This window comes from Streptomyces sp. NPDC088785 (genome assembly GCF_044750685.1).
In the GTDB taxonomy this organism is placed as follows: Bacteria; Actinomycetota; Actinomycetes; order Streptomycetales; family Streptomycetaceae; genus Streptomyces.
Genome location: NZ_JBIVKH010000018.1, coordinates 112,490 through 157,465, shown reverse-complemented (window position 1 = coordinate 157,465; position 44,976 = coordinate 112,490). Strand labels below are relative to the sequence as shown.

Here is a 44,976-nt window from a genome sequence, read left to right as displayed (position 1 = left end):
GGTGTGTGTGCGGGTGGGTGTTGGCCTTTGGGGGCGGGGGTCGGGGTGGGGCGGCGGCGGGCGGGTACGGTACGGGGTGGGGGGGCCCGTCCCCCGCCGGCCGGGGTGCCGTCCGGGGTGGGCGGGTGCTACTTCTTCTCGACCGCGTGGCCGCCGAACTGGTTGCGCAGCGCGGCGATCATCTTCATCTGCGGCGAGTCGTCCTGGCGGGACGAGAAGCGGGCGAAGAGCGAGGCGGTGATCGCGGGCAGCGGCACCGAGTTGTCGATGGCGGCCTCGACCGTCCAGCGGCCCTCGCCGGAGTCCTGCGCGAAGCCGCGCAGGTCGGCGAGGTGCTCGTCCTCGTCCAGGGCGTTGACGGCCAGGTCGAGCAGCCAGGAGCGGATGACCGTGCCCTCCTGCCAGGAGCGGAAGACCTCGCGGACGTCGGTCACCGAGTCCACGGCCTCCAGCAGCTCCCAGCCCTCGGCGTAGGCCTGCATCATCGCGTACTCGATGCCGTTGTGGACCATCTTGGAGAAGTGGCCGGCGCCGACCTTGCCGGCGTGCACGGCGCCGAAGTCGCCCTCGGGCTTGAGGGCGTCGAAGACGGGCTGGACCTTGGCGACGTCCTCCTCGGTGCCGCCGTACATCAGCGCGTAGCCGTTCTCCAGGCCCCACACGCCGCCGGAGACGCCGCAGTCGACGAAGCCGATGCCCTTCACGCCCAGCTCGGCGGCGTGCTTCTCGTCGTCCGTCCAGCGGGAGTTGCCGCCGTCGACGACGATGTCGCCCTCGGACAGGAGCTCCTTGAGCTCGTCGACGGTGGACTGGGTGGCGGCGCCCGCCGGGACCATCACCCAGACCACGCGCGGTCCTTCGAGCTTCTCGACCAGTTCGGCGAGGGAGGCGACGTCGGAGACCTCGGCGTTGCGGTCGTAGCCGATGACGTCGTGGCCCGCGCGGCGGATGCGCTCGCGCATGTTGCCGCCCATCTTGCCGAGACCGATGAGACCAAGCTGCATGTCAGTTCACTTACCTTCGGGAGTCTTTGATGCGGAGTCGGGGTCAGGACGTGCGGCCGCGCAGCGCGCGGTAGGTGGCGACCAGGGCCTGGGTGGACGCGTCGAGGCCGGGGACCTCCGCGCCCTCGGTGAGGGCGGGCTCGACACGCTTGGCGAGCACCTTGCCGAGTTCGACGCCCCACTGGTCGAAGGAGTCGATGTTCCACACCGCGCCCTGGACGAACACCTTCTGCTCGTAGAGGGCGATGAGCTGGCCGAGGACCGAGGGGGTCAGCTCCCTGGCGAGGATCGTCGTGGTCGGGTGGTTGCCCTGGAACGTCCTGTGGGCGACCAGGTCCTCGGCGACGCCCTCCGCGCGGACCTCGTCGGGCGTCTTGCCGAAGGCGAGCGCCTGGCCCTGCGCGAACAGGTTGGCCATGAGCAGGTCGTGCTGGCCCTTGAGGTCGTCGCTCAGCTCGCCGACGGGCTCGGCGAAGCCGATGAGGTCGGCGGGGATCAGCTTGGTGCCCTGGTGGATGAGCTGGTAGTAGGCGTGCTGGCCGTTGGTGCCCGGGGTGCCCCAGACGACCGGTCCGGTCTGCCACTCCACGCGCCGGCCCTGGCGGTCCACGGACTTGCCGTTGGACTCCATGTCGAGCTGCTGGAGGTAGGCGGTGAACTTGGACAGGTAGTGCGAGTACGGCAGCACCGCGTGCGACTGGGCGCCGTGGAAGTTGCCGTACCAGATGCCCAGCAGGCCGAGCAGCAGCGGGGTGTTGGCCTCGGCGGGCGCCGTGCGGAAGTGCTCGTCGACCAGGTGGAAGCCGTCGAGCAGGGCGCGGAAGTGGTCCGGGCCGATGGCGATCATCAGCGACAGGCCGATGGCCGAGTCGAAGGAGTAGCGGCCGCCGACCCAGTCCCAGAACTCGAACATGTTGGCCGTGTCGATGCCGAAGTCGGCGACCTTCTCGGCGTTGGTCGACAGGGCGACGAAGTGCTTGGCGACGGCGCTCTCGTCGCCGCCGAGGCCGGCGAGGAGCCAGCCGCGGGCGGCGGTGGCGTTGGTGATCGTCTCGATCGTGGTGAACGTCTTCGAGGCGATGACGAACAGCGTCTCGGCCGGGTCGAGGTCGCGGACGGCCTCGTGCAGGTCGGCGCCGTCCACGTTCGACACGAAGCGGAACGTCAGCCCGCGGGCGGTGTAGGGGCGCAGGGCCTCGTACGCCATGGCGGGTCCGAGGTCGGAGCCGCCGATGCCGACGTTCACGACGTTCTTGATGCGCTTGCCGGTGTGGCCGGTCCACGCGCCGGAGCGGACCTTGTCGGCGAAGGCGGCCATCTTGTCGAGGACGGCGTGCACCTTCGGCACGACGTTCTCGCCGTCGACCTCGACCACGGCGTCGGCCGGGGCGCGCAGCGCCGTGTGCAGCACGGCGCGGTCCTCGGTCGTGTTGATCTTCTCGCCGCGGAACATGGCGTCGCGCTGCCCGAACACGTCGGTGGCGGTGGCCAGTTCCTGGAGCAGGGCGAGCGTCTCGTCCGTGATCAGGTGCTTGGAGTAGTCGATGTGCAGGTCGCCGACCTGGACGGTGTAGCGCGCGGCGCGCTGCGGGTCGTCGGCGAAGAGGTCACGCAGGTGCGTGCCGTTGAACTTCGCACGGTGGTCCTCGATGGCGGTCCACTGCGGGCGGCGCGTCAACAGAGGGGCGTTCTCAGGCATGGTCCACGGGCTCCTTGGTACCGGAGGCGCTGCCGTGCAGCGCGACGGCGTACATCTCGTCGGCGTCGAGGCGGCGCAGCTCCTCGGCGATCAGTTCGGCCGTGGAGCGGACCTTCAGGGCGAGGGTGCGCTGCGGCTGGCCGGGCAGGGTCAGGGTGGCGAGCGGTCCGTCGGGGCGGTCGATGACGATCTCGCCGCCGGGGGTGCCGAGGCGGACCGCGGTGACGACCGGGCCGTCGGTGGTGATCCGCTCGACCTGGACGCCGAGCCGGGTGCCGAGCCAGCGCGCGAGCAGTTCGGCGCTGGGGTTCTCGGCCTCGGACTCGACGGCCGCGGAGACGATCTCGGCGCGGGCCTGGTCGAGGGCGGCGGCGAGCATGGAGCGCCACGGGGTGAGGCGGGTCCAGGCGAGGTCGGTGTCGCCGGGGGCGTACGACGCGGCGCGCAGGGCGAGGGCGCCGATCGGGTCCTCGACGGCGTAGGCGTCGGTGATCCGGCGGGCGGCGAGGGCGCCCAGCGGGTCCTTGGCGGGCTCGTCCGGGGCGTCCACCGGCCACCACACGACGACGGGCGCGTCGGGCAGCAGCAGCGGCAGCACGACCGAGTCGGCGTGCCTGCTGACCTCGCCGTGGGTGCGCAGGACGACGGTCTCGCCGGTGCCCGCGTCGGAGCCGACCCGGACCTCGGCGTCGAGCCGGTTGCCCTGGCGGTCGCGCGGGGAGCGGGCGGTGCGCTTGATCACGACGAGGGTGCGCGAGGGGTGCTCGCGGGACGCCTCCTGGGCGGCCTTCGTCGCGTCGTAGGCGTTCTCCTCGTCCGTGACGATGACCATCGTCAGGACCATGCCCACGGCGGGCGTCCCGATGGCGCGGCGCCCCTCGACGAGCGCCTTGTTGATCTTGCTTGCCGTGGTGTCGGTCAGGTCGATCCTCATGGCCTGCGCCAGCTCCGTCCGTCTCGTGCGAGCATCTCGTCCGCTTCCCGGGGGCCCCAGCTGCCGGAGGCGTACTGGGCGGGCCTGCCGTGGCCGTCCCAGTGTTCCTCGACGGGGTCGAGGATGCGCCAGGACTCCTCCACCTCCTCCGTGCGGGGGAAGAGGTTGGCGTCGCCGAGCAGCACGTCCAGGATCAGCCGCTCGTACGCCTCCGGGCTGGACTCCGTGAACGACTCGCCGTACGCGAAGTCCATGGAGACGTCACGGATCTCCATCGAAGTACCCGGGACCTTCGAACCGAAGCGTACGGTCATGCCCTCGTCGGGCTGGACCCGGATGACGACCGCGTTCTGGCCGAGTTCCTCGGTGGCGGTGGAGTCGAACGGCGAGTGCGGGGCGCGCTGGAAGACGACCGCGATCTCGGTGACGCGGCGGCCCAGGCGCTTGCCGGTGCGCAGGTAGAAGGGGACGCCCGCCCAGCGGCGGTTGTCGATCTCCAGCTTCACGGCGGCGTAGGTGTCGGTCTTCGACTGCGGGTCGATGCCGTCTTCCTGGAGGTAGCCGCGGACCTTCTCGCCGCCCTGCCAGCCCGCCGCGTACTGGGCGCGCACGGTGGAGCGCTCCAGGTCGGCGGGGAGCCGGACGGACTTGAGGACCTTGAGCTTCTCGTTGACGAGCGACTCGGCGTCGAACGCGGCCGGCTCCTCCATCGCCGTGAGGGCGAGCAGCTGGAGCAGGTGGTTCTGGATGACGTCGCGGGCCGCGCCGATGCCGTCGTAGTAGCCCGCGCGGCCACCGATGCCGATGTCCTCGGCCATGGTGATCTGCACGTGGTCGACGTAGCTGCGGTTCCAGACCGGCTCGTACATCTGGTTGGCGAAGCGCAGCGCCAGGATGTTCTGGACGGTCTCCTTGCCGAGGTAGTGGTCGATGCGGAAGACCTGCTCGGGGGCGAACACGTCGTGCACGATCGCGTTCAGCTCGCGCGCCGACGCGCTGTCGTGGCCGAACGGCTTCTCGATGACGGCGCGCCGCCAGGAGCCGTCGGGGGCGTCCGCGAGGCCGTGCTTCTTGAGCTGCTGCACGACCTTGGGGAAGAACTTCGGCGGGACGGACAGGTAGAAGGCGTAGTTGCCGCTCGTGCCCTGCTTCTCGTCCAGCTCGTCGACGGCCTCGCGCAGCTGCTTGAAGGCGGTGTCGTCGTCGAAGTCGCCGGGGATGAAGCGCATGCCCTCGGCGAGCTGGGCCCAGACCTCCTCGCGGAAGGGGGTACGGGCGTGCTCGCGCACCGAGTCGTGGACGACCTGGGCGAAGTCCTGGTCCTCCCACTCGCGGCGGGCGAAGCCGAGGAGCGAGAAGCCGGGCGGCAGCAGACCGCGGTTGGCGAGGTCGTAGACCGCCGGCATCAGCTTCTTGCGGGACAGGTCGCCGGTGACGCCGAAGATGACGAGCCCCGAGGGGCCCGCGACGCGCGGCAGGCGGCGGTCGCGGGGGTCGCGGAGCGGGTTGGCCCACTCCTGCGACGGGAGGGAGGCGACGCTCACTTGGCCTCGCCGCCCCGGAGGCGGTCGGCGACCGTGGCGAGCAGGTCGTTCCAGGCGGCCTCGAACTTGGCGACGGCCTCGTCCTCCAGCTGCTGGACGACCTCGTCGTAGGAGATGCCGAGCTTCTCGACGGCGGCGAGCTCCTCGCGGGCGGTCCCGTAGGTGCCCGAGACGGCGTCGCCGTGGATGTCGCCGTGGTCGGCGGTGGCGTTCAGGGTGCCTTCCGGCATGGTGTTGACGGTGCCGGGGGCGGCCAGCTCGTCGACGTAGAGGGTGTCCTTGTACGCCTTGTCCTTGACGCCGGTCGAGGCCCACAGCGGGCGCTGCTTGTGGGCGCCCGCGGCGGCCAGCCTGGTGGCGCGCTCGGTGGCGAAGACCTGCTCGAAGGCCTCGTAGGCGAGCCGGGCGTTGGCGAGGGCGGCCCTGCCGCGCACGGCCTTCGCCTCGTCGGTGCCCAGGGCGTCGATCCGCTTGTCGATCTCGGTGTCGACGCGCGAGACGAAGAACGAGGCGACGGAGTGGATGGTGGAGAGGTCCAGGCCGCGCTCGTGGGCCTTCTCCAGACCGGCCAGGTAGGCGTCCATGACGGCCTTGTAGCGGTCGAGGGAGAAGATCAGCGTGACGTTGACCGAGATGCCGAGGCCGATGACCTCGGTGATCGCCGGGAGGCCCGCGAGGGTCGCCGGGATCTTGATCATGACGTTGGGGCGGTCGACGAGCCAGGCGAGCTGCTTGGCCTCGGCGATCGTGGCTCCGGTGTCGTGGGCCGAGCGCGGGTCGACCTCGATCGACACGCGGCCGTCGCGGCCGCCGGTGGCGTCGTACACCGGGCGCAGGATGTCGGCGGCGGCGCGGACGTCGGCCGTGGTCATCATGCGGACGGCCTCGTCGACGGTGACCTTGCGGACGGCCAGGTCGGCCAGCTGGTCCTCGTAGCCCGCGCCGGAGCCGATGGCCGCCTGGAAGATCGACGGGTTGGTGGTGACGCCGACGACGTGGGACTTCTCGATCAGTTCGGCGAGGTTGCCGGACTCGATGCGGGTGCGGGACAGGTCGTCCAGCCAGATGGAAACGCCTTCGTCGGAGAGGGCCTTGAGGGGCGACGAGCTGACGGCGTTGCTCATGGTGTGCTTCATCTTCTTTCGGTGTGACGCGGTACGTGCGGGTCGTGGGGTCAGGCGCGGGCGGCGGCCAGCGACTCCCGGGCCTGGTCGGCGACGTTCTCGGCGGTGAAGCCGAACTCCTCGAAGAGGACGTCCGCGTCGGCGGAGGCGCCGAAGTGCTCCAGGGAGACGATGCGGCCGGCGTCGCCGACGTAGCGGTAGCAGGTGAGGCCGATGCCGGCCTCGACGGCGACGCGGGCGCGGACCGACGGCGGCAGGACGGACGCGCGGTAGGCCTCGTCCTGCTCCTCGAACCACTCGACGGACGGCATCGACACGACACGGGTGGCGACGCCCTCGGCCTCCAGCCGCTCCCGGGCGGCGACGGCGACCTGCACCTCGGATCCGGTGGCGATCAGGATGACGTCCGGGGTGCCGGTGGACGCCTCGGCGCGGACGTAACCGCCCTTGGCGGCCGCCTCGTCGGCCTCGTAGGTCGGCAGGCCCTGGCGGGAGAGCGCCAGGCCGTGCGGGGCCGGCTTGACCGAGCCGCGGCGCAGGATCTCGCGCCAGGCGATGGCGGTCTCGTTGGCGTCGGCCGGGCGGACGATGTTCAGGCCCGGGATGGCGCGCAGCGAGGCCAGGTGCTCGACCGGCTGGTGGGTCGGGCCGTCCTCGCCGAGGCCGATGGAGTCGTGCGTCCACACGTACGTGACGGGGAGCTGCATGAGCGCCGACATGCGGACGGCGTTGCGCATGTAGTCGGAGAACGTCAGGAACGTGCCGCCGTAGACGCGGGTGTTGCCGTGCAGCGCGATGCCGTTCATCTCGGCGGCCATCGAGAACTCGCGGATGCCGAAGTGGATCGTGCGGCCGTAGGGGTCGGCCTCGGGCAGCGTGTTGCCGGCCGGCAGGAACGACGAGGTCTTGTCGATGGTCGTGTTGTTCGAGCCGGCGAGGTCGGCGGAGCCGCCCCACAGCTCGGGGACGATCGGGCCCAGCGCCTGGAGGACCTTGCCGGACGCGGCGCGGGTGGCGAGCTTGGTGCCGGCCTCGAAGGCGGGCAGGTGCTGCTCCCAGCCCTCGGGGAGGCGGCCGGCGAGGATCCGGTCCAGCGTCGCGGAGCGCTCGGGGTTGGCCCCGCGCCACTCGGCGAGCTTCTTGTCCCAGGCCGCGTGGGCCTCGGCGCCGCGGTCGAGGGCGAGCCCGGCGTGGGCGGCGACGGCGTCCTCGACGTCGAAGGACTTCTCCGGGTCGAAGCCGAGGACGCGCTTGGTGGCGGCCACCTCGTCGTCGCCCAGCGCCGAGCCGTGCGCGCCCTCGGTGTTCTGCTTGGACGGGGCGGGCCAGGCGATGATCGTGCGCATCGCGATGAAGGAGGGCCGGTCGGTCACGGCCTTGGCGGCGGCGAGGGCGGCGTGCAGGGCGCGGACGTCGACGTCGCCGTTCTCCTGCGGGGTGATCCGCTGCACGTGCCAGCCGTACGCCTCGTAGCGGGCGAGGACGTCCTCGGAGAAGGCGGTCGCGGTGTCGCCCTCGATGGAGATGTGGTTGTCGTCCCAGAGGAAGACGAGGTTGCCGAGCTTCTGGTGGCCGGCCATCGACGACGCCTCGGCGGAGACGCCCTCCTCCAGGTCGCCGTCGGAGACGATGGCCCAGACGGTGTGGTCGAAGGGGCTCTCGCCGGGGGCGGCCTCGGGGTCGAACAGGCCGCGCTCGTAGCGGGCGGCCATCGCCATGCCCACCGCGTTGGCGGCGCCCTGGCCGAGCGGGCCGGTCGTGGTCTCGACCCCGGCGGTGTGGCCGTACTCGGGGTGGCCGGGGGTCTTGGAGCCGTGCGCGCGGAACCCCTTCAGGTCGTCCAGGCCCAGCTCGTAGCCGGACAGGAAGAGCTGGGTGTAGAGGGTCAGGCTGGTGTGGCCGGGCGACAGCACGAAGCGGTCGCGGCCGGTCCACTCCGGGTCGGCCGGGTCGTGGCGCATGGCCTTCTGGAACAGGGTGTACGCGGCGGGGGCGAGGCTCATCGCCGTACCGGGATGGCCGTTGCCGACCTTCTGCACGGCGTCCGCCGCCAGGACGCGGGCGGTGTCGACGGCGCGCTGGTCGAGCTCGGTCCACTCGAAGGGGCGCTCAAAGGGGTCGAGGCCGTCGGGTGTCTGCGTGCTCATCTGTATGACTTCCTTCGCATCCGTTGTCTGTCCAAGGTGCCGCGGGGCACCTGCCGCCAGAATCCAAAGCTCCTGGTCGCGACAGGTTCAAACTTAAAGGTCATACTTTTGAGGGGACAGGTGGCCCCGTGCCAGCGTTCGGTGAAAATGGGACAGCAGACACGGCCGACACCGAGGAACACGCATGCCGGAGCAGGACCCCGCACATCCGAGCGCACATCTGGGGGCGACGGAGCACATCCGCACGTACCCCTTCGACCCGGCGGAGAGCCTGTCCGGGGTCGGCATGCGGGTCGGACCGATGGGTACCGGCGCCCCCTGGGAGCGCGGCGCGGCCCCCTCCCGGCGGGCGCACCGCATCGACTTCCACGTGCTGCTCTTCTTCCGCGACGGCCCGGTCCACCACATGATCGACTTCACCGAGTACGAGGTCGGGGCGGGCGACATCCTGTGGATCCGGCCGGGCCAGGTGCACGGCTTCTCCGCCACCGAGCCCTATGTCGGCACCCGGCTGACGATGCAGCCCGGCTTCCTGCCCCGCGCCATCGTCGAGGCGACCGGCATGTACCGCTACGACCGGCCGCCGCTGCTCCACCCGGACGAGCCCCAACAGGAAGCGATCCAGGCGTCGTTGGCGCAGTTGCAGCGCGAGTACCAGGACACCTCGACGCTCCCGCTGAGCCTGCACACCAGCGTCCTGCGGCACACCCTGACCGCCTTCATGCTGCGGGTGGCCCACGTCTCGGCGCAGGCCGCGGCCGACGCCCTCGAACCGCAGGCGGACACGACGTTCACGCGGTTCCGGGCGGCGGTGGAGAAGGAGTTCACGTCGAACCACAGCGTGAGCGCGTACGCCGACGAGCTGGGGTACTCGCGGCGCACCCTGGTCCGCGCGGTGCGGGCCGCGACCGGCCTGACCCCGAAGGCGTTCATCGACCGGCGCGTGGTCCTGGAGGCGAAGCGGCTGCTGGCCCACACCGACCTGCCGGTGGGCCGGATCGGCGCGGCGGTGGGCGTCCCCGACCCGGCGAACTTCTCGAAGTACTTCCAGCAGCACGCGGGGCTGACCCCGGCCGGTTTCCGCGCCGAGCAGGTCTGAGCCCGCGCGCCGCCACACCGCCGCACCGCCGCGGCCAGCACCGCCCCCCCCTGACCCGCCACGCGCGCGCCGGACCGCCGCCGTTTCACCCTGCGCAACAGGGGGTTGACCCGGCCCCCGGGCCCTCGTACGGTGCTGGCACCCCCGTAGGTATATCGATTAACCACTCCCGGTTGGAGACCTACCGCTGTGCCCTCACCGCTGAGCCGGCGCGGATTCCTCGCCGCCGGCGGCGCCTTCGCCGCCGCCTCCGCCCTGTCCGGCTGCTCCTCGCTCGCCGCGGCCGACGACGACCCCGACACCCTCGTGGTGCACAGCCAGCTCGGCACCACGGCGCCCGGCTCACCGACGTATCTCGCGGCGCTCGACCGGTTCCGCGAGGAGAGCGGCCTGAAGGTGCGCAACCTCGTCAACGGCGACGACCTCGCGCAGGTCTACGAGACCTCACGGCTGGCGCGCAAGGAGCCGGACGTCGTCATGGTCAACCTGTACGACAAGACGCTGGCCTGGACGGACGTCGGCGCGACGGTCGACGTCAAGGACTATCTGGACGACTGGGGGCTGCGCGGGCGGGTGCGGGACGTGGCGCTCGACGCCTGGACCGACGCCCGGGGCCGGCTGCGCGCCTTCCCGTACTTCGCCACGAACTGGCCGGTGGCCTTCAACCGGTCGCTGCTCGACCGGGCCGGTGTCGGCCGCATCCCCGTCACCGGTGACGAACTGATCGGCGCGGCGCGCAGGCTGCGCGGCCAGAACCTCTCCCCCGTCACCGTCGGCGGCAACGACTGGACCGGGCAGAAGCTGCTCGCCCAGGTCGTCCAGACGTTCCTGAGCCGGGACGAGGCCCGGCACGTCTACACGACCGGCGACTTCGGCGGGCGGGGCGCGCGCCGGGGCATCGAGTACTTCGTCGAGCTGCGCGACGCGGGCGTCTTCACCGACAAGGCGCAGGGCCTGACGTCCGACTCGATGGCGACGCAGTTCAACACGCAGGCCGCCGCGGTGCAGTCGGCGATGTCGTCGGCGCTGGCGAAGGTCCCGGAGGCGGTGGCGCGCCACACGGACGTGGGCGGCTGGCCCCTGGCGCCGGGCGGGGCGCACGACAGGCCGACGGTCATCCGCACCTACACCCTCATCGGCTTCTGGGTCAGCCCGAACGGCACGAAGAAGATCGACGCCGTCGAGAAGTTCCTGAAGTTCTTCTACCGCGAGGACACCGTCGCCCGGTTCGTCGAGGAGGCGGGCCGGGACATGGCGCTGCGCACGGACGCGGTGAGCACGGACTTCCCGCTGGTGGCGGCGGCGCAGCGGCTCGGCGGCGCCGTCAGCGAGGTGCTGCTGCCGGACGTGTTCGTGCCGCCCGCGGCGAGCCAGCCGCTGATCACGGCGACCAGCACGTCCTTCACGCGCGGCACGAGCGCGGCGAAGGTCCGCCAGGTCCTCGAAGCCGCCTACCGCGGCGTCTGACCGCCCGCCCCGCCCTTCCCCTCCTCTCCTCCTTCGCAAGGGAGTTGCTCATGGCGACTACGACGTCCACGGCGGCGGGCGGCACGGCGGTCCGCCGCCCGGTCCCGCCGCCGCCCGGGCCCGGCGCCCGCCCGCGCCGCCAGGGCGGCACGGTGCTCGCGGTGCCCGCGCTCGCCTGGTACCTGGTGTTCATGGTCGGGCCGCTGGTCGCCATCTTCGTGGTGGCGGCGCTGCACTGGCCGGGCATGCTCCAGCCGGTGTCGTTCGCCGGGGCCGACAACGTGCGGACCGTCTTCGCGGACCCCGTGTTCTGGGACGCCGTGCGGAACACGGCGGTCCAACTGGCCGTCGCCGTCCCCGTGATGGTGGTCTGCGCGTACATGGTCGGCTACTACGTGGCGCAGCGGCCGCCCGGGCATCGCGTCATCCGGTACCTGCTCTTCATCCCCGGGCTGATCTCGACCCCGGCCAAGGCGATGGTCTTCTACGCGGCCCTGTCCCCCGACGGGCTGCTCAACGGCGGGCTTGAGGCGGTCGGGCTCGGTTCGCTGGCCGACGCCTGGCTGGCCTCGCCGTCGACGGCGCTCGCCTGCCTGATCGCCCTGGACGTCTGGGCGGGCATCGGCTTCACGGCGGTGCTGTTCGCGGCCCGGCTCGGCAGCGTGCCGGAGGAGCTGGGCGAGGCCGCGCAGCTGGACGGGGCCGGGCACTGGCGGGCCATGTGGCGGATCCACTTCCCGGTGATCCGGGACTACGTGGGCGTGGTGACGATGCTTCAGTTCCTGTGGACGCTGTTCGGGTCCGCGCAGCACGTGCTGCTGCTCACCCAGGGCGGGCCGGGCAGCTCGTCGACGACGCTGTCGTTCCTCGTCTACCAGAAGGCGTTCGTCGCGGCGGACCTCGGCTACAGCCAGACCGTCGGCGTCCTCCTCTTCCTCGTCGGCCTCGTCGGACTGCTCACCATCCGGCGCGTGTTCCGCGCGTCCCACTGAACCGATCGGAGCCGTACGTCATGAAGTCCCCGGCCCGTCCGCAGGCCCGGTCGAAGTTCGGCCGGGCGTGGCTGCCCGCACATCTCCTCGTGTGGCTGTACGCGGTGCTCCTGGTCGTCCCGCTGTACTACTTCGTCGCCTCGGCGTTCAAGTCGAACGACGAGATCTTCGCGCACCCCTTCGCGCTGCCGACGTCGTTCTCGTTCCACAACTTCTCGACGGCGTTCACCAGCGCCGACCTGGGTCTGGCGGTGGTCAACTCGGCCCTGGTGACGGGGTTCTCGCTGGCGCTGACCCTGCTGCTCGCGATCCCGGCGGCGTTCGCGCTGGCGCGCTCGACGGGGCGGCTCGCGTCGGTGGTGGAGAAGGTGTTCTCGCTCGGGTTCCTGATCCCGACGTTCGCCGCCCTGTTCCCGACGTTCCTGCTGGCCGCCGCGACGGGCCTGTTCCACACCCGGACCTTCATGGTGCTGTTCCTGCCGGCGACGGCGATGCCGCTGTCCGTGGTGATCCTGGTGCAGTTCATGCGGACGATCCCGAAGGAGATGGAGGAGGCGGCCCGGCTCGACGGCGCCTCGACCTTCGCGGTGCTGCGGCACGTGTACACGCCGATGTGCCTGCCGGGCATCGCGACGGTGCTGCTGCTGAACTTCCTGACGTTCTGGAACGAGTACCTGTACTCGCTCGTCATCGTCGGCCCCGACCCGGCGCAGCGCACCGTGCAGGTCGCGCTGCCCACCCTGAAGGCCGTCACGGGCACCGACTACGGCGTGCTCACCGCGGGGACGGTCCTGACCCTGGTTCCGGTGTGGGTGGTCTATACGGTGCTCCAGAAGCGGATGCAGCAGGCTCTGGTGAGTGGGGCGGTGAAGATGTGAGCGGGGCGAAAACGGGTGCGCGGCCGACCATCAAGGCGGTGGCGGCGGCGGCCGGGGTGTCGACGGCGGCCGTGTCGCAGGCGTTCAACGACAAGGGGCGGCTGGCGGAGTCGACCCGGCGGCGGATCCTCGCGGCCGCCGTCGACCTGGGCTGGTCGCCGAGCGCGTCGGCGTCGGCGCTGCGCAGCGCGCGGACCCGCACCCTGGCGCTGGTGGTGCGCAGGCCGACGGACGTGCTGGGCGCCGACCCGCACTTCAGCGAGCTGATCACCGGTATCGAGGGCGAGCTGGCGCCGCGCGGCTACGGCCTGCTGCTGCACCTGGTGGCCGACGTCGCCGAGGAGGGCGCGCTGTACGAGCGGCTCGCCGCCGGGAAGCGGGTGGACGGCGCGGTCCTCACCGACGCGCGGGCCGACGACCCGCGCCCGGCGCTGCTGGCCCGGCTCGGCCTGCCCGCGGTGCTGCTCGGCGCGCCCACGCCGGGGGTGCCGGTGGTCGGGCTCGCCGACCAGGGCGCCGGGGTGCGGGAGGTCGCCGCGCATCTGCGGGAGCGGGGGCATCGCCGGGTCGCGTACGTCGCGGGCCCCGCCGAGCTGGCGCACACCCGGCTCCGGCTCGCCGCCTTCCAGGAGGCCCTGGGGCCGGTGCCCGCGGCGGTCCTGCACACCGACTTCAGCGAGGCGGCGGCCGTCGCCGCGACGAAGGACCTGCTCGCCCGCGCCGACCGGCCGACGGCCCTCGTCTACGCCAACGACTCGATGGCGGTGTGCGGGATCGGCACCGCCCAGCGCGCGGGCCTGCGCGTGCCCGAGGACCTGTCGGTCGTCGGCTACGACAACCTGCCGCTCGGCCGCTGGCTGCACCCGCGGCTGACCACGGTCGACCAGCAGGTGCAGCGGGTCGGCGCCGCCGCCGCGCGGGCGCTGCTCGCCCGGTGCGGCGAGGACGTGCCCGACGTGCCGCTCGACGGCCGGCCCGCGCTGCTCGTGCGCGAGTCGACCGGCCCCGCGCCCGCCTTCTGACCTCTGACCGACAGCACCCCGACAGCACCCCGACAGCACTGCAACGGAGTCCCCCACCACCATGCGACGCCACAGCGCCCACCTGACCCACGACGCCGCCGTCCTGCCCTGGCTCGGCGCCAACTTCTGGTCCCGCACCGGCGGCCCCCTGATGTGGCGCGACTACGACCCGAAGGTGGTGCGCGAGGAGCTGGCCGTGCTGCGCGGGCACGGACTGAACATGACCCGCTCGTTCTTCTACTGGCCGGACTTCCACCCCGAACCGCACCGCGTCGACGAGGAGTTGTGCGAAAGGTTCGACGACTTCCTCGACGCCCACCGGGAGCTGGGGATGGGCACGGTGCCGACGTTCATCGTCGGGCACATGTCGGGCGAGAACTGGGACCCGGCGTGGCGCGGCGGCCGGGACCTGTACGAGGACGTGTGGATGGTGGGCCGGCAGGCGTGGTTCGCCTCGCAGATGACCCGCCGCTTCAAGGACCACCCGGCCGTGACCGGCTGGCTGATCACCAACGAGATGCCGGGCTACGGCCGGATCTACCAGGTCGACCCGCCGCACAGCGACGTCGTGACCGCGTGGGCGCAGGCGATGTGCAACGCGGTGCGCGCGGCGGGCGCCACCCAGCCCGTCTCGCTCGGCGACGGCGCCTGGGGCATCGAGGTGACGGGCCGCGACAACGGCTTCTCGCTGCGCGACACCGCCGAGTACGTGGACTTCGTCGGCCCGCACGTCTACCGCTCGGACACCGACCGGGTCCGCCAGCACTACCGGGCGGCCTTCGAGTGCGAGCTGGCGTCGGTGACCGGCCGGCCGGTGGTCCTGGAGGAGTTCGGCGTCTCCACGGACACGGTGTCCGCCGAGAACGCGGGCGTGTACTACCGGCAGACCCTGCACACCTCGCTGCTCGGCGGCGCCACGGGCTGGATCGCGTGGAACAACACCGACTACGACGACCTGTGGGACCGGTCGCCGTACGACCACCACCCCTTCGAGATGCACTTCGGCATCACGGACGGCGCCGGCGCCCCCAAGGCCCCGCTGCGCGAACTGGCGGCGTTCGCCGATGTGTTGAAGCACGTCGACTTCGCGCGCTGCCGGCGCGCGGACACCGGCGCGGCGTTCGTCGTGCCCGCGTTCCTGGAGCGCGGCTACCCCTACAGCCGCCCGGCCGACCGCCCGCTCATCTTCGGCGCGCTGCACCAGGGTTACGTCGCGTCGCGCGCCGCGGACCTGCCGGCGGCGCTGACCCGGGAGGCGGACGGCATCACGGACGACGTGCGGCTGTACCTGCTGCCCGCCACCCGGCAGCTGACGACGCGGACCACGCGGGCGCTGCGCCGCCGGGCGGAGGAGGGCGCCACGGTGTACCTGTCGTTCTGCTCGGGCGAGCACCCGGGGACGCGCGGCCCCTGGTTCGACGACCTGGACGGGCTGTTCGGGGTCGAGCAGCAGCTCTCGTACGGGGTGGCGGAGCCGATCGAGGACGACACCCTGGAGCTGACGTTCCGGGAGGACTTCGGCGGCATCCGGGCCGGCCGGTCGCTGCGCTTCCCGGTCGCGGGCAACGAGGACAGCCGGGCCTACCTGCCGGTGGTGGCGAAGGACGCGCGGGTCGTCGCGGTGGACGGGCACGGCCGCCCGGCGCTGCTGTGCCGCGAGACCGGGCGCGGGCGCACCGTGCTGGCCACGTATCCGCTGGAGCACATGGCGGCGCGCACGGCGCGGGCGAACCCGGAGCAGACGCATCTGCTGTACGCGGCGCTGGCCGAGGTCGCCGGGGTGGCGCGGCCGGTGACGGTCGACTCGCCGTTCGTCGGCGCGGACGTCCTGGAGCACGCGGACGGGCGCCGGTTCGTGTGGCTGGTCAGCCAGGACGACGCGGAGCTGACGGTGTCCCCCCGGACGGCGGGCACCCTGCACGACCTGGCGACGGGCGCGCCGGTCACCGAGGTGACGCTCGCCGCGTTCGGCGTGCGGGTGCTGGAGCTGCGGTGAGCGTGCCGGTGTACCGGGACCCGGCCGCGCCGGTCGCCCGGCGCGTGCGGGACCTGCTCGGCCGGATGACGCTCGCCGAGAAGGTCGGCCAGGTCAACCAGCGGCTGTACGGCTGGGACGCGTACGAGCGGACGGCCGGCGGGGCGTTCCGGCTGACGGAGGCGTTCCGGTCGGAGGTCGCCGCGTACGACGGGATGGGCGCCCTGTACGGGTTGCAGCGCGCCGATCCGTGGTCGGGCGTCACCTTCGCGGACGGGATCACGGCGGCGGACGCGGCCCCGGTCGCCGACGCGGTGCAGCGCTGCGCCGTCGAGGGGACCCGGCTCGGCATCCCGGTCCTGATGGTCGAGGAGATGCCGCACGGGCACCAGGCGCTCGACGGCACGGTGCTGCCGGTGAATCTGGCGGTGGGCGCCTCCTGGGACCCCGGCCTGTACGAGGAGGCGGCGGCCGCCGCTGCCGCCGAACTGCGGGCGCGCGGCGGGCACCTGGCGCTGGTCTCGGCGCTCGACCTGGTGCGCGACCCGCGCTGGGGGCGGGCCGAGGAGTGCTTCGGCGAGGACCCGTATCTGGCCGCCCGGTTCACCGGGGCGCTGGTGCGGGGCGCGCGGTCGGCGGGTGTCGGTGTCGTGCTGAAGCACTTCGCGGGGCAGGGCGCGACGGTCGGGGGCCGCAACAGCGCGGCGACCGAGCTGGGCGTGCGCGAGCTGCACGAGGTGCACCTGGCGGCGGCCCGCGCGGGGGTGCGGGCCGGGGCGGCCGGGGTGATGGCCGCCTACAACGAGTTCGACGGCCTGCCGTGCGCCGCGAACCCGTACCTCCTCACCGGACTCCTGCGGGAGCGCTGGGGGTTCGACGGGATCGTGATGGCGGACGGCGGCGCCCTCGACCGGCTGGTGCGGCTGGCGGGCGATCCGGTGGCGGCGGGTGCGATGGCGCTGTCGGCGGGGACCGACCTGAGCCTGTGGGACGGCGCGTTCCCGCGGCTCGGGGAGGCCGTCGAGCGCGGTCTGGTCGCGCCGGCGGCGCTGGACACGGCGGTGGCGCGCGTCCTCACCCTCAAGTTCCGGCTCGGGCTGTTCGAGAGCCCGTACGTGGGTGAGCGCGCACCCGGTGGCGGCGCCCGGGAGGCGGGCGAGCGGCTGGCCCGCGCCTGCGTGACCCTGCTCGGTCACGACGGCCGCGCGCTGCCGCTGGGCCCCGGGGTGCGCCGGATCGCGGTGCTCGGCCCGAACGCGGACTCGGTGCCGCAGCAGATCGGCGACTACACGGCGCCGCAGCGGCCCGGCACCGGCGCGACGGTCCTCGACGGGATCCGGGCCGTCGCGGGCGCGGACCGCGAGGTGGTGTACGCGCGCGGCTGCGAGCTGGTCGGCGCCGACCCGTCCGGGCGGGAGCACGCGGTGGCGACGGCGGCGGGCGCGGACGTGGCGGTGCTCGTGCTGGGCGGGTCGAGCGCCCGGGAGGACGACACCCGGTTCGAGGCGAACGGGGCGGCGGTCGTCGCGTCCGGCAATCCGGCCGCGATGACCTGCGGCGAGGGTGTCGACCTGGCGGAACTGACGCTGCCGGAGGGCCAGTCGGCGCTGTTCGACGCCGTGGCCGCGACCGGCGTGCCGGTCGTGGTGGTGCTGGTGCAGGGCCGCCCGCACGCGCTGCCGGACCGGTTCGCGCGGGCGGCGGCCGTGCTGTGCGCCTGGTACCCGGGGCCGTGGGGCGGGCGGGCCGTCGCGGACGTCCTGTTCGGGGCCGTCGCGCCCGCGGGGCGGCTGCCGGTGTCGGTGCCGCGCTCGGCGGCGCAGCTGCCCGTCTTCTACAACGGCAAGGACCACGGCTACCGCGGCTACGCGGACCAGCCCGCGACGGCCCGGTACGCGTTCGGGCACGGCCTGTCGTACGGCACGGTCGAGTACGGCGCGCCGCGCCTGAGCCGGTCCGTGGTGTCCGCCGCCGACCCCGAGCTGACCTGCACGGTCACCGTCGCGCACACGGGCGGGGCCGCGGTGCGGGAGACGGTGCAGCTGTACGTGCGCCGCCGGTCGGGGGGCTCGTCGTGGCCCCGGGTGCGGGAGCTGCGCGGGTTCGCGCGGGTGGATCTCGCGCCGGGCGAGCGGCGCGAGGTGGTCCTGCCGGTGACCGCCGAGACCCTCGCCTCGGTCGGGCGGGATCTCGAACTCCGGGTGGAGCCGGGCGAGTTGGTGCTGGAGACCGGGCCCGCCTCCGACCGCACCCGGGGCGCGCCGCTGACCGTGACCGGTGCGGCGGCGCCGTGCTGACGCGGGGATTATCGTGGGCCCCATGTCACGCACCGCCCCCACCTGCCCCTGCGGCCTGCCGCGGTCCTACGAGACCTGCTGCGGCCGGTACCACTCCGGCCGGGCCGGGGCCCCGACGGCCGAGGCGCTGATGCGTTCGCGCTATGCCGCGTTCGTCCGCCAGGACGGGCCGTACCTGCTGCGCACCTGGCATCCGGACACCCGGCCGGCCGTGCTCGACTTCGCGGACGCGCCGCGGTGGACCGGCCTCGACATCGTGGGGACCACGGCGGGGTCGGCCTTCCACCAGGAGGGCACCGTCACGTTCCGGGCGCGCTACCAGGGCGGGGTGCTGCACGAGCGGAGCCGTTTCGCGCGGGTGGACGGCGCCTGGGTCTATGTGGACGGCGACTTCGTCGAGTAGGGCCGCGGGGGCGGGTCAGGGCGGTCAGGGCGGTCAGGGCGGTCAGGGCGGTCAGGGCGGTCAGGGCGCCAGGATGTCGAGTTCCTGGAGCGCGCCGACGGCGATCTCGCGGGTCAGGGACTCGGCCCGCTCCGCGTCCCCCTCCCGTACGGCTTCGGCGACCCGCACGTGCAGCGTGACGGCCGCCGGGTCCGGGTCCTCGAACATGACCTGGTGGTGGGTGCGCCCCGAGAGGACCTCCGCGACGAGGTCGCCGAGGTGCGCGAACATCTCGTTGCCGGAGGCGTTGAGCACCGTGCGGTGGAACTCGATGTCGTGGACGAGGTACTTCTCCAGCTGCTGTCCGCGTGAGGTGGCCACCATGCCGAGCGCGCACTCGGTGAGCCGCGCGCACTGCTCGGCCGTCGCGTACCGGGCGGCGAGCCCCGCCGCCACCGGCTCCAGCGCGGATCGCAGCACGGTGAGCGAGCGCAGCTGGCGCGGCCGGTCGGTCCCGGCGAGCCGCCAGCGGATGACGCGCGGGTCGTAGACGTTCCACTCCGGTGCGGCGAGCACCGTCACGCCCACCCGGCGCCGCGAGGTCACGAGGTTCATCGACTCCAGGACCCGGACCGCCTCGCGCATCACCGAACGCGACACCTCGAACCGCTGGGCGAGCTCGTCGGTGCGCAGCACGCTCCCCGCGGGGTACTCGCCCGCCGTGATGGCGGGGCCGAGGCTGTCGAGTACCCGGGCGTGCAGCCCCCGGTCCTGAGTGGTCATGGGAAAAGACTAGCCCGGGGGTCAAAGGTCTGACTTATAGATCACACCCTCTTGAATTTGTCGGACCTATTGCGTTTGAGTGGCGTACAACAGCGATGTCGATGAAGACAGACAGCGAGGCAGTACAGCGATGAGCACCCCCCATGTCGTCGTGGTCATGGGCGTGGCAGGCACCGGCAAGACGACGATCGGTCCCCTGCTCGCCGAACGGCTCGGAGTCCCCTACGCCGAGGGCGACGACTTCCACCCCGAGGCGAACATCGCCAAGATGTCGGCCGGCACCCCGCTGACCGACGAGGACCGCTGGCCCTGGCTGGACGCCATCGGCGAGTGGGCCCACGGCCGGGCGGGGCTCGGCGGGGTGGCCTCCAGCTCCGCGCTCAAGCGGGCGTACCGCGACCGGCTGCGCGCCGCCGCCCCGGGCGTCGTCTTCGTCCACCTCACCGGCGACCGGGCCCTCATCGAGGACCGCATGTCGCACCGGCAGGGCCACTTCATGCCGACCGCGCTGCTCGACTCGCAGTTCGCGACGCTCCAGCCGCTCGGGCCGGACGAGACGGGCGTCGAGGTCGACGTCGCCGGCTCCCCGGAGGAGATCGCCGACCGGGCCGTGACGGCCCTGGACGCGCTCGACTCCGCCACCCGTTGATTTTCCGCTCTCCCCTCCCCCCTCCACGTACAAGGGATCAGACGTGACCAGTCTCAGCGTCGAGATGCTGGCAGCGGACACCGTCGAGCCGATCACCTCCGCTGGCCATGCCCAGCTCGGGATCGCCGTGCTCGCCGGCATCGCCGTCATCGTCCTGCTCATCACGAAGTTCAAGGTCCACGCCTTCCTGGCGCTGACCATCGGCTCGCTCGCGCTCGGCGCGTTCGCCGGGGCCCCGCTCGACAAGGTGATCACCAGCTTCAGCTCCGGACTCGGCTCCACCGTGGCCGGGGTCGGCGTGCTGATCGCGCTCGGCGCGATCCTCGGCAAGCTGCTCGCCGACTCCGGCGGCGCGGACCAGATCGTCGACACCATCCTGGCCAGGGCCGGGAAGTCCGGCGGCCGGGCCATGCCCTGGGCGATGGTCCTGATCGCGGCCGTGATCGGCCTGCCGCTCTTCTTCGAGGTCGGCATCGTGCTGCTGATCCCGGTCGTGCTGATGGTCGCCAAGCGCGGCAACTACTCGCTGATGCGCATCGGCATCCCGGCCCTCGCCGGCCTGTCCGTCATGCACGGTCTGATCCCGCCGCACCCCGGCCCGCTCGTCGCGATCGACGCGGTGCACGCCAACCTCGGCATCACCCTGGCGCTCGGCATCGTCGTCGCGATCCCGACCGTGGTCATCGCCGGTCCGGTCTTCTCGAAGTACGCCGCCAGGTGGGTCGACGTCTCCGCCCCGGACAAGATGATCCCGGCCCGCGCCTCCGAGCAGCTGGAGCGGCGCCCGAGCTTCGGCGCCGCCGTCGTCACCATCCTGCTGCCGGTCGTGATGATGCTGGCCAAGGCCCTCGTCGACATCGTCGTGGACGACCCCGACGCCACCGTCCAGCGCGTCTTCGACGTCGTCGGCAACCCGCTGACGGCCCTGCTCGTCGCCGTCCTCGTGGGCATGTTCACCCTCGGCCGGCCCGCCGGGTTCACCAAGGGCAGGTTGCAGGAGACCACCGAGAAGTCCCTCGCCCCGATCGCGGGCGTGCTGCTCATCGTCGGCGCGGGCGGCGGCTTCAAGCAGACGCTGATCGACTCCGGTGTCGGCCAGATGGTCCTGGACATCTCCAAGGACTGGTCGATCCCGACGCTGCTGCTCGCCTGGCTGATCGCGGTCGTCATCCGTCTGGCCACCGGCTCGGCCACCGTCGCGACGGTCTCCGCCGCCGGTCTGGTCGCGCCCCTCGCGGCCGGGATGACCGACACCCACACGGCGCTGCTGGTCCTCGCGATCGGCGCGGGCTCGCTCTTCTTCAGCCATGTCAACGACGCCGGGTTCTGGCTGGTCAAGGAGTACTTCGGGCTCAGTGTCGGGCAGACCGTGAAGACCTGGTCGCTCATGGAGACGATCATCTCCGTGGTCGCGGGCGGTCTGGTGCTGCTGCTGTCGCTGATCCTCTAGCGGCGCGCGTCACGCTCGTCGCGTGCGATGCGTGCGATACGTGCGTCAGGAAGGGCGGCCCGTCTCTCGGCGGGCCGCCCTTCCTGCTGTGCGCGGAGGCCGGGCGGGCGCGCGGGGGGGCGTCACGGCAGCCACTCGCCGTGCTCCCGCTCCGCCCACGAGCGCCGTACGAAGCCGGTGCGCATCCCCGCACGGGCCTCCGGGTCGCCGACGGCCATCCCGATGTGCCCGGCGACGACGACGCCCAGCGCCAGGGCGAGCCAGTCGTGCACGAAGGTGCTGCCGGTGCGCCAGGCCAGCGGCGCGAGGTGGGTGAACCACATCAGCAGGCCGGTGCCGAGCATCACCAGGACGGCGCCCGCCAGCCAGGACGCCCACACCTTCTGCCCCGCGTTGAACTTCCCCGCCGGGCGCGGGCCCGGCCCGCGCCGCACGGCCGCCCGCAGCCACACCCTGTCGTGCGCGCCGAACCGGTTGAGGCGGCGCAGGTCCGCGCGGAAGGCGCGGGACGCGAGGCCCAGCAGGAACGGCGCCGGGAGCAGCAGTCCCGACCACTCGTGGACGGTGACGACGAGGGCGCGGCGGCCGACGAGTTCGGCGAGCTGGGGCAGGTAGAGGCAGGCCGCGGAGGCCATGCACAGGCCCATCAGGGCGGCCGTCGTGCGGTGCACCCCGCGTTCGGCCGGGGTGAAGCGGCGGACGCGGTCATGGGGGTCAGCCGGTGGGTGCATCGCCGCGTCCGTTCGACCGGCCGACCCAGGCGTCGACGTCGTATCCGCGGTTCTCCCAGTAGCCGGGCCGCACCCCGTCGGTCACGGTGATGCCGGACAGCCACTTCGCCGACTTGTAGAAGTACATCGGCGCCACGTAGAGCCGGACCGGGCCGCCGTGGGTGTGCCCGAGGTCCTCGTCCCGCATGCGCAGCGCCACCAGGACGTCGTCGCGGCGGGCCTGCTGGAGGGTGAGGCTCTCCGAGTACGCGCCGTCGAAGCACGTCAGCCGGATGGCCCGGGCCTGCGGGCGGACGCCCGCGGCGGCCAGGATGCGGGAGAGCCGGACGCCTTCGAAGGGGGTGCCGGGGACCCGCCAGCCCGTCACGCACTGGACGTCGCGGACCAGGCGGGTCTGGGGCAGCGACCGGAGTTCGGGGAGCGTGTAGGTGGTGGGGCGGTCGACCAGGCCGTCGACCGTGAGCCGGTAGCTCCGCTCGTCCTTGTGCGGGACGGAGGCGGTGACCGAGTAGTAGCGGAAGCCGCCGCCCGCCGGGAGGAGTCCCGTGACGCCGGTGGGGTCCCGGGACGTGACGCTCTCCACGGCGCGCTGGAGGGCGGGGGCGGCCGCGACGCCGAGGGCGCCCGCGCCGAGCATGCCGAGGATCAGGCGCCGGCCCAGCGGGGTGCCGTGCTCTTCGTTCGTGCCGGGGTCGTCGTGCGGGGTCACTCCGTGATTCGAGCACGTCTCGGGGGGCCGGGGCCAGGGGTCCTCGGGGGGCGTTCGGGTTCCGTCACTTTTCGGGGGGCCGGGGTCGGGGACGGGGGTCCGGGGGTGGGTCGGGCTTTCGTCGGTGGCGTTGCGGCCGGTGGCCGGTTTTGCGCAGTTCCCCGCGCCCCTGGGGAGGGGCCGGGGTCGTCTGTCGTCTTGCGGGCGGTGGGCGGTTTTGCGCAGTTCCCCGCGCCCCTGGGGAGGGGCCGGGGTCGTCTGTCGTCTTGCGGGCGGTGGGCGGTTTTGTGCTGGGCGGGGGTTACCGCGTGCTCTTCTTCTCCAGTTGGAAGGCCTCGTTGCCCAGGCCGATGCGGGCGTGGGCGGTCGGGTTGCGGTGGCGGAGGATCAGGCTGTGGGCGATGCCGGCCAGGGCGGCGAGGACGATCAGGCCGGGGAGGAGCCAGTTCAGGGCCGAGTCCGGGCCGGAGCCGACCAGGACGTCGAAGTCCTTGACCGTGTAGCCCGCGATGACCAGCAGGGCGACGCCCGAGACGGCGGAGGCGGCCAGGCGCCAGCCCTGGGCGGCCGCGGCGCCGCGCCGGACGAAGAAGACGATGACCGCGAGGGACGCGACGGCCATCAGCAGGATGACGCCGAGCGCCCCCACGTTGCCGCCCCAGGTGAACAGGCGCAGCACCGGCGCCGTCGGATCGCCCGCGGCGCCCGAGTCGGTCACGGCGAAGGCGACGACGACGAGCGCCGCGATCACCGTCTGGAGCACCGAGCCCGCGCCGGGCGCCCCGCTCGCGCTGTGCGTGCGGCCGAAGACGGCGGGCAGCAGCCCCTCGCGGCCCATGGCGAACGCGTACCGGGCGACGACGTTGTGGAAGCTCAGCATCGCCGCGAACATGCCGGTGATGAACAGCACGTGCACGACGTCCGTGAAGGTGGCGCCGAGCCGGTCCTCGGTGAGGCCGAAGAGCAGTCCGGCCGACTGCGCGCGGGCCTCGCCGACGATCGCCGAGGGGCCGGTGGCGACGGTCAGCGCCCAGGAGCTGATCGCGAAGAACACGGCGACGCCGCCCACCGCGAGGTACATCACGCGCGGCACCAGGATGTGCGGGCGGCTGGTCTCCTCCGCGTACACGGGCGCCTGCTCGAAGCCGGCGAACGCCGCGATGCAGAAGCACAGGGCGGTGCCCACGCCGACGCCGGAGAGCGTGTCGGGGTTGAAGGCGTGCAGGGAGACGCCCTCCTTGCCCGGGTCGCCGAGCGCCGCGACGTCGAAGACCACCACGAGGGCGAGTTCGATGAGGAGGAGCACCCCGAGCACCCGCGCGTTGATGTCGATCTTCAGCAGGCCGCACACGGCGACCACCGCGACCGCCACCAGCGCCGGGATCCACCAGGCGATCCGGACGTCGAGGTGTTCCTGCGCGAGGGCGGACACCTCGAAGCCGAAGATCCCGAAGATGCCCACCTGGAAGGAGCTGTAGGCGAGGAGGGCGACGAGCGCCGCCGCGGATCCGGCGGTCGGGCCGAGGCCGCGGGTGATGTACGCGTAGAACGCGCCGGCGTTGTGCACGTGCCGGCTCATCTCCGCGTAGCCGACGCTGAACAGCGCGAGGACGACGCCGAGCACGAGGAAGAGCAGCGGCTGCCCGACCGCGCCGACCACGGCGAACGTGGTCGGCATGACCCCGGCCACGACCATCAGCGGCGCCGTCGCGGCGAGCACGGAGAGCAGCAGGCCCGCCGTGCCGAGCCGGCCGGCGCGCAGGGCGGTCTCCTCCCCCTTGAACGTCGCTATGCCCGGCTCTCTCGCGGTGTCGGTGGTGCTCGAACTGCCCGTCGTCATCGCGGGGTCGTCCCTTCCGATGGATGCGGTCCGGCTGGGGGCCGGCTGAGGGGTGCGTTCCTGCTGGTGTTCAGACCGCGCCGAGCGCGGCGTCGTGCGCGGCGCGGAACGCCGCGTACGGTTCCTGGCCGCCGTACGACCACGGGGCCTCCGTGACGTGCGGGCCGATCCGGTGGAACAGGGCGGCCGCCTCGGCCGGCCGGCCCTCGCAGTACTTGGCGTGGGCGAGGAAGTTCAGGTCGATCCGGGCGCGCGGGTGCACGGTCCCGGCCCGGTCGTGGGGGTCGCCCCACTCCAGCCACCAGTCGAAGGCGGCCTTCATGACGAGGCGGGCGCGCCGTCCGGCCCAGTGCCCGGAGCCCTTGGGGTCGCCGGGGACCGCGCCCGCCCGCGCGAGCACCCGGAACCGTTCGGCGTGCGCGACGACCGGGACCACGGCGAGCGGCGAGCCGGGCGGGGCCTGCTCGGCGGCCCAGGCGGCGAAGTCGTAGACCTCGTGCAGCGGGTCCTGGCCCGCGTCGGGGCGCCGCTCGGCGAGCCGGGCCACCATGAGGTGGTGGGCGTGGTGGTGCGTGGGGTGCCGGTGCCGGATCTCGTCGAACAGTCGTACGACGTCCTCCTCTCGGCCGACCTCGCGCTCCAGGTGGAGCAGGCCGAGCCAGGGGGTGGGGTCGCGGGGCACCCGGTCCGCCGCGTCGAGGCAGGCGTCGCGGGCCCGGTCGGCGCGGGTCCGTCCGGCGACGGCGCGGTGCACGACGGCGAGGGCGTGCAGCACGGCGGCGTCCGTGGACTCGGGTTCGACGAGCCGCCAGTCGTCGACCCAGGCGCTCGCGGTGGACTCCCGGGCGAGCCCCATGACCCGGTGGCCGCGCCGGTCCCAGTCGTCGCCGGTGGCGGCGAGCAGCGCGCGGGCCTCGGTCCAGCGGCCCTGGCCGAGGGCCGTGCGGGCGGCCACGAGGTCGTGGTCGTCGAGTGCGGGGTCACCGAAGCCGGCGGGGCGCCCGGACTTCCTGCGGGAGCGCCCGAGGGGAGGCGGGGGTGGGGGCACCGCGACGGTTCCTCTACGGCTCTGCGGATCTCGGCAGATCTCTTCGGCTCCGCGCGACGCTGCGCGGCCAGGTCAATGATCACGCACAGCAAAGCGGCAGCGAGGGCTCCACGTCAAGAGTGATCGGGTGACGGAGTTCACCAACTCGCTGTCAACAACAAAGAGTTGGGATAGTTGCGTCGTCAACCTGCCTCGTCAGCGGGTCAGTTGTCGTGGTGACACGAGTACAGACCGCCGGACTCCGGCCACTCGGGGCGTCACGCGGGGCGCGCTCCCGTGGGGCGCGGGGCCGCGCGGAGCGCTATGGTCGGCCCATACCCATCCCTGCTCCCCCGTCCGCAGTCCGTAGAGGTGCGCAGCGTGTCGGTCCTCGTACTCGTCCTCGCCGTGGGCGCGGCGTTCTGCCTGGGCATCGGATTCGTCCTCCAGCAGAACGCGGCGGCGCACGCCCCGCTCGGCGACTTCCTCTCCCCGCGCCTGCTCCTCGATCTCGTGCGGGTGCCGCGCTGGCTCGGCGGCATAGGGCTCATGGTGTGCGGCATGGTGCTCGGGGCGATCGCGCTCGGGCAGGGCGAGATCACCCTGGTGGAGCCGCTCCTCGCGACGAACCTGCTGTTCGCGCTGATGCTGTCGCGCCGGCAGACCAGACAGCCCCTCGGCCGGCAGGGCTGGGCGGGTCTCGTGCTGCTCGCGGGCGGTGTCACCGCGTTCATCGTGGCCGGGCAGCCCCGGGGCGGCAGCGCGGTGACGGATCCGCTGCGGCACTGGCTGATCATCGGGGTGATGGTCGGCGTGGCCCTGCTGCTGGCCGCGCTCGCCAAGCGGTCGCGGCTGAGCGCGGGCCCGGCGCTGCTCGCGGTGGCCGCCGGGCTGCTGTACGGGGTCCAGGACGCGCTGACCCGGGTGTGCGGGCAGCGGTTCTCGGCCGGGGGGCTCGGCTCGGTGTTCACCGGCTGGCAGCCGTATGCGGTGATCGCGCTCGGGGTGACGGGCCTGGTGCTCGTGCAGAGCGCGTTCGAGACGGCGCCGCTGCGGATGTCGCTGCCCGCGCTGACCGCCGCGCAGCCGCTGGCCGGGATCGTGTGCGGGGTGGGCTTCCTCGGGGACCGGCTGCGCGCCGACACCGGGGCGCTGGCCTGGGAGGCGGCCGGGCTGGCCGGGATCGTGGCGGGCGTGGTGCTGCTGGGGCTGCATCCGGCGATGCCGGGGGCCGGATCGGCCCTCCGGGAACGGGTCGGCGCGCCGCGATAGGCCGCAGTAGCCTGCCCGCATGACTCCCCCGCCGACACCGCCCTCTTCCACGCCCCCGGATCCCTCAGGCCCCACTGCCCCCTCTGCCCCCTCTGCCCCCTCTGGGCACGTCGATCTCTCCGAGCGCGTCGCTGCCGCCACCTCGGGGGCGCCGGCTCCGGCCGACGAGATGCTGGACATCGTCGACGCCGAGGACCGGGTGATCGGGCAGGCGGCGCGCGGGGAGGCGTACGCGCGCGGGCTGCGCCACCGGTGCGCGTTCATCCTGGCCCGCAACCCGGCCGGCGAGGTGTTCGTGCACCGCCGCACCGCGACGAAACTGGTCTTCCCCGGCCTCTACGACATGTTCGTCGGGGGTGTCGTCGGCGCGGGCGAGAGCTACGACGAGGCGGCGCTGCGCGAGGCCGAGGAGGAGCTGGGGGTGAGCGGGCTGCCGCAGCCGACGCCGCTGTTCCGGTTCCTGTACGAGGGGGACGGCACCCGGGGCTCCTGGTGGTCGGCCGTCTATGAGGTCACCTTCGACCTGCCCGTGCGACCGCAGGAGGAGGAGATCGACTGGCACGCGTTCCTGAGCCTCGACGAGCTGGAGCGGCGGCTCGGCGAGTGGGCGTGGACGCCGGACGGGCTGGACGCGTTCGCCCGGTGGCGGGCTCGGCGGTGACCCGGGGGGCCCGCGGGTAGTGTCCTGCCAGTGATCGATTTCGTGCGCAACATCCGTCTCTGGTTCGCACCCGAGCGGGTCAGGGACGAGGGCGATACGCCCGACTACCGCTTCTCGCTCGCCAACGAGCGGACCTTTCTCGCCTGGGTGCGGACGGCGCTCGCGCTGATCGGCGGCGGGTTCGCGGTGGACCAGTTCCTGCCCGATCTGCGGTGGGGCTGGCGGGTGGGGCTCGCGCTGGCGCTGCTCGCGTCGGGGGTGCTCTGTTCGCTGCGGGCCGTGAGTCACTGGGTGCGGTGCGAGCGGGCGATGCGGCGGGGGGACGATCTGCCGGTGTCGCGGTTCCCCGCCGTGCTCAGTGCCGTGGTGGCGCTGGTCGCCGTGGCCATGGTCGTCGTGGTGCTGCTGGGGTGGGAGGGGTGAGTGTCGCGGGCGGGGCCGGTGGGCGTGATCCCGGGTTGCAGCCCGCGCGGACGCGGCTCGCGTGGCGCCGTACGACGTTGTCCTGCACCGTGGCGGCCGTGCTCGCCGTCAAGACCGTGGTGCACGGGGGTGTCGGGGTGGTGGAGTGGACGGCCACCGCGCTGGTCCTCCTGGTGTGGCTGGCCTTCCTGGTCGTGGCCCATCGCCGGATCACCGGGCTGGCCCTCCACGAGTCGGCTCCGCCGGTGCTCTCGGTCCGGGGGGCCGTGACGGCGACGGCCTGCACGGTGGCACTGGCCGTCTTCGCGGTGGCCCTGGTGACCTGACCCCGCCCAACCGGCGGTTCGTCACCTGCGGCCCGGCGGGGGCTGGTCGCGCAGTTCCCCGCACCCCGGGCAGTACTTCGCCCGCGGCCCGGTGGGGCTTCTCGCGCAGTTCCCCGCGCCCCTGGGTAGCACTTCGTCCGCGGCCCGGCGGGGCTTCTCGCGCAGTTCCCCGCGCCCCTGAGATGCGCACTGCGTGCGCCATCTCATCAGACGGTCCCGCCTCCCGGAGGGGCCCACCGGCGGCCAGCCTACGAGGAGAGACGCACCGCCCGCCTGCCCCAAGAGGCGCGCGAAGCGCAGCCTCAAGGAGAGGCCGCGCGCAGCGCATGCCTCAGGGGCGCGGGGAACTGCGCGAGACGCGGCCACCGGGCCGCAGACGGAGATCCGCCCAGGGGCGCGGGGAACTGCGCGACCAGCCACGACGGTGGCGCGCGTGGAAGATCACCCAAGGGGCGGCTGCATCCGTGGTGCCAGGAGCCTTTTGTTCGGGTGGGGGACAGGGGACCGTGGGCATCGGCGCGGCCCGCGCGGAAGCACCGTAAGGACGATCACGTTTCCGTCAGCCACTGGACGACATACCGACTGGTCGGCATGATGAGTCCCACCGTGTTCGCTGTCGCCCCGACATGTCCCGGATTCTCGGAGGACCACGATGAGTCACCCCCCAGGTCTCGACCTCGACCAGCTGCGCGCCCACCTCGATCGTGAGCGGCCCGGCCTGGTCGGCGGTCCGTTGTCCGGGCGGCTCATCGAGGGCGGCCGGTCCAATCTGACGTACGAGGTGAGCGACGGGTCCGCGAAGTGGGTGGTCCGGCGCCCGCCGCTCGGCCACGTCCTGGCCACCGCGCACGACATGAAGCGCGAGCACCGCGTCATCGCCGCGCTGCACGACACCCCGGTCCCGGTGCCCGAGGCGCTGCTGCTGTGCGAGGACGACAGCGTGGCGGGGGCGCCGTTCTACGTCATGGAGTTCGTCGACGGCACCCCCTACCGGACCGCGGAGCAGCTCGCGCCGCTCGGCGCCGAGCGCACCCGGGCCGCGGTGCTCGGGCTCGTCGACACCCTGGTCGACCTGCACGCCGTGGACCCGGCCGCCGTCGGACTCGGCGACTTCGGCCGGCCCGACGGCTTCCTCGACCGCCAGCTGCGCCGCTGGGGCAAGCAGCTGGACGCCTCCCGCAACCGGGAACTGGCCGGCATCGACGAGCTGCACGCGGCGCTCGGCCGCTCGCTGCCCGACTCCCCCGCCGCGACGATCGTGCACGGCGACTACCGCCTGGACAACGTCCTGGTGCGGCAGGACGCCGACGGCGCCGACCGGATCAAGGCGGTCCTCGACTGGGAGATGTCGACGCTCGGCGACCCACTGACCGACCTGGGCCTGCTGGCGATGTACAGCGCCCGGCTCGAACTGCCCGACTCCCCCATCTCCACGACGGCGTCGGCCGCCGGGCACCCGGCCCCGGCCGAGCTGATCGAGCGGTATGCCGCGCGCTCGGGGCGCGACGTCTCCGCGGTCTCCTGGTACACGGCGTTCGCCTGGTTCAAGCTCGCCGTGATCCTTGAGGGCATCCACTACCGCTACACGCTCGGGCAGACCGTCGGCGCCGGATTCGACCGGATCGGCGAGCTGGTCCCGGTCTTCATCGCCCACGGCACCGACACCCTCCAGAAAGGCTGACGCGCATCATGGACTTCGCATTCGACGCCCGTACCGAGGAGCTGCGCGGCAAGCTCCTCGCGTTCCTGGACGAGCACGTGCAGCCGGCCGAGGCGGTCGCCGCCGAGCAGCGCGCCGCGCTGGGCTCGCCGTGGGAGACCCCGGCCGTGGTCGAGGACCTGAAGGCCGAGGCGCGCCGGCAGGGCCTGTGGAACCTCTTCCTCCCCGATGCCGAGCACGGCGCCGGGCTGACCAACCTCCAGTACGCGCCGCTCGCCGAGATCACCGGCCGCAGCCCGCAGCTGGCGCCGACCGCGCTGAACTGCGCGGCGCCCGACACCGGGAACATGGAGGTGCTCGCCCAGTTCGGTGACGACGCGCAGAAGAAGCAGTGGCTGGAGCCGCTGCTCGCCGGGGAGATCCGCTCCGCGTTCGCGATGACCGAGCCGGAGGTCGCCTCCTCGGACGCGACGAACATCACGACCCGGATCGAGCGCGACGGCGACGACTACGTCATCACCGGACGGAAGTTCTACATCTCCGGGGCGATGAACCCGAACTGCAAGATCTTCATCGTGATGGGCAAGACCGACCCCTACGGCCCCGACATCCGCCGCCAGCAGTCGATGGTCCTGGTCCCCCGCGACACCCCCGGGGTGGAGGTGCGGCGGGCCATGACCGTGTACGGCTACGAGGACCACTGGCACGGCGGCCACGCCGAGGTGGTCTTCGACGGGGCCCGGGTGCCGGCGAGCAACCTGATCGGCGAGGAGGGCGGCGGCTTCGGCATCGCGCAGGCGCGGCTCGGTCCGGGCCGCATCCACCACTGCATGCGGCTGATCGGGATGGCCGAGCGGGCCATCGACCTGATGTGCCGGCGGGCCGTCGCCCGCTCCGCGTTCGGCAAGCCGCTGGCGCAGCAGGGCGTCGTGCAGGAGTGGATCGCGGACGCGCGGGTGGCCGTGGAGCAGTTGCGGCTGCTGGTGCTGAAGACGGCGTGGCTGATGGACACCGTCGGCAACCGCGGCGCCCACACCGAGATCCAGGCCATCAAGATCGCGACGCCGCGGACCGTGGTCGACATCATCGACAAGGCGGTGCAGCTGTACGGCGCCGGTGGCGTGTCGCAGGACTATCCGCTGGCGGAGCTGTGGGCCGGGGCGCGGACGCTCCGCTTGGCCGACGGGCCCGATGAGGTGCACCAGCGCTCGTTGGCTCGCCGGGAACTCAAGCGTTTCGCCTAGCCGGCGGGGGCGGGGTGGCTCGGAGTTGCCGCGCCCCTGGTCCGTCGTCGGCTGACCGCCGGTGGGTGCTTCTCGCGCCGTTCCCCGCGCCCCCGGCGGGGCAGTCGCTGATCGCGACTAGCCCGCACCGCCGATCGTCGCCACGCCCCCGGTCCGTCCTCGGCTGACCGCCGGTGGGTGCTTCTCGCGCCGTTGCCCGCGCCCCTGGCGGGGCGGTTCTTGATCGCGGTGGACGAGTGAGTTCGTTTCAGGGGCTGTCAGGGGCGGAGGGCTCGGAGGAGGAGTTCGGCCAGTTGGTCGGCCAGTTCCTGGGGGGTGAGCGGGCCGTCGGGGCGGTACCAGGTGGACAGGTGGTGGATGGAGCCGAAGTGGTAGTCCACCACCAGGTCGGCCGAGGTCTGCCGGGAGAAGACGCCGGTGTCCTGGCCCTCCTCGATCAGCGCCCGGAACCGCTCGTGGTAGCGGCGCCGCTCGGCCCGCACCTGCTTGTTCTTCTCCGGGCTGAGATGGTGCATGGAGCGGAAGAAGATGGCCGCGTCGTCGAGGTTGTCGATGGTGGTGACGACGACGTCGGCCGCCGCCTCGCGCAGCCGCTGCTCGACGGGCTCGTCCCGGCCCGCGAAGGCGTCGAGCCGCTCCTGCTGGAGGCGGAGCAGGCGCGCGTACACCTCGTGGAGCAGATCGTCCTTGGAGCCGAAGTAGTGGTAGAGGGCGCCCTTGGTGACGCCCGCGGCCTCCACGATCTCCTGGACGGAGGTGCGGTCGTAGCCCTGCTCGGCGAAGAGCCGGGTGGCGGCCGCGAGGAGGCGCTGGGGAACGGGTGTGCCGTCCCCGCCCGTCGTCGTCCTGGGCACTGCCGCCACCTGCCTTTCGCTGTCGGTTAACCGTGGCTTGCGGGAGAACGCAGCTCCCGCCGGAGGATCTTCCCACTCGCCGTCTTGGGCAGCTCGCGCAGGACCTCCACCTCGCGGGGATATTTGTACGCCGCGAGCCGCTCCTTGCAGTAGGCGGCCAGTTCGTCGGGGGTCGCCTCGGCGCCGGGGCGCAGGCTGACGTACGCCTTGACGCTCTCGCCGCGGTAGGCGTCGGGGATGCCGACGACGGCGGCCTCCCGGACCCCGGGATGGGTGTAGAGGACGTCCTCGACCTCGCGCGGCCAGACCTTGAAGCCGGACGCGTTGATCATGTCCTTCTTGCGGTCGACGACGTACAGCCAGCCGTCGGTGTCCATGAAGCCGATGTCGCCGGTGCGCAGCTCCCCGTCGGGGAAGCCCTCCGCGGTGGCCTCGGGCCGGCGCCAGTAGCCCGGGACGACCTGCGGGCCGCGCACCGCGATCTCGCCCTGCTCGCCGAAGGGCACCTCGTCGCCGAGGTCGTCGAGGATGCGGACCACCGAGTCGGGGCCGGGGACGCCGACCGCGAGGGTGCCGGAGACCGGGTCGACGGGTGCCTCGGTGCCGGGCGGCACGGACGCGCAGGGCGCGGTGCACTCGGTGAGGCCGTAGCCGTTGTGGATGTACGGGCCGAATGCCGCGCGGAACTTCTCCACGAGGGCGGGCGGCACCGGGGCGCCGCCCGAGGAGATCGAGGAGAAGGAGGCGAAGTGCTCGCGGGTGGCCTGCGGCTGGGCGCCCAGCGCCATGAAGGCGGTGGAGGGGCCGACGGTGTACGCGGGCCGGTGCTCGGCGAACGCGTCGAGGACGACGCCCGGTTCGAAGCGGTAGGCGAGGGCGAGGGTGCCGGCGTTGGCGAAGGAGGCGACCAGCTCGCAGACCATGCCGGTGATGTGGAAGAGCGGCGCGAGCGCGAAGTAGGTGGCGCCCTCGGGCAGGCCGAGGCCGGTGCGCTGGCGTTCCGCGTTGTACGTGATGTTGCGGTGCAGGTTGGTGGCGCCCTTGGGGGTGCCGCTGGTCCCGGAGGTGTAGCTGATGAGCGCGATGTCGTCGCCGGTGAGCTCCCGTCCGGCGGGCGCCGCGTGGCCCGCGCGGGCCACGGTGACGAGGTCGTCGGCGTCGGTGGCGGCGGGCGTGACCCGCTCGAAGGCGAGGACGCGCTGGTCGTCGCGGGTCTGGAAGTCGCGTTCGCAGGCGGTCAGCACGATCCGTACGGGAGAGTCCGCGGCGCTCTCGCGCAGGTACGCCTCCCAGGCGCGGTCGGTGCAGACGAGCCCGGTGACCTCGGCGTCGTGCAGGACGTGCCCGACCTCGCCGGCTTTGTACATCGGGTTGACCGGGACGACGACGGCGCCCGCCTTGAAGGCGCCGAGCAGCGCGAGCACGAAGTGCGGCGAGTTCTGGAGCATGACCGCGACCCGGTCGCCGCGGGCCAGGCCGCGCGCGGCGAGGTGCCCGGCGACCGAGTCGGACAGGGCGTCCACCTCGGCGTAGCTGAGGCGGCCGTCGAAGTAGGCGAGGGCAGTGGTGTCGGGGGCGCGGCGGACGGCGTCGGCGAAGGCGTGGGCCACGGAGGCGGCCGGGGTGACGTGGGCCTTCTGGGCGTCGTTGAGGACGCCGAGCCAGGGCCGCGCCGCGTAGATCGAGTCGGTCGGGGTCGCGGTCCGGTCGGTCACTGTGCGGCCTCCCACTTCTGCTGGATGTGGTTCATGCTGGTCAGCCAGCGGTCGGGGACGGCGGCGCGGGCCGTGTAGTACTCGGCGACCTCGGGGTGCGGCAGGATCAGGAAGCGGTCCTCGGCCATGCCCGCGAACAGCGCGTCGGCGACGTCCGACGGCTCGATGGCGGTCGGGGCGAGGACCAGGTCACCGGCGGAGCCGGACGCGGTCAGCATGTCGGTGCGCACGCCCTGCGGGCAGATCGCGTGCACCTTGAGGCCGCGGTGGCGGTAGGTGAGCGAGAGCCATTCGGCGAAGGCGTACGCGCCGTGCTTGGTGACGCTGTACGGGGCCGCCCCGACCATGCTGAGCAGCCCGGCCGCGGAGACGGTCGACACGAAGCGGCCGGCGCCGCGCTCCAGCCAGCCGGGCAGCAGGGCGTGGGCGGCGCGGACGTGCGCCATGACGTTGACGTCCCAGGCCGCGGCCCACACCTCCTCGGGGGCGGCCTCGGTGCCGCCGGAGGCCAGGCCCGCGTTCGCGCAGTAGATGTCGACGGTGCCGCCGAGGGCGTCGCGGGCCTGCTCGACGACGGCGGAGGCGTCCCCGGGGACGGCGATCGCGCCGATCCGCTCGGCGACGGCGCCGGCCTTGACGGCGTCCAGGTCGTTGACGACGACCCGGGCTCCCGCCGCCGCGAACCGGCCGGCGAGCGCGGCGCCGATGCCACCGCCCGCGCCGGTGACGACGACTGACTGGCCTTGCAGACTCTCCACCATCGGTCTCCTTCGACACGACGAGATCGGCTCGTTGCCCCAGCAGACTAACCAGTCGGTATGGAACCGTGGAAGGGGTTCGGACCTGGTGATCCGCGGAGATTCGTCCCCCGGGGCTCGTTCCCCGCGGCCCGTCCACGGGCTAGCGTGCAGGGCCATGCCAGTTCCGATGATCACGGAGGATCTCGCATGAACATGTCGAGACGGGTGCTGCTCGCGGCGAGCGCGGGCGCGGCGGGCGCCGTCGGCGTCGGCGGTACGGCGCGGGCCGCCGGGCGGGGCGGCGGGGGCCGGCCGCTGCGCACGGGCTTCGAGCGGCTGGCGGCGGACGGCTACCGCCTCCTGGCCGGCCAGAAGGTCGGCGTCGTCACCAATCCGACCGGCGTCACCCGCGACGTCCGGCACATCGTGGACGTCATGCACGGCGACGAACGCGTGGACCTGAAGGCGGTGTTCGGCCCGGAGCACGGCTTCCGCGGCACCGCGCAGGCGGGCGGGTCGGAGGGCCGCTACGACGACCCGGCGACCGGACTGCCGGTCTACGACACGTACTTGAAGAGCGGCCGGCCGCTCGCGGACGTCTTCACGGCGTCCGGCGTCGACACCGTCGTCTTCGACATCCAGGACGTGGGCGCCCGCTTCTACACCTACATCTGGACGCTGTACGACTGCATGGAGGCGGCCCAGCTCGCGGGCAAGCGGTTCGTGGTGCTCGACCGGCCGAACCCGATGACGGGCCGCGGGGCCTACGGGCCGGTGCTGCACAAGGAGTTCGCGACGTTCGTCGGCCGCCGGGAGATCTCCCAGGCGCACGGCATGACCGTCACCGAGCTGGCCCGGCTGTTCAACGGCGAGTACCTGGAGCGTCCCGTCGAGCTGGCCACCGTCACGATGACCGGCTGGCGGCGCGGCGACTTCTACGACGCCTCGGGGCTGCCGTGGGTGCCGCCCAGCCCGAACATGCCGACGCCCGACACCGCGCTGGTGTACGCGGGCACCTGCCTCTTCGAGGGGACGAACCTCTCGGAGGGCCGGGGCACGACCCGCCCCTTCGAGCTGCTCGGCGCCGAGGGCGTCGACCGGGCGTGGGCCGCGGCGGCGAACGGCCTCGGCCTGCCCGGCGTGCACTTCAGGGAGGCGTACTTCGCGCCGACGTTCTCCAAGTTCCAGGGAAAGACGATCGGCGGGGTCCAGCTGCACGTCGACGACCGGGAGTCGTTCGACCCGGTGCGCACCGGCATCGCGCTCCTCGTCACCGCGAAGCGGGTCTGGAAGGACTTCGCCTGGCGCCCGGACAACTGGATCGACAAGCTCACCGGGTCCACTCAGGTCCGCACCATGATCGACGCGGGCGCCCCGACGGACGAGGTGGTGGGGGCCTGGCGCGGTGAGCTGGCCGCGTTCAGGGACGTACGCCGCGCGTACCTCACGTACAAGTAGCCCGCGCCGTACAACCGTACAGATGGCCCGCCGGCGTGCGACGCGGGCGGCGGCCCCGGCCCCGGAGCGGGGCACCGCGCGGACGGACCGCGCGGTGCCCCTGGGACCTGCCGGGTGCCGCGGTGGAGCACCGGACTACCGGCGTACCGGACTACCGGAGTGCCGGACTACCGGAGTGCCGGACTACCGGAGTGCCGGAGGTCACCGGTGTGCCGGGAACTCCACGACCTGCTGGTACGTCGGCCGGTTCTGCCACTGCATCGAGCGGTGCGTGATCCCGCCGAGCGCCCGGTGGACGATGGTGTCCGCGCACCACTGGTCACCGGCCTTGCAGGTGTCGTCACCGGGGTAGACCTCGGTGGCGGGCTTGGCGGCGGCCGTCGTGAGGGTCTTCAGGAGCGCGTCCCGGCAGGCCGAGAGGTCACCGGCGCCGCAGTACCTCTCGCCCAGCTTTCCCTGGACCGGGTCGCCGAGCACGGCCCGCAGATCCTTGTCGACATAGCCCCACCAGCCGTACTGGAACGAGGACCCGGCGTGCGAGCCCGTCGGGCCGTGCCCGGCGGACGGCGCCTCGTCCACGGTCAGTTCACCGGTGAGTGCCTGGTAGAGGTCGTCGCCGAGGCCCGGCCTGAACTCGGCCTCGACCAGCAGCGGCCACCACGCGTCCATGATCCGTACGGCGTCGGGGTGCGCGTACGTCTTGGATCCGGCGGACGTCTGGTTGCGCTGGGCGCCCGCCTTCTGCCAGGCCTCCAGCTGCTGCACGGCCGCCGCCTGCTGCGGGTCGTCGACCGGCTTGCTGCGGATCACCTTGAGGATCTCCGGCAGCACCTGCTCGCCGCGCAGATCGGTGACCGCCGCCTCCTCCATGGCCCGGGTCAGCGCGGCCCGGGTGACCCCGCCCTGCGCGCTGAGCTTCTTCACCCGGTCGTTGAGCAGGTCGGCGCGGTGCACGGCGCCGAGGCTGAAGTTGGCGGCCCCGAAGCCCTTGGCCTGCTTGTTGTTCCAGGAGATGTAGTAGTCCTGGTTCACGGAGTTGGGGTGCTGGTCCGGCGGGGTGTAGGCGGCGGTGTTGTCCGCCGGGTCGAAGTCCTTCCACTCGTAGGCCGGTTCGGCCTTCACGGGCAGCGAGCCGTCGATGTCGGCCGCGCGCACCGGGTTGCTGCCGCTGTTGTAGTACGCGATGTCGCGCGAGTCGGCGTAGAACCAGTTGAAGGCGTAGCTGATGTGCTGCGCCGCCTTCTCGAAGGAGGCCGCGTCCGTGACGTAGGACGGGTCGTTGAGCATCTGGAAGCCGATGATCGAGTCGGCCTCGTGCCGGTAGGTGGAGCGCAGCGCGGTGTAGGCGACGGGTTTGCCGTCGAGCGTGGCGCGGTGCGTGACGATGCCGTACTTCGTGCGGAACACCTGGAGGCGGTAGGAGCCGGCCGCCGTGGAGTCGGCCACCGTCGGCTTCCAGGCGTTCTTCTTCTCCAGCTTCTCCATCGGCGTGCAGGTGCCGTGGTAGAGGTACGACGTGGACTGCCGGGTCGGCGTGGAGCCGTCGGCCTCGCACAGCTGGACCGCGTAGGTGTCCGTGATGTCCTGTCCGGCCGAGGTCGCCGACCAGGAGTAGTCCTGGCCGCGGCCGAGCTGGATGTACATGCCGACGCCGGCGAAGGAGACGCCGCGGGCGCTGATGCCGGGGCCCTGGAGCTCCTGCATCATCAGCAGCTGGGGCGCGAAGTAGCCGGTCTGCGGGCCGAACACGGCGACCGGGTGGCCGGACGCGGTGCGGGTGCCGGAGACGAGCAGGGCGTTCGACATGCCCTTCCTGGTCCCCGACGCGGCGCCGTCGAACAGGTCGGCGGGGAGCACCCCGTCGTCGTACATGCCCTGGAGCGGCTTGAGCTGCCGGGGGGCCTTCACCGGGTCCTTGGCGATGCCGTCGCCGGACGTGGCGGCGGCGGTCGCGGCCGAGCCGGTGCGGTCGTAGACGACCTGCTCGGTCTGGACGGAGCCCTTGTCGGGCAGGGCCTGGCCGCGCGGGTTCGCCGGCTTCTGGCCGTAGGGGAAGCTGGTGCCGTCGTGGATGGTGCTGACGGCCTCGGGGTCGTCGCGGCCGCGGAAGGACTCCCAGACCTCGGTGCCCTTCTGGACGCCGTACTTCTGCTGCGCCTGCATCAGCGAGAGGGCCTGGCCGACCTCTCCCCCGCCGCCGTTGCCGAACAGCCCGCCGACCACCGAGGCCAGCGCGATCATGTCGGTCACCTTGAACGGCTGGATCTCGCCGATGTTCGTGATCGCGTCGACCTTGCCGGTGAGCACGTACTCACCCGGGAAGTAGCGGCCGTTCTTCGACTTGACCCGGTAGGAGTTGAGGCCGTCGATGTAGGCCTGCGCGTCGTCCATGGCCTGCTGCCCGCGGGTGCCCTGGGCCTTGATGAAGTCGACCTGTTTTTGCAGGTCGTCCTCGGTGTAGGGGGCCTGGGGCCAGAACTCCTGCTCCAGTCCCTGGTTGGCCAGCGCGCCGCCCGCGAAGGACGTCAGCTCGCCGCGGCCGATGTGCCGGAACAGGTCGATCAGCCACATGCGGTCCTGACCTGCGGCGAAGCCGGCGCCGAACTCGGTTCCGTAGCGCGTGGAACCTTTGATGTGGGGTACGCCGTTCTTCTTGTCACGGGTGATGGTGACGTCGTCCCGCGGCCGCGTGACGGAAGCGACCTGATCGGCCGGTACACCGAAGGAGGAGTCGTTGAAGAAGTTCGCGAGTGTGCCGTCCGTGAGCGACGGGTAGCCGGACGAGAGCGCGTCATAGGGACCGAGCTGATCGTCCGCATGCTGGGGCTGTGTGCCGAACAGTTTGTTCCCGAGGATCTCGGCGAGTGTGGCGCTGCCGTTCGCCCCGGGCGGAAGTATGTCCGAGCACTGCCCTCGGCAGTAATCGGCGACCGGGACGGGCTCGTCGGCGGCACTGGCCGTCGGGGTCGTCAGTGGGGAAAGCAGTCCCGCGGTGAGCAGGAGAGCCGCGGCGGCCGTAACTCTCCGCAGAGGACCACGGGTCCTGCCGGGCACTCTGTTCAGGGTGGTGCGTGGAATGCGTCGTCGCATGCCTGGTCCTCCCGACGATGGGTGTGCCGGAGGTTACCGGCGGTTAGCCAACGACAGAAGATGAACATGCGTCACGTTTTCGGAATCATCACAGGGAGCACTCAGCAAGTCCCCGGCCTCACAAGGTGCCGGTGATGGACCCCATCGGAAATCGAATGGGAATCGACGGCCCTCGGAGGGATCCGAATCGTGTGTCGGTACGTCTACTCGGCGACGTCGCGCCATGGCTGCGGCGACGCCGACGTACGTGTGACGGAGGTGCAGGGCGATGGCTGGATTCCGGAGTCTGGCAAGACAGGTGCGCGATCCGCGCAACGATCTGGCACTGCGGCGCTACTCACTGCGCAAGTGCCTTGAGAGATTCGCCCCTTACGGGCACCGGGCGACCTGGGACCACCTGTGTTCACGGGCCGGTTTCGGACCCGAGGACCGCTCCCCCGACCCGGCCCGGCTGGTCGCGGCGCTGGAGGAGCTGGAAGAGGCGCGGGCCGTCTGGCTCGCGTACGAGGACGCCTTCGCCAAGCGCAGGCGTCGGGAGAAGCACGACGGGCTGCGCAGCCCCGGCACGATCGACGACTGGCACCGGCTGACCTGGGGCGGCTTCGGGGTCGCCTGGTGCGACGACCCGTCGGTGCACCCCGGCGGAGCGCTCGCCGAGGTCCTGCGCCGGCTGATCGCCGCGCTGGAGCGCGATCCGGGCGCGTGCTGTCCGGTCTGCGCGGGCAGCGGACTCGTCTGGACGCACGACCTGGCGCACGAGCCGTCGTCGGGCCCCGTCTGCACCCGCTGCGGCATCGTCGTGCCGCGGCCCGTTCTCACCCCCGAGGCCCTCACCGACGCCCACCGGGCCCGGACGCTGGTCTCCGCCTAGGGCTCCCCGCGAGGAGCCGTGCACAGCGCGACGGGGGTGCGGACGGCCGCGGACAGTCCTCGCACCCCCGGTCCCCCAGGGCTGCCCGCGGCCGTCCGCGCCGCCCGGCCCGGCGGCCCGGCCGCCTCAGCCCCGCACGCGCGGGTCCGGGATCGCCGCGAGGCGGGTCCGGTCGAGCAAGTGGCGCGGCAGGAACGGCTGGTCGAGGTCGACGGGCAGGCCCCCGTCGTACGCGAGACAGGCCAGCGCCAGCGGGCCGAGCGCGACCCGCGAGCGCGGAGCCGGCGCGTCGGCCCAGTAGCCCCGGTGCTCCTCCAGCGCCGCGGCGAGCAGCTCCGCGAACCGGTCGTCCTCCTGGGTGAGCAGCCGGTGGAAGAGGCCGACGGGCGGGTAGTCGACGGCGTTCACGAAGTCCTTCGGCGCGCGCGTGGCGGCCTTGGGGTGCGCGGCGTCCATCGCGTCGGCCAGCGCCCCGACGACCTCGTCGACCGGGCGGCGCAGCCAGTAGCCCCGCAGGGCCCGCGCGAAGTGGCCGACGTGGTCGTCGCCGAGGGCGTCGGGCGCCACTTCGCACAGCCGTTCGGTGCGCTCGCGCTCCCGGGTCACCAGGGTCAGCCAGAACGTGTCGAGCCAGGCGCGGGCGTCGCCGCGCACCTCGGGGCCGGTCGCGGGCACCGTGAGGTCCCGCTCCCCGAGCCGGACCGGGACCGCGTCGGTCGCGGTGAACAGGGCGGTGCCGAGCTGGAGCGCGGCCACCCAGGCGTCCCAGGTCGGCGCCCGGTCCGCGGCGGGGTCGTCGGCCGCGTGCGCGTGGGCGAGGGTGACGGCGGCGTCGAACGCCTCGGGCAGCCGGTCCGCGTCCGCGGCGGCCGCGACGAGCGACTCGGCGGCAGCCGCGGCGAGTTCGGCGGGACCGGCCGTCCGCGCCGAGGTGACGAGGCGGCCGGCCCGGTCGAGCCCGCGCAGCTCCCGCAGCACGTCTGCGAGGTCGCCGGACGGCTCCTGACCGGCGGCGGTGAGCGGGGTGAGCCGTCCCCCGTGCCACCAGTACACGAGCGGCGAGAGCGGACCGGGGCCGTCCTCGTGGGCCTTGACGGCGTACGTGGCGAGGTCGTCGACGGCGGCGGCCGCGGTGCCGTCGACGACCGGGTGGAAGGCGAGCAGGTGCCGGGTGGGGACGACGACGAGCGCGCCCGCGTCCGGCATCCGCCTCCCGGTGGCCTCGGCGACGAGTTCGGGCAGGACCAGCGCCTTGGTGGACACGAACGGGGAGTCGCCGTACACCGAGTACAGGACGGGGTGCCCGGCGAGCCGCACCTCCTCCAGCCGCATCGGCGCGCGGACCAGGGCGCGCTCGGCGGCGGCCCACAGCGCGTCGGCGCCGGCCCGCTCCACGTCGGCGTCGGTGAGCAGCCGGACGGCGGCGGGCCCGTCGAGGGCGAGGACGAGCCGCAGTCCCCCGGCGACGTCCCGCGCGTAACCGAATCCGTCGTCGCCGTCGTCGCCGTCGTCGCCGTCGCCGCCGCCGTCGGCCGGGAGGGCGTCCGGCGCCACGAGCCGCAGGCAGGTGCGCGCCAGGAGCTCCTCGGCGCTCTCGCCGCCCGGGGACGGCCGCGCGATCTCCCCGAGAAACGCCTCGACCACCGCGGGCCACTGCTCCTCGGGCGCCACCCGGCAGTGCCGTGCCAGGTGCGTCAGCGGGTGGCGCCGCCCCTCGGACTCGGCCGTGTCGCCGGTCACGGTGGGCTCCGCGCCGGTGCGGGCGCGCAGTCCACCGGCGACGAGGGCGCGCAGGCGGTCGGCCTGCGCGCCGGTGAGCGTGGACAGGTGCGGGTCGGACGTGTCGTTGGAGGTCACGGCCCCGACTCTACGAGGCGTGCCGCCGGGCGCGGGCGGCTTCCCCGGGACCCCCGGGCCGGTCCTAGGGCCTGATCACCTCGGTCTCGATCGCCAGTTTGAACTCGGCCAGGGTGAGCGGTACCGCGAGGTGGGTGTCCCCGCGCCGGGCCGCTATCTTCAGGCCGACCGGGGTGCCCGGGTGGACGAACATCTGCCAGGTGTAGGCGCGGTACTGGCCGCCGCCGGTGGCCACGGTGTCGGTGGTGGCGGTCGAGTCGTAGCCGGTCGACAGGTTCAGCGGGTCGCGCACGAAGCGGGCGCGGTACTCGGTGGCCCGCGGGCTCGGCGCCCAGAAGACGAGCGCGGACAGGGTGCCCCAGCCGTCGTGGCTCGGCCAGATCAGGCCGGAGCGGGCGTCGGGGTACTTCGAGGAACCGCCGCCGGCGGACGGGGCGTGCATGTTCCAGGGGTCGTACGACTCCTCGGCGCTCGCGTACGGGAACCGCACGAGGTGGTAGCCGTCGCTGTCGTACGTGATCTTCTGGGCGCCCGAGCGGGCGGCCTCGAACTTCAGGGAACTGATCGCTACGGCCATGCGCTGCGCACTCTCCCGTCGGGGTCGCGGTGCGGCTGCCGTCGTCGGCGGCTGCTGGCACCATCACAGGGATGGACTTCGTACAGGTGTGTCTGAACGGCGCGCGCGGCGCGGGTGACGGGGCCGTGGTCCCGCTGTCCCCCGCCGCGCTGGGCGAGGCCGCGGCGGCGGCCGTCGCCGCCGGGGCGTCGGATGTGCATGTTCACCCCAAGACCCCTTGTGGGCAAGACACGTTGTCGCCACGCGTGGTGGCGGCCGTGCTCGACGCGATCCGCTCGCGGGTGGCGGTGCCGGTCGGGGTGACGACGGGCGCCTGGGCGGAGCGGGACCCGGCGGCCCGGGTGGCGCGGATCCGCTCGTGGACGGCGCTGCCGGACCACGCGTCGGTGAACTGGCACGAGGAGGGCGCGGAGGAGGTGGCCGCGGCGCTCCTCGACCGCGGGGTGGGGGTGGAGGCCGGGCTGTGGTCCGGCACCGACGGCGTCGCCCGGTTCGCGGTGTCGCCGCTGGCGGGGCGGGTGCTGCGGGTCCTCGCCGAGGTCACCGACCGCGATCCGGCCACCGCGCGCGGCACGGCCGGCGCGCTGCTGGAGGGGATCGGCGCGGCGCACGGCCGGCCGGTGCTGCTGCACGGCGAGGACGGCGGCGCGTGGCCGGTGCTGCGGCTCGCGCGGGAGCGGGGGCTGGCGACGCGGATGGGCCTGGAGGACACCCTGCTGCTGCCGGACGGCTCCCGGGCGCGCGACAACGCGGAGTTGATCGGTCGGGCGCTCGACGGGCGCGGGCCCTCCTCCTGACGGCGGCGGAAACCCGGTCCCGCCGCATCCGCGTCCTGGGGCGGCCGGGGGCGCGGACGGGAGGGTGAGGGCGGTGAGGGCAGGCCCTAGTGGGCGCCCGGTGCGATGCCGACGACGAGGACGCGGGTGCCGGGCTCCAGCGGGCGCCAGCGGTGCGGGAGTTCGGCCGCGCAGTACAGGGTGTCGCCGCGCTCCAGGCGGTACCGGACGCCGTCCGCCTCCACCTCGGCCGCGCCGTCGGCGACGTAGAGGAGTTCGTCGCCGCGGTGCCGGTAGGCGCGGTCCCAGTCGTGGTCGCCGGTGAACTCCAGGGCGTGCAGCCGCTGCGCGCCGCGGACCAGTGGCCGGATGCCGTCGGCGGTGGCCGCGCCGTCGGCGGCCCGGACGACGTCGACCGGGCGGGGCTCCTGGGCCGCCGCCATGATCTCGACGGCCGTGGTGTCGAGGGCGTCGGCGATCCGTTGCAGCGATTCCATGCTGGGTCGCGACCGGCCGTTCTCGACCTGGCTGAGGAACGGGACGGAGACCCGGGCCCGGCGCGCCACTTCGGCGAGGGTCAGCTCCAGGGCGCGGCGCCTGCGCCGGATGCCGGGTCCCACGTTCATGAACTTGTAACGCCCTCTCGCCGTTCGGCCTGTTCCCGGCACTTTATCGCCATGGTTAACTCCTTCACCGTCACTTAAAAAAGTTAACCGCACCGGTTAACCGCACCCCGGGAGGCCCCCCATGGCCCGTGTGGACCAGAACCAGCGGCGCCGCCGCGGCACCGGCCTGATCGCCCTGGACGAGGAGGCCGCGTACGACGGCTACACGCTGTTCGCGCCGCTGACCGGCACCGGCGAGGTGTACCTGATCGACCTGCACGGCACCGTCGTGCACCGGTGGGACCTGCCGCACCGCCCCGGACGGCACGCGCGCATCCTGGCCAACGGCAACCTCGCGTACAACGCCGTGCTCCCCGGCGAGCCCGCGCTCTTCCCCATGTGGCACAAGTACCGCGGCGGCCTGATGCAGGAGATCACCCCGGACGGCACGGTGGTGCGCGAGCACCGCGACCCGCTCCAGCACCACGACGCCCACCACCACGGCGACGGCCGGATCCTGTACACGGCCCTGGAGCCGCTGACCGGCGCGGCCGCGGCCGCCGTGCGCGGGGGCGTGCCGGGCTCGGAGGCGGCCGGCGGCACGGTCTGGGCGGACACCATCGTCGAGGTCGACGCCGACGGGAACCGCACCTGGGAGTGGAAGGTCTCCGAGCACCTCGACCGCGCCGGATTCCCGCTCCACCCCGACTACGCGCGCGAGCACTACCCGCTGATCAACAGCGTGCTGCCGCTCGCCGACGGCACCGTCCTCGCCAGCTTCCGCTCGGTGTCGGCGGTCGTCGTCATCGACCGGGCCAGCGGCGCCCTCGTATGGCGCTCCGAGCCGGGCGCCGTCTCGCAGCAGCACTGCCCGACCGAGCTGGCCGACGGCAACGTCCTCGTCTTCGACAACGGCGTCTTCCGGCCGCACCGGGACGTGCCGTTCAGCCGCGTCATCGAGATCGACCGGGCGAGCGGGAAGATCGTCTGGGAGTACCACGACCCGGCCCGCGAGTCGTTCTTCGCGCCGTTCATGGGCAGCGCCCAGCGCCTGCCCAACGGCAACACGCTCGTCACCGACTCCCCCGCGGGCC

At 73.0% G+C, this 44,976-nt stretch carries 38 protein-coding genes (1 of these 38 running past the window's edge); 20 read left to right on the top strand and 18 right to left on the bottom strand.

Features of this window, described 5'->3' with window-relative positions; translation table 11 throughout:
* Positions 1 to 128: 128 nt before the first annotated feature.
* From gnd to tkt, 6 genes are read right to left on the bottom strand one after another with little or no spacing between them, the layout of a single operon-like run.
* On the bottom strand, positions 129 to 1,004 hold the full coding sequence (gene gnd, locus ACIP5K_RS33050) for a phosphogluconate dehydrogenase (NAD(+)-dependent, decarboxylating) (RefSeq protein WP_401415558.1): 876 nt from the start codon (positions 1,002 to 1,004) through the stop codon (positions 129 to 131).
* 43 nt (positions 1,005 to 1,047) lie between these two features.
* Positions 1,048 to 2,703, bottom strand: coding sequence for a glucose-6-phosphate isomerase (gene pgi / locus ACIP5K_RS33045; protein ID WP_401415556.1), 1,656 nt, complete (start codon positions 2,701 to 2,703; stop codon positions 1,048 to 1,050).
* A complete protein-coding gene (opcA, locus tag ACIP5K_RS33040; protein ID WP_401415554.1) occupies positions 2,696 to 3,637 on the bottom strand; it encodes a glucose-6-phosphate dehydrogenase assembly protein OpcA in 942 nt (313 codons plus the stop codon). Before opcA ends, pgi begins: the two co-directional genes overlap by 8 nt.
* A complete protein-coding gene (gene zwf / locus ACIP5K_RS33035) occupies positions 3,634 to 5,181 on the bottom strand; it encodes a glucose-6-phosphate dehydrogenase (RefSeq protein ID WP_401415552.1) in 1,548 nt (515 codons plus the stop codon). Before zwf ends, opcA begins: the two co-directional genes overlap by 4 nt.
* Positions 5,178 to 6,305: a transaldolase gene (gene tal, locus ACIP5K_RS33030; protein WP_401415550.1), complete on the bottom strand. Its 1,128-nt coding sequence runs from the start codon at positions 6,303 to 6,305 to the stop codon at positions 5,178 to 5,180. The genes zwf and tal overlap by 4 nt, the downstream gene beginning before the upstream one ends.
* A gap of 50 nt (positions 6,306 to 6,355) precedes the next feature.
* Positions 6,356 to 8,452 (bottom strand): transketolase, encoded by a 2,097-nt coding sequence (tkt, locus tag ACIP5K_RS33025; protein WP_401415548.1) that lies wholly within the window; start codon positions 8,450 to 8,452, stop codon positions 6,356 to 6,358.
* A 184-nt stretch (positions 8,453 to 8,636) separates the two neighbouring features.
* On the opposite strand from tkt, the gene ACIP5K_RS33020 reads away from it, so the two are divergent.
* The 8 genes from ACIP5K_RS33020 to ACIP5K_RS32985 all read left to right on the top strand — a co-directional run bounded on the left by ACIP5K_RS33020 (position 8,637) and on the right by ACIP5K_RS32985 (position 18,585).
* The gene (locus tag ACIP5K_RS33020; protein ID WP_401415546.1) at positions 8,637 to 9,551 is read left to right on the top strand and encodes a helix-turn-helix domain-containing protein; all 915 of its coding nucleotides are present in this window, start codon (positions 8,637 to 8,639) and stop codon (positions 9,549 to 9,551) included.
* 189 nt (positions 9,552 to 9,740) lie between these two features.
* Positions 9,741 to 11,018 carry an ABC transporter substrate-binding protein gene (locus ACIP5K_RS33015; protein WP_401415544.1) on the top strand — a complete coding sequence of 426 codons (1,278 nt, stop codon included), beginning with the start codon at positions 9,741 to 9,743 and terminating at the stop codon, positions 11,016 to 11,018.
* 50 nt (positions 11,019 to 11,068) lie between these two features.
* Positions 11,069 to 12,010: a carbohydrate ABC transporter permease gene (locus ACIP5K_RS33010; protein ID WP_401415543.1), complete on the top strand. Its 942-nt coding sequence runs from the start codon at positions 11,069 to 11,071 to the stop codon at positions 12,008 to 12,010.
* Between the two features lie 20 nt (positions 12,011 to 12,030).
* Positions 12,031 to 12,888, top strand: a complete 858-nt coding sequence (locus ACIP5K_RS33005) for a carbohydrate ABC transporter permease (RefSeq protein ID WP_401415541.1) — start codon at positions 12,031 to 12,033, stop codon at positions 12,886 to 12,888.
* Positions 12,885 to 13,910, top strand: a complete 1,026-nt coding sequence (locus ACIP5K_RS33000) for a LacI family DNA-binding transcriptional regulator (RefSeq protein WP_401415539.1) — start codon at positions 12,885 to 12,887, stop codon at positions 13,908 to 13,910. Before ACIP5K_RS33005 ends, ACIP5K_RS33000 begins: the two co-directional genes overlap by 4 nt.
* A 61-nt stretch (positions 13,911 to 13,971) precedes the next feature.
* Positions 13,972 to 15,906 carry a cellulase family glycosylhydrolase gene (locus ACIP5K_RS32995; RefSeq protein ID WP_401415537.1) on the top strand — a complete coding sequence of 645 codons (1,935 nt, stop codon included), beginning with the start codon at positions 13,972 to 13,974 and terminating at the stop codon, positions 15,904 to 15,906.
* A complete protein-coding gene (locus ACIP5K_RS32990; RefSeq protein ID WP_401415536.1) occupies positions 15,903 to 18,182 on the top strand; it encodes a glycoside hydrolase family 3 N-terminal domain-containing protein in 2,280 nt (759 codons plus the stop codon). The genes ACIP5K_RS32995 and ACIP5K_RS32990 overlap by 4 nt, the downstream gene beginning before the upstream one ends.
* A 22-nt stretch (positions 18,183 to 18,204) precedes the next feature.
* A complete protein-coding gene (locus ACIP5K_RS32985) occupies positions 18,205 to 18,585 on the top strand; it encodes a YchJ family protein (protein ID WP_401415534.1) in 381 nt (126 codons plus the stop codon).
* A gap of 60 nt (positions 18,586 to 18,645) precedes the next feature.
* Here ACIP5K_RS32985 and ACIP5K_RS32980 read toward each other — a convergent pair whose 3' ends face one another.
* Positions 18,646 to 19,347, bottom strand: coding sequence for a FadR/GntR family transcriptional regulator (locus ACIP5K_RS32980; protein WP_401415533.1), 702 nt, complete (start codon positions 19,345 to 19,347; stop codon positions 18,646 to 18,648).
* A gap of 130 nt (positions 19,348 to 19,477) precedes the next feature.
* Here ACIP5K_RS32980 and ACIP5K_RS32975 point away from each other — a divergent pair, with 130 nt between their 5' ends.
* Both ACIP5K_RS32975 and ACIP5K_RS32970 read left to right on the top strand, forming a co-directional pair.
* Positions 19,478 to 19,996, top strand: a complete 519-nt coding sequence (locus ACIP5K_RS32975) for a gluconokinase (RefSeq protein WP_401415531.1) — start codon at positions 19,478 to 19,480, stop codon at positions 19,994 to 19,996.
* 43 nt (positions 19,997 to 20,039) lie between these two features.
* Positions 20,040 to 21,446: a gluconate:H+ symporter gene (locus ACIP5K_RS32970; protein ID WP_401415530.1), complete on the top strand. Its 1,407-nt coding sequence runs from the start codon at positions 20,040 to 20,042 to the stop codon at positions 21,444 to 21,446.
* A 122-nt stretch (positions 21,447 to 21,568) separates the two neighbouring features.
* On the opposite strand, the gene ACIP5K_RS32965 is transcribed toward ACIP5K_RS32970, so the two are convergent.
* The 4 genes from ACIP5K_RS32965 to ACIP5K_RS32950 form a co-directional block, all read right to left on the bottom strand.
* Positions 21,569 to 22,177 (bottom strand): cytochrome b/b6 domain-containing protein, encoded by a 609-nt coding sequence (locus tag ACIP5K_RS32965; protein ID WP_401415528.1) that lies wholly within the window; start codon positions 22,175 to 22,177, stop codon positions 21,569 to 21,571.
* A complete protein-coding gene (locus ACIP5K_RS32960; RefSeq protein WP_401415575.1) occupies positions 22,161 to 22,814 on the bottom strand; it encodes a molybdopterin-dependent oxidoreductase in 654 nt (217 codons plus the stop codon). The genes ACIP5K_RS32965 and ACIP5K_RS32960 overlap by 17 nt, the downstream gene beginning before the upstream one ends.
* A 373-nt stretch (positions 22,815 to 23,187) precedes the next feature.
* Positions 23,188 to 24,726, bottom strand: coding sequence for an APC family permease (locus ACIP5K_RS32955; protein ID WP_401415526.1), 1,539 nt, complete (start codon positions 24,724 to 24,726; stop codon positions 23,188 to 23,190).
* 70 nt (positions 24,727 to 24,796) lie between these two features.
* Positions 24,797 to 25,774, bottom strand: a complete 978-nt coding sequence (locus tag ACIP5K_RS32950) for a hypothetical protein (protein ID WP_401415525.1) — start codon at positions 25,772 to 25,774, stop codon at positions 24,797 to 24,799.
* 360 nt (positions 25,775 to 26,134) lie between these two features.
* Between ACIP5K_RS32950 and ACIP5K_RS32945 the strand changes: the two genes are divergently transcribed.
* From ACIP5K_RS32945 to ACIP5K_RS32920, 6 genes are all read left to right on the top strand, one after another.
* Positions 26,135 to 27,025, top strand: a complete 891-nt coding sequence (locus ACIP5K_RS32945; RefSeq protein ID WP_401415523.1) for a DMT family transporter — start codon at positions 26,135 to 26,137, stop codon at positions 27,023 to 27,025.
* Between the two features lie 169 nt (positions 27,026 to 27,194).
* The gene (locus tag ACIP5K_RS32940) at positions 27,195 to 27,686 is read left to right on the top strand and encodes an NUDIX hydrolase (protein ID WP_401415521.1); all 492 of its coding nucleotides are present in this window, start codon (positions 27,195 to 27,197) and stop codon (positions 27,684 to 27,686) included.
* Positions 27,687 to 27,716: 30 nt separating this feature from the next.
* Positions 27,717 to 28,109, top strand: coding sequence for a YidH family protein (locus tag ACIP5K_RS32935; RefSeq protein ID WP_401415520.1), 393 nt, complete (start codon positions 27,717 to 27,719; stop codon positions 28,107 to 28,109).
* The gene (locus tag ACIP5K_RS32930; protein ID WP_401415519.1) at positions 28,097 to 28,435 is read left to right on the top strand and encodes a DUF202 domain-containing protein; all 339 of its coding nucleotides are present in this window, start codon (positions 28,097 to 28,099) and stop codon (positions 28,433 to 28,435) included. Before ACIP5K_RS32935 ends, ACIP5K_RS32930 begins: the two co-directional genes overlap by 13 nt.
* 652 nt (positions 28,436 to 29,087) lie before the next feature.
* Positions 29,088 to 30,116 carry a phosphotransferase family protein gene (locus ACIP5K_RS32925; protein WP_401415517.1) on the top strand — a complete coding sequence of 343 codons (1,029 nt, stop codon included), beginning with the start codon at positions 29,088 to 29,090 and terminating at the stop codon, positions 30,114 to 30,116.
* 8 nt (positions 30,117 to 30,124) lie between these two features.
* On the top strand, positions 30,125 to 31,339 hold the full coding sequence (locus ACIP5K_RS32920) for an acyl-CoA dehydrogenase family protein (RefSeq protein WP_401415516.1): 1,215 nt from the start codon (positions 30,125 to 30,127) through the stop codon (positions 31,337 to 31,339).
* Positions 31,340 to 31,596: 257 nt separating this feature from the next.
* Here ACIP5K_RS32920 and ACIP5K_RS32915 read toward each other — a convergent pair whose 3' ends face one another.
* The 3 genes from ACIP5K_RS32915 to ACIP5K_RS32905 are packed head-to-tail and all read right to left on the bottom strand — an operon-like array spanning position 31,597 to position 34,669.
* The gene (locus ACIP5K_RS32915; RefSeq protein ID WP_401415514.1) at positions 31,597 to 32,193 is read right to left on the bottom strand and encodes a TetR/AcrR family transcriptional regulator; all 597 of its coding nucleotides are present in this window, start codon (positions 32,191 to 32,193) and stop codon (positions 31,597 to 31,599) included.
* A 26-nt stretch (positions 32,194 to 32,219) separates the two neighbouring features.
* Positions 32,220 to 33,908, bottom strand: a complete 1,689-nt coding sequence (locus ACIP5K_RS32910; RefSeq protein WP_401415513.1) for a class I adenylate-forming enzyme family protein — start codon at positions 33,906 to 33,908, stop codon at positions 32,220 to 32,222.
* Positions 33,905 to 34,669, bottom strand: a complete 765-nt coding sequence (locus ACIP5K_RS32905; RefSeq protein WP_401415512.1) for an SDR family oxidoreductase — start codon at positions 34,667 to 34,669, stop codon at positions 33,905 to 33,907. The genes ACIP5K_RS32910 and ACIP5K_RS32905 overlap by 4 nt, the downstream gene beginning before the upstream one ends.
* A gap of 186 nt (positions 34,670 to 34,855) precedes the next feature.
* Here ACIP5K_RS32905 and ACIP5K_RS32900 point away from each other — a divergent pair, with 186 nt between their 5' ends.
* The gene (locus tag ACIP5K_RS32900; RefSeq protein WP_401415510.1) at positions 34,856 to 36,106 is read left to right on the top strand and encodes an exo-beta-N-acetylmuramidase NamZ domain-containing protein; all 1,251 of its coding nucleotides are present in this window, start codon (positions 34,856 to 34,858) and stop codon (positions 36,104 to 36,106) included.
* Between the two features lie 201 nt (positions 36,107 to 36,307).
* On the opposite strand, the gene ACIP5K_RS32895 is transcribed toward ACIP5K_RS32900, so the two are convergent.
* Positions 36,308 to 39,196: a penicillin acylase family protein gene (locus ACIP5K_RS32895; RefSeq protein WP_401415509.1), complete on the bottom strand. Its 2,889-nt coding sequence runs from the start codon at positions 39,194 to 39,196 to the stop codon at positions 36,308 to 36,310.
* Between the two features lie 268 nt (positions 39,197 to 39,464).
* Here ACIP5K_RS32895 and ACIP5K_RS32890 point away from each other — a divergent pair, with 268 nt between their 5' ends.
* Positions 39,465 to 40,067: a hypothetical protein gene (locus ACIP5K_RS32890; protein WP_401415507.1), complete on the top strand. Its 603-nt coding sequence runs from the start codon at positions 39,465 to 39,467 to the stop codon at positions 40,065 to 40,067.
* A gap of 126 nt (positions 40,068 to 40,193) precedes the next feature.
* On the opposite strand, the gene ACIP5K_RS32885 is transcribed toward ACIP5K_RS32890, so the two are convergent.
* Complete coding sequence (locus ACIP5K_RS32885) at positions 40,194 to 41,924, bottom strand: immunity 49 family protein (protein ID WP_401415505.1); 1,731 nt, start codon at positions 41,922 to 41,924, stop codon at positions 40,194 to 40,196.
* Between the two features lie 64 nt (positions 41,925 to 41,988).
* The gene (locus ACIP5K_RS32880) at positions 41,989 to 42,501 is read right to left on the bottom strand and encodes a hypothetical protein (protein ID WP_401415504.1); all 513 of its coding nucleotides are present in this window, start codon (positions 42,499 to 42,501) and stop codon (positions 41,989 to 41,991) included.
* 71 nt (positions 42,502 to 42,572) lie between these two features.
* On the opposite strand from ACIP5K_RS32880, the gene ACIP5K_RS32875 reads away from it, so the two are divergent.
* Positions 42,573 to 43,298 carry a 3-keto-5-aminohexanoate cleavage protein gene (locus ACIP5K_RS32875; protein WP_401415502.1) on the top strand — a complete coding sequence of 242 codons (726 nt, stop codon included), beginning with the start codon at positions 42,573 to 42,575 and terminating at the stop codon, positions 43,296 to 43,298.
* A gap of 86 nt (positions 43,299 to 43,384) precedes the next feature.
* Here ACIP5K_RS32875 and ACIP5K_RS32870 read toward each other — a convergent pair whose 3' ends face one another.
* A complete protein-coding gene (locus ACIP5K_RS32870) occupies positions 43,385 to 43,903 on the bottom strand; it encodes a helix-turn-helix domain-containing protein (protein WP_401415501.1) in 519 nt (172 codons plus the stop codon).
* Between the two features lie 121 nt (positions 43,904 to 44,024).
* Here ACIP5K_RS32870 and ACIP5K_RS32865 point away from each other — a divergent pair, with 121 nt between their 5' ends.
* On the top strand, positions 44,025 to 44,976 hold the 5' portion of the coding sequence (locus ACIP5K_RS32865) for an aryl-sulfate sulfotransferase (protein ID WP_401415499.1). 167 nt of this gene lie beyond the right edge of the window; the window shows 952 of its 1,119 coding nt (coding positions 1–952); its start codon is at positions 44,025 to 44,027; its stop codon lies beyond the right edge, outside the window.

Bases quoted from the DNA above. Each gene is read 5' to 3' on its own strand.
- gnd (WP_401415558.1), bottom strand. From the start codon at position 1,004: ATGCAGCTTGGTCTCATCGGTCTCGGCAAGATGGGCGGCAACATGCGC.
- pgi (WP_401415556.1), bottom strand. From the start codon at position 2,703: ATGCCTGAGAACGCCCCTCTGTTGACGCGCCGCCCGCAGTGGACCGCC.
- opcA (WP_401415554.1), bottom strand. From the start codon at position 3,637: ATGAGGATCGACCTGACCGACACCACGGCAAGCAAGATCAACAAGGCG.
- tal (WP_401415550.1), bottom strand. From the start codon at position 6,305: ATGAGCAACGCCGTCAGCTCGTCGCCCCTCAAGGCCCTCTCCGACGAA.
- tkt (WP_401415548.1), bottom strand. From the start codon at position 8,452: ATGAGCACGCAGACACCCGACGGCCTCGACCCCTTTGAGCGCCCCTTC.
- ACIP5K_RS33020 (WP_401415546.1), top strand. From the start codon at position 8,637: ATGCCGGAGCAGGACCCCGCACATCCGAGCGCACATCTGGGGGCGACG.
- ACIP5K_RS33010 (WP_401415543.1), top strand. From the start codon at position 11,069: ATGGCGACTACGACGTCCACGGCGGCGGGCGGCACGGCGGTCCGCCGC.
- ACIP5K_RS33005 (WP_401415541.1), top strand. From the start codon at position 12,031: ATGAAGTCCCCGGCCCGTCCGCAGGCCCGGTCGAAGTTCGGCCGGGCG.
- ACIP5K_RS32995 (WP_401415537.1), top strand. From the start codon at position 13,972: ATGCGACGCCACAGCGCCCACCTGACCCACGACGCCGCCGTCCTGCCC.
- ACIP5K_RS32985 (WP_401415534.1), top strand. From the start codon at position 18,205: ATGTCACGCACCGCCCCCACCTGCCCCTGCGGCCTGCCGCGGTCCTAC.
- ACIP5K_RS32980 (WP_401415533.1), bottom strand. From the start codon at position 19,347: ATGACCACTCAGGACCGGGGGCTGCACGCCCGGGTACTCGACAGCCTC.
- ACIP5K_RS32975 (WP_401415531.1), top strand. From the start codon at position 19,478: ATGAGCACCCCCCATGTCGTCGTGGTCATGGGCGTGGCAGGCACCGGC.
- ACIP5K_RS32965 (WP_401415528.1), bottom strand. From the start codon at position 22,177: ATGCACCCACCGGCTGACCCCCATGACCGCGTCCGCCGCTTCACCCCG.
- ACIP5K_RS32960 (WP_401415575.1), bottom strand. From the start codon at position 22,814: ATGCTCGGCGCGGGCGCCCTCGGCGTCGCGGCCGCCCCCGCCCTCCAG.
- ACIP5K_RS32955 (WP_401415526.1), bottom strand. From the start codon at position 24,726: ATGACGACGGGCAGTTCGAGCACCACCGACACCGCGAGAGAGCCGGGC.
- ACIP5K_RS32940 (WP_401415521.1), top strand. From the start codon at position 27,195: ATGCTGGACATCGTCGACGCCGAGGACCGGGTGATCGGGCAGGCGGCG.
- ACIP5K_RS32925 (WP_401415517.1), top strand. From the start codon at position 29,088: ATGAGTCACCCCCCAGGTCTCGACCTCGACCAGCTGCGCGCCCACCTC.
- ACIP5K_RS32920 (WP_401415516.1), top strand. From the start codon at position 30,125: ATGGACTTCGCATTCGACGCCCGTACCGAGGAGCTGCGCGGCAAGCTC.
- ACIP5K_RS32905 (WP_401415512.1), bottom strand. From the start codon at position 34,669: ATGGTGGAGAGTCTGCAAGGCCAGTCAGTCGTCGTCACCGGCGCGGGC.
- ACIP5K_RS32900 (WP_401415510.1), top strand. From the start codon at position 34,856: ATGAACATGTCGAGACGGGTGCTGCTCGCGGCGAGCGCGGGCGCGGCG.
- ACIP5K_RS32895 (WP_401415509.1), bottom strand. From the start codon at position 39,196: ATGCGACGACGCATTCCACGCACCACCCTGAACAGAGTGCCCGGCAGG.
- ACIP5K_RS32890 (WP_401415507.1), top strand. From the start codon at position 39,465: ATGGCTGGATTCCGGAGTCTGGCAAGACAGGTGCGCGATCCGCGCAAC.
- ACIP5K_RS32880 (WP_401415504.1), bottom strand. From the start codon at position 42,501: ATGGCCGTAGCGATCAGTTCCCTGAAGTTCGAGGCCGCCCGCTCGGGC.
- ACIP5K_RS32875 (WP_401415502.1), top strand. From the start codon at position 42,573: ATGGACTTCGTACAGGTGTGTCTGAACGGCGCGCGCGGCGCGGGTGAC.
- ACIP5K_RS32870 (WP_401415501.1), bottom strand. From the start codon at position 43,903: ATGAACGTGGGACCCGGCATCCGGCGCAGGCGCCGCGCCCTGGAGCTG.